The following is a 57,671-nucleotide window of genomic DNA, read 5'->3' as shown; positions in this document are numbered from 1 at the left end:
GACCAGATTTTTGTAGCCCTGAGTGTTTTTTGCCAGCACCACCTGGTGATATTTGGGGCGACGCTCTTGCTTAGTAATGTCGCCATTGATCACATACATTTCGTTGCCAATGATCGGCTTGATGTTTTTGCCCTTACACACCTTCAGCAGCTCGATCGCGCCATACATTACACCGTGATCCGTCAGGGCGATCGCGGGCATCTCCAGTTCCAAGGCGCGATCAATTAAAGCCGGCAACTGACTGGCACCGTCAAGCAGGCTGTAATCACTGTGAATATGAAGACCAACAAAGGACATAATGGCTCAGGCGATCGCAAGGTCGAGTTTAGAATACTCGAAGTAAGTCCCTATGACTAGCGTTCTTGATAAGATGCAACCCTAGATATGGGTTCTAAATTGATTAAGCAGATCAAAAATCGTACTATCTATGATCTAGCACGGATGTATTACTAAAATCCGATTTTTTTGGAGTTCCTGAGCGCAATAAAATTAGTGGCGATACACTAAATTCAGGATAAGCCGCATTCGTTTTGGGAGAGTATCCATGCTGGCAGACCTTCGGCTGATCTCTGTGCAGGAATACCACCGAATGGCAGATACTGGCATTCTGGACTCCGATGAGCGAGTGGAGTTAATTGATGGATACATTCTCAAGATGGCTGCCAAAGGAACTGCCCATTCTTCAGCAACGACCCGCACCGCAAGACTGCTGGAGCAACTCTTGGCAGGGCAAGTATGGATACGGTTGCAAGAACCGATTCGGCTCAACAATTATTCAGAACCGGAACCGGATATTGCCGTTGTGCAGATTGATCCATTGGATTATGCAGACCACCATCCCACCGGAGCAGAAGTTTACTTAGTCATTGAAGTAGCCGATTCTAGCTTGCAGAAAGACTGCGGTTTAAAGGCAACGGCATACGCGCGATCGCAAATTGCAGACTATTGGGTACTCGACGTAACGGAACGCAAACTGCACATCTTTCGAGAACCTAGCCAAGACGGATATCAGAGTGAAACAGTGCTGCTAGAAGATGCCGTTGTCTCGCCCTTGCAGTTCCCAAACGCGATCGCGATCGTTCGAGATTTACTCCCCAAAGTTCGCGCTGACTGATAAAGGAGGTGTTGGCTGCGATAGCTCCGAGAATAATTCGGGAATTTTATTGTCCGCGCCCTGGCTTGCAGTCTGCAAAACCCAATGCTTCTGTATCCAAAAAACTAGCGATCGCCATCTCAAGCACGGCTTCGACTGGATATTCAATTTCAGTGGCACGAGCAGTGAGAGCCGCTTGAATTCGCTCAGGTAAGCGTTTCAGAATGACTTCGGCATCAGCAGGAGAAAGTTGCTCTTGAAGTTTGGCTTGCATCGCTTCACCTATCGGCTGGAATCTGAACGTTATAAGGGGGTTCAGTGGCTCTTAAAATGATCGCTTCTAGCTCCAATAGTAGCGTAGGGTTTCCCCAGTAAGAAATGAACTGGATTGCAATCCGCACATCGTCATCGTTGTATTTGTCGAGCCATGCCCACAAAAAAGCTTTGTGTCCACCGCTAAAGCGACCTCGCAGACTCTTGGTTTTTCCGATGTAGAGCAAGCCATCGGTTTTGTGCTTGATTGCATAGATGCCGGGACGTGCGGGAATATTATCAAATTCGCGGCTTAAAGGTTGGCATTGTTCAAAGGGAGTAAAGGCGATCGCATCCAGAATTCTCCGAGCCTGGATTTGCAATTCAGAATCGTTTGTTGTCATGAAGGCAAGAAGGCGTAACACCCAAATTATGCTCCCACAAATCCTACCGCAGCCTACTTGCTCAGTACTGATGTGCGCGATCGTTCGAGATTTACTCCCCAAAGTTCGCGCTGACTGATTGGGGATGTGTTGGCTGCTATCACATCGATTGGCTGTAACCAACGCCTGTCATCTCGAGATTAGTCCATTAGAGCAAGCGATATAAGAGCTTTCCTAACCGCCAATTTGAGACATGGTGCGGGCATAGCGTCCCGTGGTGCCAGAATCGCGTTCTTTGTAGTTGATTTCGGGTTTGAGGAAAACCAGTTCGCGTACTTGACGGCGGAGATCTGCTAGGGGAACACCCGATCGCAAGCCTCCCTTTAAGTCAATTTGCCCCGTTTCATTCAGCAGGCAGGGTCGCAGCCAGCCATCGGCAGACAGACGCATTCGGTTGCAGCGATCGCAAAAGCATTCTGACATCTGGCTGATAAAGCCCAAGGTGCCTTTTGCGCCAGGGATTTGGAAGATATCGGCGGGTCCATTGCCGCGCACCTGACCTTCGGTTAAGCCCCAGCGATCGCGAATTTGACGGCGCAGTTCTTCGGAGGCGACCCAACCGCGATCGCTAAACAAATCGCCATTGCCAATCGGCATGAACTCAATAAAGCGAATATGCCACTCGCGATCAATACTCAATGCTGCTAAATCTAAAATTTCTGAGTCATTCACACCGGGAATCACGACCATGTTTAGCTTTAATGGGTTAAACCCCACCTGATGCGCGGCTTGAATTCCATCCCAAACCTGTTGCCAGCGAGTGCGTCCTCGATTACCAATGATTTGGTCAAACACTTCTGGTTTCAGCGAATCTAGACTAATGTTGATGCGTCGTAAGCCTGCCTCGTAGAGGGATTGTGCTAACTTTTCTAAGTAAAACGCGTTTGTGGTCATGGAAAGATCTTGAGTTTCGGGCAGGTTAGCGATCGCCCTCACAATTTCCACCACATCAGGGCGAATCAGCGGTTCTCCCCCTGTCAATCGAAAGCGAGTGAACCCAATGGGAATAAAGATTTCCTGTAGCAAGACTAATAGCTCATCCTGCGTAATCAAGTCTTGCTGCAACACATAGCTTAGGTCAGCACCTTCAGGCATACAGTACTGACAGCGAAAGTTGCAGCGATCAACCAGGCTAATACGAAGATAGTCAATTGCATTCATGCTTCTATTCTGCCGGATTGTCAGAGTTGCTGCGATGATATACGTTTCTAGTCACTGATTTCTACAGTAATCGGCATATCTGGCAGAGAACTTGCCGTTGCTACAGGAGGTGGACTTGTATCAGATAGGCGGGAAGAGTGAGTCGGCAGCACTAGTCGCAAAGTTTGCTGCAAAGATTGCCCTCCCTGTTCCTTAACAAAAACAAGCGGAATTAGGGCAGCAAGTCGGGCGATCGCGGATAGGGCAAACAAACCAGGAATACCACCATAGTCAGCAAATTCTGCCAGAAAGCCCCCCACTGAAGTGCCCAAGGCACCACTAATCCCTGCTACGGCTGCTGCAAATGCAAAAAAAAGTGGTTGATGTCGCAACGGCGCAACCCCTAATTGCAAATTGTTGGTGCACAGATCGATCGCTGCCCAACTGCCACCTGCTAGCAAGTGCAACAGCGGGAACCAAAGCCATAGCGAGATATCATTTGCGCCCGTGATTAGCCACAACAACGGAAACAACGCCACTAAAACTCCATCGATCAGCAAAATTGGGCGATTTCCAATCCGATCTGCCAATTTTCCCCACGCGATTAACATGATTAAGTGAGCACCTGCCTGCAAACTCGTGTAAATAGTGACCCAACGCAAATCAATTGCCAAAGTATCCAACAGATACACGTTAAAAAACGGTGCGCTCAGATTCACTGCAAACATCCACAGGGCAAAATACAGCAGAAACAATAGAAAGTTAGTGTTTTGAAAGAATTGCGAAATTAATGGGATGGATGTCGGCGATTCCGGTACGGCTCGGTTTACGAATTCTTGGGGTGCTAAATCTATTACATTGCTATCAAAAACCGTTGTATGTTCTATTCGCTGATTGGTTTGGCGATCGCGTGGGCTAACATCTGCCATCCAAAATTGAAACCCCAGGCTGATTATGCCAGCAATGACTCCTAACAGCACAACAACGCCATAACCTTGCTGGGCCCCACCGCCCCACGCCGATACAATCCAGCCTAAGACAGGAATCGATAATAAATTCATTAAGCTCATGGCACTAGCACGCGTGCCAAAATAGCTGCCGCGCAGTTTTGATGGCACCAGCGTTGCGAGCCAGCTCAACCAAGAAGCACTGCCCAAAGCCGCCAAAAAATAGGTTAAGCCAACAATTGTTAAGGTCAAGTTGACCCAGGTTGGCTCGTTCCACTGTCCAGCCCAAAAAATGGCGGCTGCTAAAATCAACCACAGTAACCGCGACGGCACATAAATCCAAAAGCAATACCAATGGTAGCTACCAACGCGATCGCTCCACAGCGCACCCAACGGCTGCATCAGATTTGCCAGCATCGGAATCGATGATAACAACCCAATTTGGCTAGGACTCGCATTCAACCCCACCAAGAAATTGCTGAGTAGCACTCCTCCAGTGGCATTAGTAAAAATTGTGGCAAAAATGCCATCTACCGTAGAGGCTTGTAGACTAGTACGAATCTGGGCCTTAGAGATAGGAATTGTCAGACTTAATACATGAGAATCTGACTCATTCTTGCTAAGTATGGTTGTTAACTCTAAATCGACTGTAACTGGACCTTCAACGCATGAGGAAGTCTCTGGCTCCGACATTTCCAATTACCGCCTTAGGGATTACACTCACATCACGCTTTCATACTAAATAGCATCCAGTCTCTTTGCTTGCACCCTCAGAAATAGCTTTAGCTAAGAGGCTTGTTTAATATCTAAAAAACGTTCTAGCTTTGATTCAAAAACATCATCCCAAGCGCCAAATCGAAGGTTGCGCTGTCGATCCCATTCAGTTTCTACAGAGGCACGGGTTTGGGGATTCATCGACTGAAAAGAAAGCGACTTTCCTAAAACGGTTGCTTTTTCAAGCCCTGCTACCAGTGCTTTTACTCCGTTAAAGTCAGTGACATCGCCCCACAGCAAATCTACGATTACACCTTCTACAGCTAAATCCAATGCTTCTTCTAAGGATTGTTGAAAGCTGTGACTACAGGAGGCACTCAGGTCAGTATTGGGCTGAAGCACAATAGTCCGTGGATTGCAGGAATCGGTTTGGTCAATTTCAAAGGGGGTTTCTGGACGATGAAGTGTGCTTTCCATAGGAACCTGATTAAAAAGTCGAGCGGGTGACGATAGACATGGGAAAGGAGAAGTTCTCACTCCTCTACAGTGGGATAATTAGATGGAAAAAGCCTACTTCTGGGTCACACCTTTTTGTGTCTTTCATCAGTTCAAAGTGTGTCACTAGTCATGATAAGGCGTGTTCCTTGTCCTGCGATCGCGTGCTGCTCATCACCCTCTCCTAAGATCTTGATCACACATTAACTTTCTTCATGCCTACTCCACGCGCTGGATATACGCTTCCGGTTTTTGCTTGTGCTGCCGCGATCGCGGCTTTGCAAAAGCTGCAAGATCCTGATCCTGTCTTATCGGTCTTTCTTAACTTGATTGAACCGTCCGAACGGGTAGAAATTGCGGTTGAGCAAGCTGCCTGTTTACAGCCTGGAGCCGCCATGGCGATTACTCGCAGCGATCCGGGCGATAACTTGGATCTTACCCGCCATACTCCTATTTGGGCGCTCGTTGAATGGGGCACCGCCGAGCAAACTGACGCGATCGTGTTGCAGGGTGGCGAAGGCGTTGGACGACTCGCCGATGGACAAGCCGCCTTCTACGCCTATGCAAAACGGTTATTGCTAGAAAACCTGTTGCCCTTACTCCCACCCGGAAAAACTCTCAGGGTCACCGTGATTTTGCCTGAAGGGAGGCAATTAGCAAAACGCACTTCCAATGAAGCGTTTGGAGTAGTTGAAGGCTTATCGCTGTTGGGAACAAGCGGTATTTCCCAGCCGCTGAGCGCTCCAGGGCAGTTGGAAATATATCGAGAAGATCTAAAACAAAAGCACACTCAGTTTGATGGATTGGTGTTTTGTATTGGCGAAAACGGGCTAGATCTGGCACAACAGCTTGGAGTGGAGCCGAACCGACTGGTTAAAACTGCTAATTGGTTGGGTCCACTGCTAGTGGAGGCTGCACTTCAGGGAGTGCAGTCTATTCTTTTATTTGGCTACCACGGTAAGCTATTGAAACTTGCAGGCGGAATTTTTCATACCCATCATCATGTTGCCGATGGGCGCATGGAAATTTTGACGGCGCACTGTGCCAAAGTTGGGGTGCCTGCTGCCGATTTGCAAATTATTTTTGCCGTGCCAACCGCCGAGGATGGTTTGAAGTATTTAAGAGATCTGGATGCAGTCAGCGGTCAGACCTGGGTAGAACAGGTGTATGGCGAAATTGCTGAAGCGATTGATCAGCGCTCTCAGACGTATGTTCATGCCCACAGCGATCGCGTCCTCACCATCGGTAGCGTTTTGTTTGATCGCCATCGAAATATTGTTATCGCTAGCAAAACAGGCGCAGGTTTACTTAAACGATTGATTGAGTCGGGTTAGAATGAAAGGATTAACTTTTAATATTTGTAACGCTATCTTTTGGATCAGCTTTTTATTTATTCTTGCTCACATTCACTCAAATCAGAATTATGGTGACTCTACAAACTCAACAAGAACAAGCTGAATCGGTAGAGAAGCTTGATCACCAAATCATTATCATTTTGGATTTTGGCTCTCAATATTCTGAGTTGATTGCACGGCGTATTCGCGAAACCCAAGTCTACTCTGAAGTATTGTCCTATCGCACAACCGCTGAGCAAATTCAAAAGATTGCGCCTAAAGGAATCATTTTATCGGGTGGACCCAGTTCTGTTTATGGAGAGAATGCCCCACACTGTGACCCCAAAATTTGGGGGTTAGGCATCCCTATTTTGGGGGTTTGTTACGGAATGCAGCTCATGGTGCAGCAGTTAGGCGGTGGGGTGGAACAGTCGGAACGTGGGGAGTATGGCAAAGCGTCTCTGGTGATTGATGATGCAACCGACCTGCTGACTAATGTGAACGATCGCACCACTATGTGGATGAGCCACGGTGATTCGGTGACCCATTTGCCAGATGGATTTGAGGTGTTGGCGCATACTGACAATACGCCTTCTGCTGCGATCGCCCATCATAAAAAGAAACTCTATGGTGTTCAATTCCATCCAGAAGTGGTGCATTCGATCGGGGGACAGGCGTTAATCCGCAATTTTGTTTATCACATTTGCAACTGTGAACCCACTTGGACGACTGCCGCATTTGTAGAACAAGCGACGCGAGAAATTTGTGCAAAGGTGGGTGACAAGCGCGTTTTGCTGGCGCTATCGGGTGGGGTTGATTCGTCTACGCTGGCATTTTTACTGCATCAGGCAATTGGCGATAAACTCACTTGTATGTTCATTGACCAGGGCTTTATGCGAAAGCTAGAGCCAGAACGCTTGATCAAGTTGTTTCATGAGCAGTTTCATATTCCAGTGCAGTATGTGAATGCACGAGAACGCTTTTTGGCGGCGATCGATGGGGTTAGCGATCCTGAGGAAAAACGCAAACGCATTGGTCATGAATTTATCAGCGTTTTTGAAGAAGAATCTAAGCGGTTAGGACCATTTGACTATTTGGCGCAGGGCACTCTTTATCCAGATGTGATTGAATCGGCTGACACCAATGTTGATCCTAAAACCGGCGATCGGGTTGCCGTGAAAATTAAAAGTCACCATAATGTTGGCGGATTGCCTAAAGATCTGCGCTTTAAGCTAGTAGAACCGCTACGAAAATTGTTCAAAGACGAAGTTCGCAGAGTGGGAACTTCCATTGGCTTGCCTGACGAAATTATCAAACGTCACCCTTTTCCTGGTCCTGGTTTAGCCATCCGCATATTAGGCGAAGTGACCGAAGAACGCCTGGATATTTTGCGAGATGCGGATCTGATCGTTCGGCAAGAAATTAACCGTAATGGAGTCTACGACGATTTTTGGCAGGCCTTTGCTGTCCTATTGCCCATCCGTAGTGTTGGAGTCATGGGCGATCAGCGTACCTATGCTTACCCGATTGTGTTGCGGTTTGTCAGCAGCGAGGACGGTATGACGGCTGATTGGTCACGGGCACCTTACGATTTGTTGGAAACCATCTCCAACCGAATTGTGAATGAGGTGAAAGGAGTTAATCGAGTGGTATATGACATCACATCCAAGCCGCCCGGAACCATTGAGTGGGAGTGAGTTCTATCCTCAAGCTGTTGTGGAAAACTCAAGATAATCTGTGGAAAACCTGCATAATATGCAGATCTCCTGTGGAAAACGCTTGTATTAGTGGAGAAAGAGAAAGCCAGAAGTAGAGGGAAAACCATCCAATATTTCTGGCCTTCAGCTATTAGCTTGGTGAGGAAAGCTTCTCCTTAAAGAACTTCCTCCGTTTCCTTCAGCTTTGATTTAGCTTTTGCGGCGCTCTTTTTCAAGGCATTCAGTCGTGCTTCGTATTTTGACCGTAGCTTCTTTTTCGGGGATTGCTCTATCAGCACTTTGAGGGCACTTCCCAAACTTTTGTAAGCATTGGGTAACGTGTAGCCAAACCGAGTTGCAAGGGCGATCGCTCGCTCATCTGCATCCGTTAGCTCTTGCAAAGTTTTTTCATTATTATTCTTCTGCCAAAGCCGCCAGCCGGACACACCGCACAGTGACAACGCCAGCACAAGGAGCAAGCCATCTTGCACCCATAACTCTCCAACAGCGCCACCTAACCCAATTGCCAGAGCAGCCATTTCCCAACCATCTCGTGGGATGGTGTCATTTTGAATACGTCCAACCTCATGCCAAAACATCAGATTGCGCTGATCGGTTGCAAGCTGCTCCCACTTAACCATATCAATCTGAACTTCAACCTCATCTTTGCCAATCTCTTCAGAGACTATCAGCGCGGGGTTGACAGCAGTCGTCGCTTCAACGGAAACCCAACTCTGCAACTCTGGAGGCAGTAAACCTCGCAGTCGTCGCAATTCACTCATTTCGGCTCTTGCCGTAGAGGATGCATAAGATGCCATGGACAACTTAAAATACTTCCAAAATCAATACAAACTTGTCTTTAGGATCATAGCGATCTTGGTGCCAATTTGGGTACCTAAAAAGAAATGGTTAACAAATTCTTAGGAAAACGCTAAGGCTCTTGCGATTCGTGAAACGCTAGTGAAGCTTTCCACAAGACTCCCTGTGGGATCACATTAGGCATAATTATAGGCTGAGAGCACTTCAGAATGTGATTGAGAACAGAGGAAGTCAACAAAGGCATTCATGATACGAAAAAAGAGTCTTTTACTTCGCACTACGTACTATTTCTGTCAATCAAATTCTGTCAATCAAACTCTAGATACCTATGGCAAAAGTATACGATCGCATTTCTGATGAGTTGCAAGACTTTATCCGTCAGCAACTCCTGTTTTTTGTGGCAACGGCCCCGCTCAGTACGGCTGGGCATGTCAACCTTTCGCCTAAAGGATTGGATAGCTTTCGGATCATCTCACCGAATCGAGTTGCTTACCTCGATTTGACAGGCAGTGGCAACGAAACATCGGCACATCTGCTGGAAAACGAGCGGATTACGCTGATGTTTTGCGCTTTTCAGGAACCACCCCTAATTTTGCGGCTTTACGGTCAAGGACGCGTTGTGCTGCCTCATGCTTCAGATTGGCAAGAGTTCTATTCACTTTTCTCTCCCATACCCGGTGCGCGCCAAATTATTGTGGCAGAGATTGACCGGGTGCAAACCTCTTGTGGTTTGGGCGTACCGCTGTATGAACTGCAAGACCAGCGATCGCTGTTGGTAGACTGGGCAACCAGAAAGGGAGAAGCTGGATTGCAAGACTATCGTCAGCAAAAAAATTCCGTCAGTGTGGATGGATTGCCCACTCCCCTTGCCAGTCAGGGCATTGATTAATAGGGGAAATGGTCAACCGTGCGATCGCGCTCCACGAGTATATGTGGGTAGCAAAAATCTAATCACTTACAAAGTCAAATTGGAGTTAAACATGAATTTAGACAAAGATATAGTTACCGTAAGACCGGAAATGACTATAAACACGCTTCAGAAACTACCAAATTATGTTGGTATATCTGCATTGACGGCGGGTGCTAAAGGTATATCGATGAACATGGTAGTAATACCGCCAGGTGCTAAAGCAGAACCACATTTCCACCAAGGCTTTGAGACCGCAATATATTTACTGAAAGGCAAAGTGGAGACTTTGTATGGTGAAAACCTAACAAAGTCAATTGTGAATGAGGAAGGCGATTTTATCTTCATCCCGGCAGGTGTACCTCATCAACCCCGAAACCTTAGTGATAGTGAATCTGCCCTAGCAATCGTGTCTCGCAATGACCCAAATGAGCAAGAGAGCGTTCAGATTTATTCCCCAAATAAAAATGATCCTGGATAACAAGCCGTAGGAGCAGAACGAAAGATTAGACTGTGGGTGATGTAATCGGGACTTGCATCTGCTCAATCGTCCGCCCAGAGGGGTTGCCCACTTCCCTTGCCAGTCAGGACATTGAGTAGATTAATTGTGCTCTCTGTTTTTGGTCGAGGTTGATGGCAACCCATATACAGAGTTGCCGATTCCGAATCAGAATACCCAATTATTTTCTTAATGCCGAGAAAAATCTACATAACAAGGTGTTAAATCTAAAGTCTCGTTGCTTTTCCGTAGTGAGAGGTAATCGAATTGTAGAAGCATACGTGAGATGTCACTTTGCAATTTTATACAGATCAGCATGGACACTGTTGAGTACATTGAACTGTTTTGGGATTGTCCAAAGTGTGGTCAAAACCACATCAGTGCAGTTTTTAATTCACAGAGTAACCGTTGTCCGAATTGCTTGTATTGGCGGGTGGAAGACATCGAACTGTATGAAGCACCAGATAGCCAGCTCATTACCGACCCCCATTTATTTAACCGTAAGCCGTTTTGGGTTTGCAAGGTTTGCGCTGCTGTCAACGAAGATACTGGCTTATCAGCTCACCTACTACAGTGTGGCAACTGTGATAGCTATCAAGTCTCAGAAGTTGGTGGCATTACTGGGCATCAAGCAACGGATCAGCAAGCACCGAAATCAGTTGAAGTAGGCAAAACTATTGAATTTCGGGGAAATAGCCCAACGAGCGACTCTAGCAATTCTGTGCAGCCGCGATCGCGCAACAAAAACAAGCACTCAAGATGGTTAGTTGGTAGTCTCACAGGTCTGACGCTTGCTAGTGGCTTTTGGGGAAGTTCTATCTGGTCTCAGATGAACGATCCAGCTATACTGCAAGTTCAAGTCACTGACTTGCAATGGACAGCCGAAATAGATGTCCAAGAACAGAAAACATTTACTAGACAATCGTGGCGTACCTCAATGCCCACGGGTGCCTCTGTTGTAAAATCGGAAAGGAGACAACGGGGAACTCGCCAAGAACAGCGAGGTTTGAGGACACTAATGGTTGAGAAGCAATACCAAAGTGCCACTCGTACCGAAACTTACTACGAACCAGAACAATACCAAAGTGGCACTCGTACTGAGACCTACACCGAGTCAGAGCGTTATCAATCTGGTACTCATACCGAAACCTACTACGAATCAGAACATTATCGATCTGGCTCTGAGGAAAACTGCACAACGATTTCCAGAGGAAACGGCATTGGTCAACGCAGTTGTAAAAGCATCTCGGTTTATAGCACTCGGCAAGTACCACGTACGCGCTCTGTCCCGGTTTATAACACTCGGCAAGTACTACGTACGCGCTCTGTCCCGGTTTACAGCACCCGGCAAATACCACGTACGCACTCTGTTCCAGTCTATAAAACCCGTATAGTTCCTGTACAAGAACCGATTATGGTGAGTGTTCCAGTTCAAGATACTTGGGTGACTTATCGTGTGAGTGAGTGGGTTGACAGACAGACCCATAGGCGAACAGGGCGGAACGATTCTCCACGGAGTACAGCTGTAAAGCTAGCCCAGTTACCCCCACAGCGGATTTCAGCAACCCGCATGATCTGTCGCCTAAAAGGTGCCTTTGCTATTCAAAGTAGTTGGTTTGAGAACCCTGAATCAATGTCAGGATCATGGGAGTTGCCTTGCGAAGAGTACGATCAAATTAATATCGGAGAACGAGTAAAACTTCGCCGAAATGCCACTAATTCAGTAAACCTGGTGCTATCCTCAACACCCTAAAAGTTGGTGCATATCGTAAGAAGGTCTAATAATTAAAATGCAGCGAATGGTTGAGAGCTGCATTTGCTGAGTTTAAATTTGCCTGTCACCGCTGGTTTCAGCCTTACAGCAATTTTCAGGTAATCAGCCCTTTGTTGGTATGATATGACGTAGATAAACTACCCGGTTTGTAAAATGCCCGTCGCTTACTCTACTGACTTACGGACTCGTGTGATTGATGCTTGGACGGCGAAAGAAGGAACCCAAGCTCAACTGGCCGAACGATTCAAAGTGAGTGAAAGTTTTGTCAAACGAGTGTTGCGTCGATACCGCAGCAGTGGACAAAAAGAAGCTAAACCGAGGGGAGCAACGCTTGCTCCCACGATAGATGGAGAACTATTGAAGCTAGTGCAAAGGTGGGTTGAGCACAAACCTGACATCCATCTAGACGAATTGTGTGAACAATTAGAAGCGCATCAAGGAATTAAAGTGAGTCAGCCTACCATGTGTCGAGCACTGCAACGCTTGAGGCTACCCCGTAAAAAAAACACTGTACGCCAGTGAGCAAGATTCTCCTAGAGTGCGGGGGCAGCGAGATGAGTACCGTTGCTGGTTAGAGCAGGTGGATGTGCGCAACTTGGTGTTCATTGACGAAGCCGGCATTCATCTAGGCATGGTGCGCTTGTTTGCACGGGCTTTACGAGGCCAACGAGCAGTCGATGCAGTGCCTCGCAATCGGGGCACAAACGTTTCACTCATTGGAGCATTGAGTCTGGATGGGTTGATTGCCTCTATGACCCTGGAGGGCAGTGTGGATACGGCAGCATTTTTAAGCTACGTCAACGATGTGTTAGTCCCACAATTATGGATAGGGGCAATTGTGGTCATGGACAACCTCAAAGTACATCATGCCCACTCGGTCCGCGCTGCCATTGAAGCGGTGGGAGCACAGGTGGTCTTCTTACCCCCTTACTCCCCAGACTTATCTCCCATTGAGTTGTGTTGGTCAAAACTCAAGCAGTTCTTGCGTTCCAAAGCAGCTCGTACTTATCAAGCCCTCGACCAAGCCATGACTGAAGTGCTCAACTACATCACCGAAGATGACGCGCTCGGCTGGTTCAATCACTGCGGTCTATTCACTTGAAATTCGCTGTAAACTAAATTTTTATAGATTAAGCGTTTTACAACCAGCCCAGTGGCGTTGGAGCGATGGGTTCAATGTCGGGAGCATCGCCGCCGATTTGGTTGGTTCGCAACACCCAGATGGTGGCGCCTTGATCGAGAAATTGTTTTGCGATCGCTTCACTAGCAAGACGAGGCAACAGGGTTCGCCAGCTTCGTAAACCCACCGATACTCCCTGAAAAAAGTCTTCCTCCGGGCTAATCCCCAAAGTAAATTCATTGTTTTGCCAATCAGCACGAGCAGAACCCCAGGGCAGCAGTTCTCGCCGAATTCCTTCCGTCAGCTTGACCAGTTGTGCAAACTGTTCTGCCTCGCCGGGTTCATCTTGCAGTTCTTCCACAAATTTAGGATCAGATTCGATCGCATTGCGGACTCGTTTGAGTGCAGCATATAGGGCTTGATTAGAATCCTGAGAGCAATTGTGAGCCGGACCCACATAGGTTCCACCCGTACCATCGCCAATTCGGTATCGAGCAATCATCACTTCAAGCTCATACAGCAGCACGTTTAAGACAGAGTATTGCCTGCCGTAGACGTTAAACGCCCCAGTAAACGAGTCCAGTTTGATCAACACATCGCAAACAGGGCGAGTTCCTAACCAACCCACTTGGCGATCGCCCATAAACCGATGCCACGCGAATTTTCCGGCTGCAATGCCATCAATGTTGTGGGAATAAACCTGATAGTACTGAATATCAAACATGAGTTCATCCGCCAAAGGCTCCCGGATCACGGTTGCTATGCCATAGGCAAAATGCCCGAAGAAGATGGGTGTCTTTGCGGCAGGTTCTCGGTTTTTACCGCCAATTCCGCCGTAAACATGCAGAACAAGCGCGCGATCGCCTTCGCTCCACAGGTTCTGGTTTTGGAGTTCGGAGTGGGCAGTGGGAAAGGACGGTTCCGGGTTTTGGATTTCAGATTTCGGGAAGTGGTTGGGTCTGGAATCCTCTGCCCCTTGATTCCTGTCGCCTATCAACATCACCGATCGAATCTGTCCTTTCTCGCCTTTGACCTGCCAAGCCTGTTTCTTTAAATAGTGCCAGGAGTCCTGTTTACCGACTATGACTTGATCTGGGCAGAGACGGAAAAGAGCACGAGGCGCGATCGCCTGCACAACAAACACTCCATTGGCATCTTTTGCGCCGTAAACATACCACCCCGTTTCATTTAGCAGCGTTTTTTCAATGTCGTGAGTGGTGGATGGATAACTGCCGTAGGCTTTGGCTAAAGCGACTTGAGGAAAAGCAATGATTTCTTCACCGCCGTCAAATTGACCCGTTAAGCGATCGTAGTGAGCCACCCGAAACAGCCGAGAGGTGTGAAGAGTGAGAGGCGCGGCAAGAGTGGGGGCTGAAGGTGATTCGGTTGCAGTTAGTGTTTCTGTTGCTGCCTGTGCTTGAATCTCAGCAACCTGAAGAATTTTGACTAACGCATAGTAACGCCCAGTAATTTGCAACGGTTCTCGGTTGATCCGCAGCACATAAGGTGTTTGGTCTTGACTATGGGCTTCTATTTCCTGCACTTCTACCAAGTCAGTTAGCGCCACGATTACATCATCGTTGGGTCTTGCACCTGCCAATGACTCTAGGGGATCAACCTGCTGCCAATGGTTGAGGCGATCGGGGTGAATCACTCCCTGCCGCTGGCTATCTTCAGCTTCTTGGCTAAAATGCACCGCCTTAGTGACCGTTTTCACAAATCGCTGAGTTGTGGAATCAGTACTCCAGCAAAGGGGGACGACTTTGCCGATCAAATGCTGATACTCGGTTGGGGCGTGGTGTACTTCAAACCAAACTCCTCGTAGGGTGTAACGCTCTTGAAGGCTGGGGAGAATGAGCCGTCCAATCCAGGGCGCGATCGCCTGATAGCGATCGGAGTCAACTGTTTGATTCAGTGGATAAAACTCCGGTCGGTTAAAGGCTGCTTGCTGGTACACCTCGTAATTACCAGGCGTTGCCGCCCTAGCCGTAGACACCACCGACGACGAACCCTGAAGAATGCCAGAAATCACTTCAACTGTTTGCTGCAAATGAGTGCGCCCGTCTGGCAACCGTGCTTCTGCTCCATAGGGACCATTGGCAGCGTTGTGTCCCACGGGACCGAGTGAAATGAAACTAATTTTGCCGCGAGCTTTTGCCCGATTCCAGTAAGACAAAAAGAACAGCTTCCAGCGGCGGGGAAACAGGATTGGACCTTCTTTCTCGACTAGATCTTTGTCACCGACGATGTGGTAGAGATGCTCCACAGCCAGCAGGTTATGATTGCCGCTAATGACCCCTGCCAAAGATACCAGCTCGATTGGGGCTTGTAGTGCCCGTTTTACATAAGGAGCCGCACCCGCCGCCATTTGTCCACCACCGCTGTATCCCAGAAGGGTCACGGGTATGCCGCACCCCCGCCAATAGCCATGATGAATCAGGCTGTCGTAAATCATTTGGGCAGTGGCTTGGTTGTAGATCGGTCCATAGCGTTGATCTCCTGCCACACTGACGATCAACGTGTTGCGAATGTTGATTGTTGCTCCAATTAACGCTCCCAAGATGCCACCGGAAGCCGTCATTTGATAGTGATCGGCTTTGCGCCAGAGAAACGATAGCCATCGATCTTCGGTTAATGGCTTATTGAAGACGGTGTAGGGCATCAAGCCACGAATGATGGCGATGTCGGACGGTAGGGCGGCAGCTAGCTCATCTAAAAAAAGCTCCACTTCTGGCAGATATTCAGATTGCGATTGACAGATTCCATCTAGATAGATCACGTACTTGCGAATGTCAGTATTTGCAGGAACTGGCTCTTCTAAAGTGCCAGGGTTGATTGCAATATCTAAGTCATCGTCATACCAGCCTGCCCACCAACCCAACGCTTCCAACGGCACCAGCAATCCGGCAAACACAAGTGTTGTAAGCAGAATAAAAATAATTTGTAAGGAAAAGTTCCAGGTTGCGACTAAGCCAGTTAGGGTCAGGGTTATCGCTAGCCAAAGGCCTTGAACCACAGTGCTAAATCCTATAACCAAGGTAAGTACTAGAGCCGCCAAACCTAGCCCAATCAAGCGCAAGACTTTACGGTTGCTCACGATCGCCGCCCCTGTGCAATGATACGTTCTAGATCTTTCAAGTTAGTGACCAGAGGCACTCCCGCGACGGAATTGCGAATCCAGTGTCCTATGTTGGCAACGGGTCGCCCTACCGTACGTTGCAGCAGTTGCAGCACTGCCCAACCCAACACGCCGCACCAAAACCCTTGCCACAAACCTAAACCAAGCGTGGCTTGGATGCCGACTAAAAACGCGAGAAAGCTCCAAATTGAAAGGACGATAGAGATCGGCACCCCTAGATAAGGCAAAGCAATAAAAACGCTAAAAACTTTGGGCGCAAAGGAGATAGCCAGGGTGATCAGAAGTTGGGCGAAGGGAGCACGGTTGTTTAAAAAGATTTTGAGAACGATCCAGGTGCTACCCGCCCAAAACAAAAAGCCGAAGACGAACAAAATCGATGCGATCGCTAAACTCAGCACGAAACGTATCGGTTTCACTCGATTGACAAATAGCACAATTCCTTGGGCGATCGCTTCAGATAAACCAGATATCAGCAGCACTCCTAGGGATATGAGTCCGCTGGAAGGCGATTGCACAACGTACCGATAGGTTTCTGGATTTAAGGAAATTGCCCCAACCTCAATATCCCAGAAGTTCATGACCTTACCTTCTTACGTCAACGGTTACTCTGGATCGATGATTACCCGAAGTGGCTCGGAAAACCAGCCCATCTAATTTTTACCATGCTTGCATATCTTGGTAGGTCGGCAAAGTGCGGCGGGTCGGAAAATTCTGAGTTTTAAGTTCAAAATCTACGGGTGCTTCTGCTTCATCAAGCAAGAATGTCTTAATCTGGAAAGACAGTTCTCAAAGCATTCCCAAAAGCAGCGCGATCGCTGCTCAATCTAAAACAGTGAGCTACTACCGTCAACAGCCGAGTGCATTTTCTGCCGCCTATCTTAACGATCTGAAAGGCGAAATTTTGGCATGTCCCTACTTTGCAGTCAATAATCTCAACCGAGATTTTGTTGGCACTAAAGGATTTTCGCTCGTGTTTCAGCGATCTCATCTGGCAGAAGTGGAACGACAGTTTCCATTTTTTAGCTCCTACCTGGATTTAGCGCTTGAGCCAAATTGCAATGCGTTTTATCTAAACCCACTCCTGCTCAAGGAAGATTCCCGCGTTGATCCGCATATCGATCGCTCCTTGCGGTCCTATTGCAAAACGATTGATCCGCCCGCGAGCGTCAGTGTGCTATATGTGCAGGTGCCGAACCCTCTTCAAGGCGGCGAACTCATTCTGCGAAACCACAGGCAGCAAGTGGGACAGATCAAGCCCCAACCTGGTACCCTTCTGTGGTTTCAAGGCGATTTAACCCATTCGGTCAATGTGGTAAAAACGTCTGGAAGCCGTCTCAGCCTGGTGTGTGAGCAGTACAATTTGGTGGATGCAGAGCTAGAAGATATTCCAAAATTTGCGATCGAGTCCAGAGTGCTAAAACCAAAACAACGCAGCCATAAATATTAACTCGGCAACACAATGACTCGATATTGGCACTCGGTGGTTTGAGCGTAATTGAACCTACCCAGTGCTGCAAGTGCTGAACATGATCGCTGAGCGAAGTCGAAGCATGACCCAAAACTGATAGAGAATAACTGTCCTGTGCTAATAGAAATCTAAGATTAGGTGCTTCTCTTAGCAGTCAATTGGTGATGAAAAATTTGAGCCTCTTTAATGTGGTAGGTTTCATCATAGAAGGGTATTACTTTTGCTTGAGATGCTGAAAGCCATTCTGTTTGACTTCAATGGTGTCATCATCAACGATGAGGCAATCCACAACAGGCTCATCGATCAGTTGTTGATTGAAGAAAATTTGCGCCCAAAACGCGGAGAATTACGCCAAATTTGCTTGGGACGAAGCGATCGCGCTTGCCTTCAAGATTTATTTGCTAGCCGTAGCAGAATCTTATCTGATGCCAACTTGGATAGATTAATCAGCCGCAAATCCGCTGCCTATCAACAAGAACTCGCCAACTTAGAAAAACTGCCCATCTATGCAGGCTTGCCCGATATTTTGTTCAACATCCACGCGGCACAACTCAAAATCGCCATAGTCACGGGAGCGCTGCGATCGGAAGTGACTGCTGTCTTGGAACGGGTGGAACTCAGTGATGAGTTTTCAGTGATTATCTCTGGGGATGAGCCATTTCCCAGCAAACCAGAACCCGATGGTTACCTTCTGGCTGTGAAGCGGCTGAATGAATTGTATCCAGAGCTGAATCTGATGCCTGCCGATTGCTTGGCAATTGAAGATACTTTTGCTGGAATTACGGCAGCTAAAAAAGCAGGTATTCCTGTTGTCGGCGTTGCCAACACATACCCGTTTCACATGCTGCAACGCTGCGCTAATTGGACAGTGGATTACTTATCCGATTTGGAGCTAGACCGCGTTCGCCAAATCTACGATCGCCCAACCGCCGCTTAAACGTTGGCGGCTCTTGATTCCTAAACCCCTTCCCTGCTGGTCAGTGATAAAATGACTAAGCCTTGAACATCCGCTTGGGGAGTTAGCTCAGTTGGTAGAGCGCTGCGATCGCACCGCAGAGGCCATCGGTTCGACTCCGTTACTCTCCATCCTTGTACTGTACGTTCGCACATTAAATGTCGCAGTTCGCAAATTAGTGTCGTTTTAGTATAGTTCTACTGTCTTTCGCAAGTGAACGTCGTTGAGTGAGACTCTATTAGCGTTTGGCTTAACGGTGCGATCGCTTCTACCCTTTCACCCGATAAATATTCAGTGGTTTGGGCTGTCCTTTGACCGGACGAGGCGGCAAGGCTTCCGTTAAAAAGCTGGAAGGGAGGGCTTTTTGGGTAGCATCCGTCAGCAAAATCGACTCTCCTACCTCCTTCGTCAGCGATTCTACTCGTGACGCAATGTTAATCGTGTTGCCGATCGCCGTATATTCCAACCGCCGGCTGGAACCAATGCTGCCCACTACTGCAATTCCGGTATGAATGCCGACTCCCATTGTTAAGGGTGCTAATCCTTGTTGTTCTAGATAGTGATTAATGTCTTGCAAACTAACCAGCATCTCTTGGGCAGCGGTCACGGCTTGTGCCGCGTGGTCAGGTAGGTTTTCGCCCACCCCAAACAGCGCCATAAAGCCATCGCCTAAAAACTTATTGACCATCCCGCCATGACGTTGCTCCACAATTTCCACCATCTCGGTCAGAAATAGGTTGAGCAGCGTCACAATGTTTTGTGGCGATTCTGTCGAGCAACGACGGGTAAAGTTTCGCAAATCGGCAAATAGCACAGTCAGTTCTTGTTCAATACCGCCCAGGTTAGGATCTCGGCGCAAAATTTGGATAGCGGCTTGTTCTCCCACATGCTGCCCAAACGTTTCTTGAAGATGCTGTTTTTCCTGAAGTTCGGCAATCAGGTAGTTGACCTCATCAATCAATGGACCAAATTCATCCGCACGTAAAGACTTAACCCGAGCATTGAGGTTGCCGTTTGCCACTTCAGTTGCCACGCGCTGGAGTTCCTTAATCGGTTCAACCACCAGTTGGCTCACCATCCAAGCACTCGTCAGACTGAAAAGAATGCCCAAAGTGCCAACGGCGATCGCAAACCAGGCATCTTTTTGTTCACAGGTATGGGGCGCAACCACCAACAACAATAACGATGCGATTGGGCAAATGCTGCCGCAAAATGCTAAAAACACCCAGCGCCACCGCAGATTGAGGGGAAAAGTGCCAGGTGTTTGGGCAGGGTGAGCATCTTGAAACAAAATTGGATAGAGCAACGGCTGAGTCAATAGTTCAATGGAGAAAAAGCCGTGAGTGGTGGCAATCAGGGCTGCCACGATAAACGAGATGGGCAAATCAAACCAGAGGCGGGGGTTGAGTGTGCCGGGAGCTGAGGAGAGCGTCAATAAAAAAACTGGAATGCAGAACAGCCAAAGAATACCTGAGATCGCCATACCCCACCAAGGCAAATTGATCACTCGTTGTCGGGCTTTGAGCAGGCGATCGGCTGAAATCGGTTCATTTTGCAGCAGCTTTTGGCAAGGGCGGTGCAGAACAAGGACTGCCCAAATCCACAATGCTGCGCCCACGGGGTAAACCACCGCATTAAACGCCACCACGGTTCCTAAAAACACCGACAACTGCTCGGCACTCAACAACGGTCGAATGTAGGTGAAGTTGTACCAAATGTTAAAGGCACTGCCAAGGAGTTGAGCCATGCTGGGCGCACAGATCACCAAAGCTAAACGCCGCCCTAATGGGTTGTACCAAGCTGCTTGAGGCGCGATCGCTGGCTCAATGCCCATATCATCTTCCACCGTATGCTTTCCTTAAACCAATCAGAGAATTCAGCCTGTTTCAGGAAATTTCCTGGCTTACTCATAACCTATCTCTAACAACTCATCACCCGCCATAAATGTTGTTTGGGTTGAACGGCTGATTGACCGACAAACCTCCTGAAACCCCTGTAAGTGGTTCGCTGGATCTGGTGAATAGAATTTGCGCCTCTAAAAACACAGTCTGCCTGCACAGGCTGACAGAACAAGGGTTAACCAGTTTGTTATTCTTCAAGGGAGCAGTGCTATGTCATTTTTAAGTGAGAGTTTCAATGCTGAAGTTTTACTACAACCCGTTTTCTGGCAATGTGCGTCGAGTGTGGGTCATGTTGCTGGAAAAACACATCCCTTTTGAATCGATTTTGGTTAATCTGGATGACGATCAGTTTGGGAATGACTTTACAGCAGTTAATCCACTCCAGCGCATTCCTGCCATCGTAGACAATGGATTTCGGGTCATAGAGTCGTTGGCGATTTTAGATTACCTAGAAGCAAAATATCCAACGCCCTCATTGATGCCGAGTGAACCTGAAAATATTGCGATAGTTCGGATGGTAGAGATGCTAGCGGTCAGTGAGCTTCAGCCTTCCCTGCTGGCTTTGACCCGACCCTTGGTAGGGCTGGAGGTTGACAATCAGAAGCTTGACGCTGCAAAAGAGCGCGTTATCTCAGTGATGCAGTTTTACGAGAATCTTCTCGGTAGGCACTCGTACTTTGTTGGAGAAGATATCACGTTGGCAGATATTGTTGCTGGAACGTTGGTGCCTTTATTAACCATGTTTGGTTTTTCTCTAGACGCCTATCCTCGCTTGAAAGCTTGGTCAGACCAACTTGCGATGCGTGAAAGTTGGCAACAAACAACGCCACTGCCTGAAGTTCTAGAAGCCGCTTTACCAAATATCAGAAAAATTTTAGAGCGCCGATTATAGGGGTTGTCTATCCATAAACCCTATGCAGAGGAAGCAGTCCATTGGTGCTTATGATATTTTAATTGCTGCAACTGCCTTGCAATGTCATTGACTGATGGTCACTGCGAATCAGCGAGAATTTGCTCAGGTTCCTGGGATACAGACTGAAAATTGGCGACAGTCGTATGGCTGAAACCCGCGATTGAAATGTTATTTAGGATTGATTTGTGCTGCACCCTTTGCGATCGCATTCTGAACGAATTCGCTTCCCTCTCTGGCTAAAATGGCTGCTGGTCTGTTTGCTGGTGCTTGGAGTGGTGTTTCGCTTCGTTAATTTGAACCACAAAGTCTACTGGCATGATGAAACCTACACGTCTTTGCGGGCAGCAGGTTATACACGGGATGAAATTGACAAGGAGTTATTTCAAAATCGGGTGATTGCTGCTAGCGAGTTGCAAAAGTTTCAGCGAATTAAGCCCGGAAGTACGTCGCTTGATACGCTGCGATCGCTGGCAGTGGAAGATCCTCAACATCCGCCACTGTATTTTTTGATGACGCGGTTGTGGATGCAAATCTTGGGAACACCTTTGGAGTGGATGTTTCATAGCCCATTAACGGTAACGCGATCGCTGCCTGCGTTGATTAGCTTGCTAACACTACCTGCCATGTATGCCCTCGCGTGGCAACTGTTTGGTTTACACGACCTTGCCTTGCTAGCAGCCACTTTGATGGCGCTGTCTCCCTTTGATGTTTTGTTTGCTCAGACGGCGCGGCAGTATAGCCTGCTCACTTTAATGGTCGTGGTTAGCAGCTATTTATTTTTACGAGCCTTGCATTTGACTAATGCCCCACCGGCGAATCGGTCGCATCACTATCGAAAGCCGCCGCCGCTATGGCACTGTTGGGCGCTCTATGGCTTCTCTGTCACGATTGGGCTGTATACCCATCCATTTTTTGCCTTAACGCTAGCCGGACACGCTGCTTATGTGGGACTGGACTCTTGGCTGACTCAGGGTACAGCACCACTCAAAAACACGTTGATCGGATTTGTAAGCGCGATCGCCGGGGCAATCATTCTCTACTTTCCCTGGCTCGTAGTGATGATTAGCAATGCCCAACGTGCGTTTGCCACCACCGATTGGACGCAATTTTCACCCGGCATTGATTACCTGCTGAAACTCTGGACGCTCAGTTTCACTGCCCTCTTCTTCGATCTAGATTTTGGCTTTAACAATCCCTGGACTTATCTGGCAAGGGTGCCGATACTCATCTTAATTTTCGCATCGCTGTATAGCCTCTGCCGCCGTACTCGCTCTACGACGTGGCTGTTTGTGTTGACCTCTATTCTGGTGCCGTTTTTGCTATTAGCAATCCCGGATGTGGTGTTGGGCAACAAACGCTCTGCGGTTAGCCGTTATCTTATTTCTTGCTTTCCAGGGGTACAGCTTGCAGTGGCTTACTTTTTGGCAACGAAGTTATCCATGACAACGTTATACAGTGGGCGATCGTCAAAGCAGATTGCGCCCTCAACTGCCTATACGTTGCGCCCCAAACTTTACACGCCGCTCATCCCTTTTCTGTGGCGTGGCACCTTGGCGGGTTTGCTGGCGGGTTGTCTGATTTCGCTTACGGTTAGCGCCCTTTCAGATAGCTGGTGGAACAAGGACTTGAGCTATGCCAATGACAAAACGGCTGATCTGATTAATCAAACGCCTGCGCCACTCATCATTAGCGATATTGGCGACGACTTTACAAATACGGGCGATCTGATATCTCTCAGCTATCGATTGAATAAACCCGTCAGCTTGCTGTTAGTAAATGATCCAAAAATTGTAGACACACCTGAGTTTCAAACATCACTTCAAGGAAACACCGCGATCGCGTTTCGCCCTTCTAGAAAACTACAAGTACAGCTAGAACAAACCTACGGCAAGCTATCTCAGGCGATCGCCGTAGAAAAACTCTGGAAAATACCTTCAACAAAATCTATTTCTGAGAAAAAAGCCGGCAAAATCAAAAGAAACGTTAAGTAAAACCGTCATGAAAGTTTATGAAACTGTTGAACTGCAAAAGCTAATTTGCTCTGCCAGGTTGAAAGGCAGACCGCAGGCGCTTTATGAAGGCTTCACAGCATATAGGCATTGACGAGCCAAGTGGCTTTGAGCCGTTAAGATATTTACTGATTTAACTTCACTCTGTAAACAAATTCCCACCACTGTAAATTTACCTAACGAACCCTTATTTTTATTTGGTAATTCTCTATACTAAATTTCATTAGACCCCGGGTGTGGGGATCAAATTTAGTATTTCAAAAATTCAATACCCTTTATTTTTTAGGAGGAAGACATGGCTCTCTCTCACAGCCCAAGCTTGGGTAACTTTTACGCACTTTTAATGATCAAAAGTTTTCTAATCTGGACATTTACATTAGCCGTTTGCCTACTAATCGCAGGATTTCCTCTCGTTATTTTGATGGTTGTTGTTGGCTCATTGCTAGCAGTAATCTTACAGTCCGTGATTCCAATGAGTTCTGTATTGCTCGTAGCGGGTGGCATTATTGGTCTCAATATATTGGGAATCATGTTAGGTGCTGCCATGCTGACGCTACGCGGCGTTCACCCCGACCAAGTCAGTTGGTTGCGCTGGCTGCAAGGTGAAGAAAATCCTAGAAATATCTCAGTTTTTGCAGCCTGCCCTTTGACCTGTGCCACGCGCAATTAAATTATTTTTCGTTTAACTGTCTGCCTACTTTGCTAACTGATTGACAGTCCCCCTCAAAAACCCGGCACGACCGGGTTTTTTGTTGGTCGTCAACTCGATCGCGATTCGCTCACTGCCACACACCAGCAAGCGTATGATAGGAGTGCTCTAAACCTGCTAGGTTTTTCTAAAACCCGCGATCGCAATGCTGCAAGCTCCTATTCCCATCAGCCTAATTGTTGGCACCCGCCCCGAAGCGATTAAAATGGCTCCGGTCATCCAAAAATTTCGTGCCTCACCAGACTTTGATACCCAGGTAATTTTAACTGGGCAGCATCGAGAAATGGTAGATCAGGTGATGCAACTGTTTGACCTGACTGCCGATCGCGATTTGGCAATCATGCAGCCTAAACAAACCCTGACTGATATTACCTGCTGGAGTTTGCAAGGATTACAGGACTTGTTTCAACAGTTGCAACCACGGTTAGTGCTTGTGCAGGGAGATACAACCACGGCTTTCGCTGCTGCCTTGGCTGCGTTCTACCAAAAAATTCCAGTTGGGCATGTAGAAGCTGGATTGCGAACTGATAATCTCTATAATCCCTATCCAGAGGAAGCCAATCGCCGCCTCATTTCACAGCTTGCATCCCTGCATTTTGCGCCGACTTCCTTATCAATGGAGCATTTGCACCAATCGCGTGTGCCTGGAGCCATTCACCAAACCGGAAATACGGTGATTGACGCGCTGTTATCCATGGCAAGCCGTCAACCCCAGTGCCAAATACCCGGATTAGATTGGAATCAATATCGGCTGATATTGGCGACTGTTCATCGGCGGGAGAACTGGGGTGCGCCCTTGCTCGACATTGCAGCAGGGTTTTTGCAAGTGCTAGAAAAGTTTCCTGATACGGCACTGCTGTTGCCGCTACACCGTAATCCTACGGTTCGCGAACCGCTGCAAGAAAAACTGGGTAATCATCCCAGAGTATTTTTGACTGAACCGCTAGATTATGCCGAATTGGTGGGAGCGATTCAGCGTTCTACCTTGCTGCTGACCGATTCTGGCGGATTGCAGGAAGAAGCCCCTAGCCTTGGCAAGCCGGTACTGGTGCTGCGAGAAACCACAGAGCGACCCGAAGCGGTAATGGCAGGAACGGCAAAGCTTGTGGGCACGAATCCAGCCAAAATTTTTCAGACGGCAGCGGAATTACTCAGCAATCCTGATGCCTATGAGGCGATGGCAAAAGCGGTCAATCCATTTGGAGATGGACATGCGAGCGATCGCATCCTTGAAATTGTCAAAGACTATTTTGCAGACTCCTGAGTGCTGAAAACTAATTCAGCTCAGCCGCGATCGCCCAAATCATCAACAGACTGAATTATTTGAGGAAATCTAAAACTCCAGATTGATTCGCTTTCCATGCCAACATCAATGTAACGGGCAGCAAAAGCCACCAGAACCAGACCAGCAAAATTGTCAATCGACACCAAGCGTGAAATAAGCGTTGGAGCAGATTAGGATAAACCTTCTGCTGACTGGGGCGCTTGTATAACGAAAGCACCCCATGAACAATGTGCTTATGGGCAAAGAGACTCAACGGCACGACATCCCACCAGAGCCGCTCATCACCCAACGTTTTGTAGTGAGTGTGGTGCATGTTGTAGCGATGATAGCCACGGCTTGATTTACCTAGATGAAGGAACGGAAAAGCGGCACAGTGGTTAAACGACTTCAGCCATTTGGAATGCTTACCGAGCCACTCTTTAGAGCGGATGTATTTGCTGTAAACCTTAGGTTTCATGAAAGTAATTAAGACCGCCCTATTACTACGATTTCCAAAAAGCGGTCTATCTACTTAGCCGCTACTTATTCATCATTGCCCATGTTGCCGCCTGAGAGCGCTGCTAATCTTCCTAACAGGCAATTGCAGGTAAACTCAAAGTCTTAAATTCGTCTTGATGAGCAATTTCTTAGCCAAGTAACTACTACTTCCATCGGAAAGCTTTCTATTTAGGGTCAACCCCATCATCCTCTGACAGATCAGGTCTGGGCGGTTGAGCTTGATCGAGCAATTCTTTTTTAGAGCGCTTCACCATAGCCCATAAGTCTTTGATTTGTTGGTAAGCCTCTTCAGCGGTGATCTTACCACCTGTCTCTAATCCACATATGAGAGAAACCCGTTGGGCAAATTCCTGCAAATTGGCATTGAAGGCTAGTTGCTCTGGCGTAAATTCGCCCCGATAACGCCCAATTGGATAGAGGAAGCTATCCCTTAAGTTATCTTTTTCGTTGCTGTTGACCACGGCCAAATACCTACTTTGCGAAAAGGAGAAGAGTCGTTTGAGGGCAAAAGCTGCACTTACCCATCATAGTTTTCCCGATTTAGAAAACATAGCCTCCACTGTTTACCTTGGCTTAATTTACCGCTCTACTACCGAAAGGCATAGATTTATAGCGCCGTTATGGAGGAGTGCATGAGGATGGGTAGCGCGATCGCGGATTACAGTTGAGCATTCACTGCGGTGCGAATCTCTCCCAAGCGAACCGTTTTACCGCCTTCACTGCCAGGGCATGCAGTCGATACGCGATCGCGGTGCCCACAGATTAGCGGCAGATTGCGCGTGCCAAAATCTGCTGTTGGGGTTGGCACTGGAGTCACCGTGTTCTTAAAGCCATAGCGTTTGCTAAGTACTGTGCATAATGCCACTGCCGCCTGATACTGCTGCTGACTAATGGTATTAGTGCTATAAACGCCATCAAATGCGATTCCTAGCCCATCATTCACGACATCGTGAGAACCGCGTTTCCGCTCTGATCGCCCTTCGTAAACCCGTCCACTCGGCATGATGATGAAGTGATAGCCAATATCTGCCCAGCTATTACCATTCACATGCCCATTGTAAATAAGTCTCATTCGGGCTGCCTCTTGCGTTTGAGTGCCATTAATTGCAGCCTGTCCGCTAAGCGCTGTGTGATGTATCGTGATTCGTTTGGGTGTGAGGTTGGGCAAATCTGCTGGTGTTGGGTTATTCGTCCAGGTGCCACGTGACAGCACCTTAAATGTACTAGTAGCTGGAGCTTGCACTGCAATGATGATCTGCGCGCGATCTTGCTCAGAGCCAATAATTTCAATTAAGCGATTTCCTGCCTGACGAAACAAGGTTCTTGCCTGCCATTTGCCATCGACAACTTGTGGGCGCGCCAACTCTGACTTTTGATCTACCCGCAACACCAGTTGATCGTCATCACTATAATTCTCTGCAATTCCCGACAGGGTAACGATGGTTTCTGCCTGCACTCGCTGCGGCGGGTTAGTAAAACCGAGGCGTGGCGGACGGGGCTTTGCGTCAACCACGTCAATTTCAGTTTCCGCTCGAATCTTTCCATCTGTGCTTAAAATTTCAATTACCCGCTTGCCAGCCTGATTGAACCCAATCGTCGATCGCCATTTGCCTGCCAATACCGTCGGACGTGCCAATTCAAACTTTCGGTCTGACCGCAAGATTAATTGGGTGCCCTCTGCAAAATTATCAGCCGTGCCCTCAACCGTGGCAGACTGCAACGCTGGCAGACGAGCCGGTATCTGAGTAAATCGAAGCTGTTGAGCTTGGGGTAGCGTTGCGACAACTTGCACCACAACCGTTGTGCTGTCATCTTCCAGTTCAACTCTGAGGCGACGATTGCCAGCCGCTTGAAACAAAAAATCTACCTGCCAAGTCCCATCAGGCTTGATCACAGGACCAGTCGTACGAAATTGGTCATCCACCACTAATGAAAGCGTCTTGCCTGCATCAGCGACAGAAGCGACACCCAAAATCGAGAATCGCTGTTGAGCCAAAACGGGACCTGTTGGAGCTTGGGTAACTTGGAGCATAGTGAGAACCTTGGAAGACTGGAGTGCATAATCCTGTAAAACCAGTTTGCTCAAAGCAACTGGAATGGTCAAGGAATGGCGTGTGCCACTAGCAAAAATAACCGATTAAGTAGCGCTTGGTGACCTTATGTTGCTGAACGAAGTGTTCGGGAGGGTTTGAGTTTTGAGATTCAAATCTACTGGATGCTTTTCTCTTAGAAATTTAGCGGGGTGAGATGTGTCCGATACAATGAAGCAAATGCGGGTAGGAGAAACAGAATTGAATGGCAGGTCAACTGTTATTGGTAGATGATGAACCAGGGTTGCGCGAAGCGGTGCAAGCTTACTTGGAAGATAGTGGGTTTACGGTTGATGTTGCGAGTAATGCGCGGGAAGGACTGGAGTTAGCACGACAAAAGTTACCCGATTTGGTCATTACCGATATCATGATGCCCCAAGTAGACGGCTACCAGTTTCTAAAGCAGTTGCGAGAAGAGCCTCAATTTAAGGGGCTGCCTGTAGTATTTTTGACAGCAAGGGGAATGACCAGCGATCGCATTCAGGGATATACCGCCGGCTGTGATGCCTATCTGCCGAAGCCTTTTGATCCAGATGAATTAGTTGCGATCGTGACTAATTTATTGAAACAATCCGCCGCACGGGTCGCGACCGGTGATGGGGAAGGTCATAACATCGCTGATTTAGCGCGACAAATTGCCGATATCAAAAGCATGTTGACTCAACGAGGTGCGATCGCCCAATCGTCTAATCCGATAAAACTTGATTTCACTCCACGCGAACAAAGTGTGCTGGACTTAGTAGTCGATGGCTTAATGAATAAGGAAATTGCTCGCCGTCTAGAAACCAGTGTCCGTAACGTCGAAAAATACGTTAGCCGCCTCTTTGTTAAAACAAGCACCAACAGCCGTACGGAACTCGTGCGCTTTGCTTTAGAAAATGGATTGAACACTTCAATGACCAGGGGCGGAGAGACTGACGAATAAAGAGTGACGAATGGCGAATGCAAATACTCAAAACGCTTCCTCGCACTTCCCGCTCTTCATCCCTGCCTCTGTCCGCGCTAAGACAATTATTCCTTGAACGCGAATTCCATGCTGTCTCAAAGTTTGTGCTGCTGAACTAGCAGTTGCCCCAGTTGTGTAAATGTCATCCAGTAGCCACACCGGGCGAGAAGGTGGCTTTTGTAAAAAGGGTTTGCCGACACTAAACGCCTCTGCCAGGTTATGCTCCCGTTCTGCACTGGATAGTTTGAACTGGGCTTCTGTAGCGCGATCGCGTTTCAATCCATTGACCGCGATCGGTAACTGGGTTATGTGGCAAAAGTGTTGCGCCAGCAATTCTGCCTGATTGAAGCCACGCTGTCGTTTCTTGCTGGGATGCATAGGAATGGGCACAACCACGCCATTCGTAGATGGATTCACCGATCGCCATGATTCCGCCATCCACGTCCCCAAAATCTCTGCAAGATGAGGGTTCCCTTCATATTTCAGCGCCGCGATCGCCCGCTTCAACGCGCCACTATATCCACCCCAGGCAAAGACGGATAGCGACCCCAGTTGCCATGCATCAGCCGAGCTACAACGATATCGCTGAATCTGTCGCTGACAAGACACACACAAAGCTTGAGCTTGCGATCGCTGACAAAGAGGACAGGGCGACTCTAGAAATAGCCCTAATAGCTGATTTAACTTCCAGGCTGGATTCATGTCATTCCGCTGAATGAACAACGTCTCCTCAAGAGTGCCCCTAGGAAAAGGAGAGAGAACAAAAAAGAGTTTAGAGGGCGGAGCGCTAAATTTACTCACCCCTAATCTCTGAATCCCGACTTCCATCTTCATTTTTTCTACGGAATAAGTAACCAAATGGGTTCTGTCTTTTACTATCAAGGGAGGTGTAACTTTTTTATCTTGTGAACACACTGTGTCGGCTTGACCAGGTTCAACCTGACCAGATGGCGCTGGTGGGGCAAAAGGCGTTTTATTTAGGTCAACTGCTGCAAAAAGGGCATCCCGTTGTGCCTGGAGTCGTGATTCCTGCAACGATTTTTCAGGAATTTTTGGCACAGGTAAACTGGTCTGACCCGCTGTTTGAAGATATACCGAACTCATGGCTGCGGTTGAATATCGAAGATTGGCAGCAGTTGCAGGCGATCGCTCAACATTTGCGCCGTGCAATTTTGGCAACTTCACTGCCGCCTGAGTTAAAGCAGTCAATAGTAGAAATTACAGGTCATTGGCACCCAGCAACGTTGATTGTGCGTCCTTCGTTAGGGTTTGTATCTGGCAAGCGGTCTGATTCGGCTAAAGCGAATTTAGAGCCGTTTTTGAGAACCTCTGCGCTGATGATCAGTCAAATATGTAAATTAGAAGACGCGGCGTTAGAGCGGGCAATACAACACTTGTGGGCAGATTTTTTTGGGGCTAAAAGTCTGTTCTATTGGCAACGATTGGGGATTCCACTGCACCAAATTCAGTTATCCACTTTGATTCAACCAATCTCAGCGGCGATCGCGGCAGGAACGGTTCGTTTAGTGGATAACCATGTAGAAATTCAGGCAACACCAGGTTTGGGGATGGCGATCGCCCGAGGAGAAGTTGTTCCTGACACCTATCACGTTCAAGCGTTAGAGAGAATTGTTACTGGAAAAAAGTTGGGGATTAGAACTGTTGCTTATAGAACGATCGCGCCAACCTCCAATGCACAACCCCTGCAAATTCAGATTTTGGATGTTGCTCAACAGGAGAGCTTTGCTTTAGAGGAAGAACAAATCATTCATCTAGCTACATTGGGACAGCAGGTGCTAACAGAGGTGGGGGCACCAGTTGAACTTGAGTGGGTGTTGCATCATCACAATGGAACGCCAATCTTGGAGTTTACTCAGGTGATTCCGCTTAAATCTACGCCCGTGCCGTCAAATGTCCAATCTTCATCGGTGGCAAAGGCATTGTCTGATCGTGAATCTACTCAGGCACTAATGTCAGAAGCATTGCTAGTGGCAGCGGGCACTGCGGCTTCACTGGGGCACGCGATCGCGCCAGCCTGGATTTTGCAGGTAGAGGATGACCTTCCTTCAGAGTTGCCAACAGGCTCCATTATTGTGACTAAAACCCTGCCGCTGGAGTGGTTGCCGCTATTGAAAAATGCTGCCGCGATTGTGATGGAGCAGGGTAGCCTAACTAGCCATAGCGCGATTGTGGCAAGAGCTTTGAGCATTCCAGCAGTCGTTGGTGCGCTGCATGCAACGAATAAGATTCAGGCTGGAGACTTCCTTTGGGTAGATGGCGATCGCGGTCAGGTCTACCGGGTTCCCCAGTCGTTCAAAGCCCATCCCGCCTCTTTTGCTGATAGAGCAGCCAGCCAAAGTCTGGCTCACTCAATAGATTCTGAAACGGTTCGCCCTGCGATTTACACTCAATTGATGGTGAACCTGAGCCATCTAGAGCCTTTAGAGACATTGATGACATTGCCGATTGATGGAATTGGACTGATTCGAGCAGAACTTTTGGCACCCTTAATTTTAGGAACAAAACATCCGGCTACCTGGCTTCAGAAACACACTAGCACTGAGTTGATTGCAGGCTTCACGAAAAGTCTGCTTCCCCTGGCGCAAGCAATCAGTCCGCGCCCTATTTTTTATCGTTCTCTCGATTTGCGCCCTCAAGAATTTCGTCCTTTGACATCCGTAAGTTCTAGTTCTCAGCCCGAATGGGGGCTTCGCGGAACTCGTAGCTATCAGGTCAATCCTGCTTTATTTGATTTAGAACTGGCAGCCCTAGCGCAGATGCAACAGGCGGGGGCAACTAATCTATGTCTATTACTGCCGTTTGTGCGGACAGTTGAGGAGTTTGAATTTTGCCGCAAACGAGTGGAGCAGGCTGGTCTAACTCAGCATCCTGCTTTTCAGCTTTGGATTATGGCGGAAGTGCCTTCTGTATTATTTCTGTTACCCGATTATGTCAAAGCTGGAGTGCAGGGAATTTCTCTGGGCACTAATGATTTAACTCAGCTTCTCTTCAATCTCGATCGCAATCAGCCTCAAGCTGGAGTGAAAATTGATGAACGGCATCCGGCTGCAAAACGAGCGATCGCCCAACTCATTCGTCAAGCTCAAGAAAATAATATTCCCTGTTCGATTTGTGGCGAAGCGCCTGTCAGCTACCCAGAACTCATTCCTGACCTGATTCGCTGGGGCATCACATCGATTTCAGTTGCCCCAGAATCTGTAGAAACGACCTATCAGGCGATCGCGCAAGCCGAACGAACCCTGAGGTTGGAAGCTATCCGCCTCCCGTTTTCCTAACTGTTGAATGGTGATAGGGCGATGAGTGCAAAGTCAGATTATTCACACCGAACTCAAAACTCTGCACTCGTTCGAGTGAGCGCTCACGCCGAAGTCCACACCCCACATTTTTCTACAATCCCAAAGGTAACCCGGTAGGCTTGCCTTTGATGCTCGTGACGATTCTTCCCCAACCCGCTTCACTGCCCTGATCCCAAAAAATCATTTGCATCGTGGAGTAAGTGTAGGCATCATATTTGCCGCCGAAGCCCACATCATAGGAGTCGCTATATCCATGGCGGGTGCCATAGGGGTCATGCATCAGCCAAACCTTATTGATTGGATCATGCCCGACAATGACAAGGACATGACCAGACCCTTTGTAAGCGACCCCAGCCACTACTGGAATACCTGCTTTCAAAGATCGCAACACATCTTTTCCAGAAAGTTTGTAGGTGAAATAGGATTCAATGCCGAGGTCTTTGAGGGCTTTAGTTTGAGCATCGTGGTCGATGGTATCGCCATACTTATTGACTATTCGCATATAAACGGATTCTGGCTCAGGAAACCCTTGTTGCTTGGCTTGTTTGGAGAGATCCCCTTTTAGCAAAAAATCTGCCAGCATGGTGTTGCTGGTGGTGTTGCACTGCCGCCAGCCGGGACCAAAGACTGCGGGGTCATTGTTTAGCTGAGAATAGTAAGAAACATCCAGTTTAATGACCTGCTTAGCGTCTTCCCCTTCAACAGCAATGTGAGGATCATAAACATATACTTCTTGGAGCTTTGTCTTACCGTCTTTTGCTGTGAGTGGAGAGGCCAACATCAGGCGGATATGTTGGTTGCGGTCTGAACTAAACTCGCTAACGCTAAAGGTTTTGCCTTTTTCCATAAAAATCTTATCGGCATCAGGCAAATCATTTGCAGATAAAACGCGCTTTTTGAGAAAAGTATCCGCATTAATGGTCGCTTTTGGCATGATGGTAGATTCCCTTCAATTCAATTTAGTAGTATTTAGATTGGCAATGTTTGTGCAGCCGCGAAGCTGAAACAACCTTTTGTTAGATTGCCCTGCATTGAATCATTGCTACCAAATATTAAATTTTTTCTAAATAAAATCAGAGCATTCTTGAATCTAAGGTCTGCTGGCTTAAAACACTTTCAGCGATCGCATCGCTTGAATCAGTTCTGGCACCACATTGGCAGTCCAATGTCCTTCACCACGCCGCCCGGTAAGCAGCATCAGATGTAAGCTGTAGGCCTGAGGATAGCCAGTGGCTTCTAGCCAAAGCAGATCGCTCTCTACTTCGCAGGCGATCGCTTCTTCATCCATTAACTCAGATTGCATTTGGGCGATCGCGCTAACCAGTTGATTGAGCAATCGAGCAAACTCTTCAAGTTCAGCATTGGTTAGTTCTAGTGCCCAATCATCTGCACCAACCAACCCTTGAAAGGCGTCTGCGTCTGCATCCCAACCAACTCGCCAGCCAATACCAGTTTTAAGCAGTCGAGCCACAAGATAAGAGGTGAAGAGGAACAGGGCAAGGCAAGCTGTTGAGTGTCAAACAATATATTGATAGGTCGTCAGACTGCTAGTTAGATGAAGGTGCGGGGAGGGGCGATCGCCTAGATTGGGTCGAGAACCCATTCACTAATGCTTGCACTAAGGCATCCCGTTGAGCGCGATTTAGCTTGCGAATGGCGGCTACATCTCCTTCAACGGGATTTTTTTTAAGCTTATTAGCCCCAGGATATTCGCCCACTTCCAGCGCTCCTGTCAGACCGAGATAATCGGCAAGGGTCAGCTTCCAATCCAGGCGGTAAAACGCAGGTCGCCCTTTGACATAAAGATGATAGCGAATCAGCCGACTCACCAGCGTGTCTTCAGTGGCGGCTTTACCAGTTTCTTTGCTGATATATTGGTTTTCTCGCGGAAAGTCTGGAAGCTGCTCGTAAACAGTTCGCCACACTCCCTCCGAGCGCACAATTGACTGAGCGATCGCAGAAGAGGAGTGCCATCCTACAGCTCCATCTCCACTCATGATCATGACTCCTGCTGCGATCACTAAACTGTGAGCGATCGCAGCTAAACAATGAAGCTTTGGCATAGTCAGTCAACCCTTAATCGAAGCGCCGCCCCTACTCACCAATGATTTCAGGCTGAGTCAGCTCATCAGACATTTCGATAATCGCCCGCAGCACCGGCTTCATTGAAGGATCATCGTTATTGTCAAAATCTTCAAAGCGTCGTCTCTTAGCACGATTGGCAACCTGAACTGTAATGCGATAGCGATTCGATGCTGCTCCAATGAGTTCATCGGCACGGCGCATCACATGCGTGCTGTCATACACAAGACGCTTTTGCATAAAACGTAGTTTCCAGTCGAAAAGGCTTCCTTAGTCTATCAATAGAATCACGGATTCGTGAAACGTTAGCGAAGCTTTCTACAGGAATTGGGGTTAAATCCACTTGGCTTTCTCCTGTCTATTGTCCGAACTTCATTCATTGAGACGCGATCGCTAACTCAACAGCCTTAAGAAATTCTGAGAAAGCAAACATAAGTAAATCTTTAGCTTTGTCATAGTGACTTTATATACATTTTCTAATTGTTTTTTGCGTCGTATGCCGCTAAAGTATTTTCAAGATAGATTTTTGGTTATCTCTAATCAAGAATAGATAGATTTCTTTCAATGGAATAAGTTGATAACTTCAATGTTTTGAGAGTTGGTTATTTCCCGTTTTGTCTTTATTGAGGACTAGAGGATCTGCGCCATCTCATGAGGGTATTTGAGCCTGATTTTTTGAAGTTAGACAACTGACCTATCCATCGCACATTTTTAACAACCTACGTTGGGATATTAGGAGATAGAATGCCTATTTTTTCAAATGTTTCTCGTCGTCGATTCATGACGATCGCTGCTGCATCGTCTGGAACTGTGCTACTAAAGGGCTGTTTAGGCAACCCGCCAGACACCACTTCCAGTCAAAGTTCCCCGGTTGCCGCTCCAGTTGTAGATATAAAACCGGAAATGATGCCGGAAGTAAAAACAGTCAAGCTGGGTTATCTGCCGATTGTGGAAGCAGCACCCTTGATTATTGCCAAGGAGAAAGGGCTGTTTGCCAAACACGGGATGCCCGATGTGCAGATCGACAAACAGGCAAACTGGGGAGCAGCGCGGGACAATGTGAAAATTGGGTCGGCTGGCGGCGGAATTGACGGCGGACAGTGGCAAATGCCGATGCCTTACCTGATTTCGGAAGGCATTATTACTGATGAGGCAAAAGTGCCGATGTATGTGCTGGCGCAGTTGAATACTCACGGAAATGGGATTGCGATCGCCAGCAAGCATCTCGGTAAAGGCTTATCTACTAAAATGTCCGAACAAGTTGCCTTCTTTGATAACTTGAAGTCAGACGGAGCAAAATTCAAAGCAGCATACACCTTTCCTAAAGCAAATCAAGACTTTTGGTTGCGCTATTGGCTCGCCGGAAATGGTATTGACCCCGACAAAGAAGTTGAATTGTTGACAGTGCCCACGGCTCAAACAGTTGCCGATATGAAGGCAAACGCGATGGATGCCTTCAGCACTGGCGATCCTTGGCCCAACCGGATCGTATCCGATAAGATTGGCTTCATCTCAACACTCACGGCGGAAATTTGGAAGAATCATCCTGAAGAATATCTGGCAATTCGCAAAGACTGGGTAGACAAATATCCCAAGGCGACCAAAGCGATCCTGAAGGCGGTGATGGAAGCTCAACAGTGGTGCGACAACTTTGACAATCGCAAGGAGTTAGCGGGGATTCTGGCTAAGCGTGAATACTTTGGGTTGCCGGAAAGTGTCTTGATCGATCCATTGATGGGCAAATATAACATGGGTGAGCGATCGATTGATGATAAGTCAATGGCGGTGCTGTATTGGAAGGATGAGAAGGGCAGTGTGTCCTATCCTTACCAGAGCCATGATTTGTGGTTCTTGACTGAAAGTGTTCGGTGGGGCTTTTTGCCAAAAGATACGCTGTCCAAAGCGAAAGATTGGATCAAACAGGTGAACCGGGAAGATATTTGGCGGGAAGCCGCGAAGGAACTGGGCGTTGCAGCGGCGGATATTCCAACCAGTACGTCTCGTGGGGTTGAAACATTCTTTGATGGCGCTAAGTTTGACCCAGAAAATCCCCAAGCCTATTTAAACAGCTTGAAAATTAAGCGAGTTTAGACAGAATTGACGCACCAATCGGTGAGCAAGGGGCTTCAGTCCCTCGCTCAATCCGAAGATAGCCGTATTACATTCATCACTAATTTTATAGCAACGGACGGAAGACTTAGGACAAGGGTCAATTCACAAAGCTCACGGGTGTTGATGTTCATCACCAATCTGTCCTAACACACCCGGCGACAGCTATAACCCTCATATGTCACTCTAGTTAAAGTAAAATCCAGGCAAAACGCTGAAAGTCTTTCACCGACTGCTGTCTGGTATATACGCTTCATTGTCAAATGTTTTGAAATATCGGAAATAAGCTGCGTATGCTAAGACTCAAGCCGTATAGAATCTTCAGCATTTTTGATTAAATTTGCTTTTCCGAAAGTGATTCAAGAGGGATATCAGACAGCGGTCGGTGAAAGTCTTTCAGCGTTTTGCCTGGATTTTACTTTAACTAGAGTGACATATGAGGAATAAGGAGACACCCATGACGATCGCCCGTAAACAACCTACTGCAACCGTATTTGACTCTCCATTTTTGACACGTTTGAAGTTGAAAGAACGACTCAAAGATTTAATCCCACCCACGGTCGCGATCATCATCTTTCTCACCATCTGGCAGCTGTTCTCGTTGCTTCCAGGAGCAGCACTACCCGGTCCGATTCGAGTGGTGCAAGACACATGGATATTGATCCTCTATCCCTTCTATGACAGAGGCGGTACGGATAAGGGATTGTTCTGGCAGGTGGCTGCCAGTTTACAACGGGTGGCGATCGGCTATGTCTTTGCGGCGATCATCGGCATCAGTGTCGGGGTTCTGGTCGGACTCAACAACACTCTATCCAAAGCTCTCGATCCAATCTTTCAACTGCTGCGAACAGTGCCGCCTCTAGCCTGGGTGCCGATCGCCCTTGCCGCTTTACAGCAAAACCAGCCTGCTGCCCTATTTGTAATCTTTATAACAGCAGTATGGCCCATCCTAATTAATACTGCCGTTGGAGTGCGCCAAATTCCGCAAGACTATAACAACGTGGCGCGGGTGTTGCAGCTATCGCAGAAAAAGTATTTCTTTAAGGTACTCATTCCCGCAGCATTACCCTACATTTTTACCGGACTACGAATCTCGATTGGGCTAGCATGGTTAGCCATTATTGCCGCTGAAATCGTCATGTCGGGTGTGATTGGCATCGGCTCCTTTATCTGGAATGCTTACCAAAATGGTCAGGTGAGCGAAATTATCTTGTCCCTGTTTTACATCGGCATGGTGGGATTGATCCTCGACAAGTCCTTAGCTTGGCTGCAAACAGTGATTTTGCCAGAAGGACAAAAGTAACTTTAAGTCGATGAGTCGAGAAATCTCTGATTGGATGAGTCCCACATCTTTAATTGCTGCGAATACTCATCCACCCCGCTACCCATTCCCGTTACACCCATTCCTTACTCCCCATTTCCTATGACATCCTTTGTTGCTGTTGAAAATATTGAGAAGGTCTTTCCTCTAGCCAATGGCGATCGCTATATCGCGTTGAAAGGGATTGATCTAAATATCCGCGAGGGCGAATTTATTTCACTGATTGGTCACTCTGGCTGTGGTAAATCGACTCTGCTAAACATGATTGCGGGCTTGGATCTGCCTACCGAAGGCGTTGTGATGCTAGATGGCGAAACGGTTCGCCGACCGGGACCCGACAAGATGGTAGTGTTTCAAAACTATTCGCTGTTGCCCTGGTTGACAGTACGAGAAAACATTGCCCTGGCAGTCGATGAGGTTTTGTCCTACTTATCGGCTTCAGAACGCCGCGACATTATCGAACATCACATTCATTTAGTGGGCTTGCAACATGCTGCCGATAAGCCACCGGGTCAATTATCGGGGGGGATGAAACAGCGAGTGGCGATCGCTCGAGCCCTGGCAATCCGTCCCAAGTTACTGTTACTCGATGAACCGTTTGGCGCATTGGATGCCCTGACTCGCGGCAATTTGCAAGAACGCCTGATGCAAATTTGCGATGAAAACAAGGTGACAGCGGTGATGGTGACTCATGATGTGGATGAGGCCTTGTTACTCAGCGATCGCGTGGTCATGTTGACGAATGGTCCTGAATCGAAAATCGGGCAAATCCTGGAGGTCGATATCCCTCGTCCCCGCAAACGATTAGAAGTGATCAATCACCCTAGCTACTACTCAATGCGGAGTGAGATTATCTATTTCCTGAATCAACAAAAGCGGATTAAAAAACTGCGATCGCGCAAAACAGGAGCGATCGCCCGGCACGGGTTAGAGAAAGTTAATCTAGAAATTGGCTTTGTGCCCCTCACAGCTTGCGCTCCTCTCGCCGTTGCCAAAGAGAAAGGCTTTTTTGCCCATCATGGCTTAGATGAAGTCAACTTAGTGCGCGAATCCAGTTGGCGCGGAATTCAAGATGGCATTGCTGGGAATTATCTAGATGCTGCCCAAATGCCTTCTGGAATGCCGATCTGGTTAACCTTGGGAGGAATGGATGGGCGTTCTTTGCCCACCGTTAGCGCATTGACCCTGACTCGCAACGGTAATGCCGTCACCCTCGACAAACGTTTCTATGACCAGGGAATTCATAGCTTGCCCGACCTAAAGCGAATGTTGCTAGACACCCAAGCAAAACAGCATGTGTTTGGAGTAGTTCACCCAGCTTCAATGCATAATCTGCTATTGCGCTATTGGTTGGCAGCCGGGGGGATTGATCCAGACCACGATGTTCAACTCGATACGATTCCTCCTGCCCAGATGATCGCCAACTTGCAAGCGGGCAATATTGATGGCTTTTGTGTCGGCGAACCCTGGAATGTGCGAGCAGCCGTTGAGAACATTGGCTATACGATCGCCACTGATTTGGAAGTGTGGGATGGGCACCCCGGTAAAGTGTTGGGTGTGCGAGAGGAATGGGCTTTGGCATATCCCAACACTCACATTGCTCTGGTGAAAGCACTTCTAGAAGCTTGTCGATATTGCACCGATGAGGCGAATCATGAAGAGATACGTGAGATTCTCTCTCGTCGCGAATACCTAGGAACGGATCTGCAATATATCTACTTGGGCGACCCCAATTCCCAAATATGCAGTCTGCATCCCTCACCCAAAGAGTACGCTCATCATCAATTCTATGGTCAGGGTGTCAATCGTCCCAGCCGAACAGAGCATCTGTGGATGATGACGCAAATGGCACGCTGGGGAGATATTCCCTTTCCCCGTAATTGGGTTGAGATTCTAGAGCGAGTTTGCCGTGTCAGTGCCTTTAGTACCGCTGCACGGGAGCTAGGCTTGACTGAGATTACCTATAGCCGAGGTCCAATTCAACTGTTTGATGGCACGACATTCAATGCAGATGACCCAATCGCCTATCTCAATAATCTAAAGATCAAGCATGACATCTACATGGCAGAAGTGCCCTTACCTGCGTGATTGATATTACTTGCGTGATTGATATCAAACGGGAAATAGAAAACTTCCTGCACTCTCCTTGATCTAGGGGAACGACGACAGTGGCGGCTTTAAGCAACACGATCCCTATCATTCATCATTTTTAACCATGCAGACTCTAACCACACAATTCAATACTCAGTCCCAAACCACCCATCAGAACCCCTTTCTCGTCATTGACAATGTTTCCAAAATCTATCCAACTCCCAAGGGCGACTACGTGGTCCTTGAGGGAGTCAATTTACAAGTTCAAAAAGGTGAATTTGTCTGCGTCATTGGTCATTCAGGTTGTGGCAAATCCACCTTATTGAATATGGTCGCTGGGTTCTCGCAGCCAACAGATGGACTTGTGACCTTACAGGGAAAACGGATTACTAAACCGGGTCCCGATCGCATGATGGTCTTCCAGGGCTATGCGTTGTTACCCTGGCTAACTGCCTACGAAAATGTTTATCTAGCCGTGGATTCGGTCCATCCCGAAAAATCTGAAGCGGAGAAAAAACAGATTGTCCAAGAACATTTGGCAATGGTTGGACTGACCGAAGCTGCCGATAAACAACCCGGTCAACTATCGGGTGGAATGCGCCAACGGGTATCGATCGCCCGTGCATTATCCATTCGTCCAGAAGTGTTGATTCTGGATGAGCCGTTTGGTGCGCTAGATGCGATTACCAAAGAGGAGTTGCAGATCGAGTTGCTAAAGATTTGGAATGATCACCGATGTACTGTGTTGATGATTACCCACGACATTGATGAAGCACTCTTTCTAGCTGATCGCCTAGTGATGATGACCAATGGTCCTGCGGCAAAAATTGGAGAGATCGTTGATATTCCGTTTCCCCGACCGCGCGATCGCGATCGAATTATGGAAGATCCTGAATTCTATAAGCTGCGCAACTACATTCTGGATTACCTCTATAACCGCTTTGCTCACGATGATGAGTAATTTGCTTCTCTAAAATCTGTTTCATACCAAATATGTTGATAATCCTGATCTAAGAAATCCAGCAACTTTTGATTGAGTAAGCCACAATTCGCTCAATGGAAAAGCTCGTTGAGTTTTGCGATCGCGGCAAGTTATCGAATTTGCCCTATAGGCTGTGTTCTGCATGGCGAACGTTGAGTGCCACACAAAAAAGAGGTAGGAATATTATTCCTACCTCTTCAATTAACCAGCTAGACTGAAAAACTACTCAACCGCTTGGGGCAAGAGTTCGCGCTGTTCACCCATAAGGACTCTTACTTGTCCTTCCTCATCTACATCCATGATGGCGGTATGACCGTCTTTAATGCGGCCCGAAAGGATTTCTTCTGCAAGGGAATCTTCCAGGAGGCGCATGATGGCACGACGCAATGGACGCGCACCGTATGCGGGATTATAGCCTTCCTTGACCAATCGATCCTTGAACTTTTCAGTGACTTCTAAGGTAATGCCTTGCTCTTGCAATCGGTTGAAGATGTCTTTGAGCATGATGTCGGCAATTTCCTTGATCTCTTCTTCCTTCAACTGACGGAAGACGATGATTTCATCCAAACGGTTCAAGAACTCTGGGCGGAAATACTGCTTCAGTTCTTCATTGACCAAAGAGCGAATGCGGTTGTATTGAGATTCAGCCACATCACCTGTAGAGAATTCAAAGCCCAAGCCGCCGCCACCTTTTTCAATGACCTTGGAGCCAATGTTAGAAGTCATGATCAAGAGCGTGTTCTTGAAATCTACTGTGCGTCCTTTGGCATCGGTCAGACGACCATCTTCCAAGATTTGCAGCAGCATGTTGAAGACATCAGGGTGAGCCTTCTCAATTTCGTCAAACAGCACTACCGTATAAGGACGACGACGTACCGCTTCTGTTAGCTGACCGCCTTCGTTATAGCCGACATACCCTGGAGGCGATCCGATCAGTTTAGAGACAGTATGGCGCTCCATATATTCCGACATATCCAGGCGGATCATCGCTTCTTCGGCTCCGAAGAAGTAGGTCGCTAATGCCTTCGTTAACTCAGTTTTACCAACCCCAGTTGGTCCAGAGAAGATAAAGCTAGCGATCGGTCGGTTAGGATTCTTCAAACCGACACGGGCACGCCGGATGGCGCGAGACACCGCTTTGACAGCTTCTTCTTGACCAATCAAGCGCTGGTGCAGTGTGTCTTCCATGTGCAGAAGCTTTTCGGATTCTGATTCCGTTAGCTTGTTGACTGGAACACCCGTCCAAGAAGCCACAATTTGAGCGATATCTTCTTCGCCAACGACGGGCATTTCACCGCCTTCGCCCGCCGATTCAGCTTTCTTGGTTTGAGCGATCGCTCGGATTTCGGCTTTGATCTCCATTTCGCGATCACGCAGTTGACCAGCCTTATCAAAGTTCTGAGAACGGACTGCATCATCCTTATCTTTTAAGACTTGGCGCAGTTCCTTATCTAGCTCTTTCGCAGCAGGAGGCAACTGAGAGTTCATCAGTCGGACGCGAGAGCCTGCTTCATCAACTAAGTCAATGGCTTTATCGGGCAGGAATCGATCCGAAATATAGCGGTCTGATAGTTTAGCTGCTGCTTCGAGAGCTAAGTCAGAAATTTTGAGCTTGTGGTGCTGCTCGTAGCGTTCTCGTAAACCTCGGAGAATCTCAATGGTTTCGTCCACCGAGGGTTCGCCCACCATAACGGGCTGGAAGCGCCGCTCTAGCGCCGCATCTCGCTCAATGTGTTTGCGGTATTCATCCAGAGTGGTGGCACCGATACATTGCAGTTCACCCCGCGCCAAAGCTGGCTTAAGGATGTTTGCTGCATCGATCGCGCCTTCCGCTGCCCCTGCACCAATGAGGGTGTGAACTTCATCAATCACCAGGATGACGTTTCCGGCGGAGCGGATCTCATCCATGATTTTCTTCAGTCGTTCTTCAAATTCGCCGCGGTACTTTGTTCCAGCGACCAACAAGCCGATGTCTAGGGTAACAACGCGCTTATCTTCAAGAATATCGGGGATATCATCATTAGCGATACGCTGGGCTAGTCCTTCGGCGATCGCAGTTTTACCTACTCCAGGTTCACCGATCAACACTGGGTTATTTTTAGTCCGGCGACCCAAGATTTGGATCACCCGCTCAATTTCTTTTTGGCGACCTACTACTGGATCAAGCTTTCCTTCTGCGGCAAGCTGAGTTAGGTTAGAACCAAACTCATCCAGGGTTGGAGTTTTGGTGCGCCCTTGAGAACCACCGGAGGTGACCTCCGCAGTTTCCCCTAACATCCGAATGACTTGAGTGCGTACCTTCGACAGGTCAACACCCAAATTCTCTAGTACTCTGGCAGCAACCCCTTCTCCTTCCCGAATCAAACCTAGGAGAAGATGCTCTGTCCCAATGTAGTTATGCCCAAGTTGGCGAGCTTCTTCTAGTGATAGCTCTAGAACCCGTTTCGCTCTGGGAGTGAAAGGAATTTCTACAGCAACAAAACCCGAGCCTCGGCCAATAATCTTTTCAACTTCTATCCGAGCGTCTTTAAGATTGACACCCATAGATTTCAGTACTTTGGCGGCAACGCCGGTCCCTTCTCCAATCAGACCTAGGAGGATCTGCTCTGTACCCACAAAATTATGCCCCAGGCGGCGCGCTTCCTCCTGGGCAAGCATGATCACTTTGATGGCTTTTTCTGTGAAGCGTTCAAACATGGTTTAATTCCTGTGTCGCCTGCTGCATTGCCGGGTAGAGTTGATTCTAACACAGGGAAATAGCTCGTCTGTTTATCTCAAACAGACGAAAACATACGTGATTCCCGTACCTACGACAAAAAACTGCGCTTCAGAACGAAAACAAAACTTGAAATATTGCCACAGTTGAAAATTCTTAACTGAAGAGATAGTAAAAGTCAAGAAAGAACTAATCTTAGTGCGTGCGGAAGCCAGGGTGCTGGGTTCAGGGTACGGCTTTCTTAAATACTATTTCCTGCCTCTTGATTTTTAGCTTCTAACTCTTGTAACTGCCAACCCGATCGCCCCAAGCGATCGCTGGCTGCTAGCTGCCAATTTGCCAAGGTTTGTGGAAAGTGAGGGTGATGCAGTCCGCCTCGCCACAGCACCAGTGCATCTTCCCCTGTTTCTGCGTAATAGCGCTTGCGCCGTCCTGCGGTTTGAAAGCCAAAGTTTTCATATAGCGCGATCGCCGCTTGGTTGGACACTCGTACTTCTAGCGTTGCCCGTTCTAATCCGCGATTGTGGGCAGCCTTTAATAAACAGTAAAGCAATGCCTGCCCTAACCCTTGTCGTTGATAGTCGAGATCAACCGCTAATAAGGTAATGTGGGCTTCTTCTAAAATTGCCCAAGAGCAGCCGATGGCAAGAAGGGCAGGAGAATGCGGAGTGTCGAGTGTGGAGTGTCGAGTATTGCCTTCACCCTTCGCCCTTTGCCCTTTGCTTTTTTCTTCCTCTGTTTTTTCGCTTCTTTGCAATACGAGTAGGTCGCTGTTTGGACTATGAATTTCTCGCTGGTAGCCGTCCAAGTTCCACAATCCACCCAAACAACGGCGATCGAGATCGACGGCAGCGGTCAGATCTTGAGGGGTAAGAGCTTTCACTTGCAGACTACGCACAAAAGTTAATCGATTGAGGATATCATTGGCAGTCGATTGTAAACTGATATAGTTAACAATTCTCGCTTACTTGCTATTTAGGACTCTCGATCGCGCAATGGTATCGACTCACCGCACTGAAACCCAATCTGGTCGTCGCTATTTGTCAGATTCTAGTACTTCGCTTTCGCCGAATCAGCAAGTGTTTCCGCTAACTGCTTGTGTAAACCAGGCAGATCATCTAGAAGTGGGAGGCTGTGATGTCAGCGATTTACTGCAACAATTTGGCTCTCCTCTCTATATATTAGATGAGCAAACTTTGAGGACTGCTTGTCAGCAGTATCGAGATTCGTTTGTAAAATATTATCCCGGTGAGTCGCAGGTGATCTATGCATCGAAAGCATGGAATTGTTTAGCAGTCTGCGCGATCGTGGCATCCGAAGGTTTGGGAATCGATGTTGTCTCCGGCGGGGAACTCTACACAGCCCTCCAGGCAGGCGTTGATTCGACCAAGCTATACTTTCACGGCAATAACAAATCGCGGGATGAGCTGGAATTTGCTGCGGAATCGGGTTGCACGATTGTTGTAGACAACTGGCTAGAGCTAAAAACCCTAGCAGAAATCTCTAGTGAAAGGCATTCAAGTTCTTCCGCACTCCGCACTCCGCACTCCGTACTTCCAATCCAAGTGATGATTCGGCTCACGCCAGGTATTGAGTGCCATACCCACGACTATATTCGTACAGGCAGTATTGACAGCAAATTTGGCTTTGATCCAAACCAATTGGATCAGGTCTTTCAATTTTTGAGTCAGCATTCAGAGTTATCTTGCATTGGGCTACATGCCCACATCGGCTCACAGATTTTTGAACTAGAACCACACCATGATTTAGCGGCGGTGATGGTGCAGTGGTTGCTCAAAGCAACTCACCACGGTTTACCGATTGAAATTTTGAATATTGGCGGTGGTTTGGGCATTTGCTATACCGAATCCGATGATCCCCCCAGCATTGAAGCCTGGGTGAAAACGGTGTCGGAGGCGATCGCCCAAGCCTGCGATGCCCATCAGGTGCCTTATCCTAAGCTGATTTCAGAACCGGGGCGATCGTTGATTGGCTCTGCCTGCGTTACTGCCTACACCATAGGTGGACAAAAAGTGATTCCTAACGTCCGTACCTATTGGTCAGTAGATGGCGGTATGTCTGACAATCCTCGCCCGATTACCTATCAATCTGTTTATCGGGCAGTGATTGCCAATCAGATGTCTGCACCATTAACAGAAACTATTACCATCGCCGGAAAGCACTGCGAATCGGGGGACGTGTTGATTAAAGATGCCAAATTAGCAACAGCATCACCGGGAGATGCCCTCGTCATTCCCGCGACGGGAGCTTACAATTACAGCATGTCATCCAACTACAATCGCATTCCTCGTCCAGCAGCAGTACTGGTCAATAGTGGCGAAGCAAATTTGATCTTGCAGCGCGAAACCTATGACGACCTGATCCGTCAGGATTGTTTGCCAGAACGGTTAAGACAGAGAGCGATCGAGTCTTAAGTTTGAGTCTCACTATGTAGCACGGCATGACCTTAAACGGCGTAGGGTTCAACCAGATCAATGGGAGATTTGTGGAAGCAATGGCTGGCGGGTCCTGGTTGGACACAACCCTTATGCTTTTTAGCCTTCCAAAACCTGCTCACTAGATTTTTGCCTGAAAATATTGCCGAAGCGGTTTGGTCGCTAGTGGATGTTGGGTTGGTCATCACCCTGACTTACATGATGCTAGTTATCATTGGAGAGCGGCGGACTCTTTGGATGGTACGGGGATTTATTATCCTGATGCTGGCGACTGCCGTTAGTACACGTTTAGAGCTAAGGCTACTTAATTTTGTGTTGAGTAATCTGGTGGTTGGTTCCGCTGTGGCCATGGCATTTATTCTTCAATCGGAGTTTCGTCGATTCTTAGAGCAGTTGGGTCGAGGTCAGCTTTTACAGCTAATTCAGCCTTATCAGCGTAGTGCTTACAAGTCTACCGATACCGTGGATGAAATAGTTGATGCGGTAAAAGAACTATCTCAGAATCGCACAGGCGCATTGATGATCATTGAAACGGCCAGTCCTATCGATGAACGTGACTTTTCGGTGCCAGGAGTTCGCCTCAATGCAGAAGTTTCAAAGGAGCTTTTACAAACAATTTTTCAGACAAGCACACTGTTGCATGATGGATCAGTGCTAATTCGCGATACGCGTGTTGTGGCAGCAGGTGTAATTTTGCCTTTGTCTGAGCGAACTGCTTCTCGTCAGTTAGGCACTCGGCATCGGGCAGCCATGGGAATTACAGAACGTGTCGAAAACTGCATTTGTGTGGTTGTATCTGAAGAAACAGGCTCTATTTCTCTGGCAGAGCGGGGAATTCTAAATCGTCCTTTGACGAGCAGTAAACTAAAGGAGCTTTTGGATGCGCGCTTATCTCAGTCCGTTGACCGCGAAGCAGTTGCACCTAATTTGCAAACCATTGGTCGCCAATTGGCTGCTAATTCATGGTCGTTGATGAAACAAGTAATACCGTGGCGTAAACATAAAAAATAGATAAAGACGAGACAATCAACGCACCTAAATTTTCTAGCCTGCGGTTCACTGGACTTAGGGCACAATTGAATCTGGAGAAACCATGACTGCACACTCAGTTGCCTTGCAAAAGCTGCCTACTGACCTTCTACAAGACCGTTTGCCAAGACATGTTGCTGTGATTATGGATGGCAATGGTCGTTGGGCAAAGCAGCGCGGAATGCCTAGGATTCGGGGACACCAACGGGGGGCTGATGTCTTAAAGGAATTGCTTCGCTGTTGTAAAGATTGGGGTATTCAGGCACTCACGGTCTACTCTTTTTCGACTGAAAATTGGGGACGACCGTTGGAGGAAGTTGAATTCTTAATGATGTTGTATGAACGGGTGCTGCGACGAGAACTGGACGAATTAATTCGTGCAGATGTCAGAATCCGGTTTGCAGGAGATTTGAGTGTATTGCCTGAGATTCTCCGTAATCGGATTGACCAGGCTGTGCTGGCGACCCAAAATAATCAGGGAATTCAGTTTACCGTTGCGAAAAACTATGGTGGACGGCAGGAGATTGTTCAGGCCTGTCGGGCGATCGCTCAAAAAGTTCAGCAAGGATTAATTGACCCAGCTCAAATTGACGAAGCCCAATTTGAGCGCCATCTCTATACTGCGGGCATCTGTGACCCGGATTTGTTGATTCGCACTAGCGGTGAAATGCGGCTTAGCAACTTCTTGCTTTGGCAGATGGCCTACAGCGAAATTTACGTCACGGATACCCTGTGGCCTGACTTTGATCGCACTCAATTTCATCAAGCACTACGTGACTATCAACAGCGCGAACGCCGATTTGGGAAGTTATGAGTTTGGACCGGGAGCTTTGAGTTTACAGCGCGTCTTCACTCGCCACCGGTCAGGGTCCTGCGAAGATGGCGGCTTCAATGTCGTGGCGACTAAGAGAGTATTTAAATGATCGCTGCACGGCGCGATCGCCTTCTCCAAAATCAAAGTAGCGCACACTAAGCTGATCAACATCCAGCCACAATTCCGCCTTCCAGCCTGCCCGTTCAATATGCCAACAGTGCAAATCCTCACGGTCTTGCTGGCAATCCTGAGTTTCTAACCATTGTTCAATATCAGGAAGAGGATGATTGTAAAGGGGCGTATCTGCGGAAGGAAGTGGCATGGAAGAACTGTTTCTCACTGAACTTGATTAATAAAGGTTAAGGCTGTTTTGGCAGAGCGTAGTCAATTCCACCTTTAGCCGGGATAAACGGTTGAGTGATCACTGGCTGAGCCGAGGGCGTAGGTTGAGCAGTAATCGGTTGAATAAGGGTATCTCCACGGGTTAGCCCGATCACGATCGCCAGACAGAGACAACCCACAAACGTTAATCCCAAGATGAACAGTGCAAACAGTTCACCGGGTGACAGGGGACGATCGGTTGCATCGATGTAGGCAGAGGAAGACACAGACTGATTTTGAGCCGACGACTGGTGCAGGCTGGGTGCAGGTTGCACAACCGAAACGGAAGAATACCCAACTTTGAGATTGTAAGCGTTGCGTCGTTCTTCACTCGTTAGCGTGGCATAGGCTTCATTCAACTGCTGAAATTTAGCAATAGCGATCGCAGGTGGCAACGTAGTTGTATCGGGGTGATACAGCTTACTCAACTCACGATAAGCTTGCCGAATTTCCTTAACGGATGCCGATGGATGTATTTTCAGCAGGGCATAGTGAGTAGTGGCAACCACTTTTTGGTATGAACTGCCACTGCCACCTGTTGAATTGGATCGATCCTGCGCCACGAACGCCCTACTAGCTAAAGGTTTAGGTGTGAAAAAACAACTTCTGACTATTGTAACTGGCAAACAAGAACTGAAGGTGCGATTAGAGATTAGCAATTGAGCCGCTCAAAAATTTCCTGACGGCAACCTATGCGTTGGCAAAGCCAGTCAAAAGGACTTACAAAACTTGCCGCTGCCCTACACTTCACTGGTCGTCTTTTCGGCGTTTGCTATTCCCCAAATGCCAATGAGTAACATCCAGCCCATGATGTTAACGCGGGCATCAAACAGAGTGACATCAAATAGGCTGAAGATAGCAATGCTGCAAAAGGCGACGAGGAAGCTGAAGTAAATCAGGCGATCGCTCGTCTCATGTTGCCCCGATTCCTTTAATTGGTCTGGAAATACCCGCCAATATTGAATTCCTTGGGCGACGACCCAACCGACCAAGCCCAAAAATAGGATGGTTGTTGGAATACCCACTTCCGCCAGCAGCATCAGCGGTAAGTTATGAGGATGACCCAAGATAAAGCCTGTTTGAGCTTGGTAGAGCGGGGTGAAGTTTCGCAATCCCCAGCCTAATCCTGGGCGCTGTTGCATGAGTGACCAGGCAAACTCCCACTGAGTTGTGCGGAGGGTGGGAACGGGACGATTGGGATAAAGCTCATCGGTCACCCGTGCCCAAAAGAAGGTAGGAATAATGGTTCGTAACGGCTGTTGTAGGGATGTGGGGCCAAAAGCCGCTGCTAAAATTGCACCCACGACCAACCCCACCCCTGCAATCAGCCAACGCCAACCGACGTAAATCGAAAAAGCGAGGCAAGCACCTGCCGCGATCGCCCAAGCGTTGCGCGAATTGGTCAAAATCAGCGCTCCCACATTCAGCAGTAGCAGGCCCACCCAAGCCGCAGTTTCCTGATTCCAAACGCTGATACCCAACCGCCGACTGCGCCGAATCGCCTCAATCCAAAAGCCCAAGCCCAAACCGAACGTCATCACCAAGTAGCTCGCCAGCACGTTTGCATAGGTCAGCACCGCAGACATTCGACCGGGCGGAGTGCCTTTCAAGTCATACTGCCAGTCGATCACAATCCATAGCACTTGAATATGTAGAAATTGCTGATAGCCCAACCAGCACATCAGCATTTGAAAATAGCCAATTAAGCAGACCAGCACAGATGGAACCACTAGCACCCACCCCAAGCGGCGGAGTTGAGCAGGTGTTTGGATCAGCGGACTCAAACCTGCAAAGCAAAAAAGGTAGGGCACAAAATTAAACAAGCCCAAAAAGGCATCTCCACGGTGTTGGGCAACTGCTGCGCTTAACACCATTAATACCGCAAGCAGAGAAAACCCTTGGTTGATTCGGGATGTCATGATTTGGCTGAATCGCTGTCGCCAGATTGCGATCGCGGCTACTATCATGCCCACACACCCAAACAACGCACTGAACGGCAGCACTAACAAACCGCCTTGCACCAGCATCCAAGCAAATCGCATGGATGGATCGGGATGCACCTGAAAGGAAGGAAGTTTTTTGAGCCGGTGCCTAAGCAAGTTCAAAGCACTCTGTACGGGTTAAGCGAATTTGGGCAAGGGCGTAAATAGTAGGAATCACTCGTCCGTAATTAGTGGAGACTGATCGCCAACCTAAATCTGCAAAAAAGTACATCCATAATGCGGGACCTAAACAGGCAAACACTCCCCGCATGGTGGCATATCGCGTGGCGCTCAATGCCATTCCTTGCCGCGCCGTTTGCAGTGCTACATTTTGCAGTTGGGCGGCGATCGCCCCACTTAATGCGGCAGCTTGTGCCACTTGATAGCGGGCGACATAAACCGCAAACTGTTTAGCAATCAACTGCATCAACATGGGGCGCAATACGGACGTAACCGCAATCGCCGTGCTACCTTTAACCACCAAACTCATCGGATCTTGCTGTGCAGTTAATGGCAATTGCGGTAACAGTTGCGACTTGGTTAGGGAGTGTTTAAGCTGGATAGTAAACTCCCCTTTTTCTGTCACAGGTAACTGTTTCCATGCCCGTCCCAGTAGCCCTAAAAAAACTTCTGCCTCTAAGTCCACTGTAGACATCGACATTTTGTAGGGCAAACGCATATGGCGACAGACCTGAATTAAGATTTGTCGATAGCTAAGTTGGCTAGTCTTTTGACTAATCACCGTCAGCCCATCCGCTGCTAGATAGCGGAACCGATCCTCCAGCGCGTCTAGCCAGCCATCGCGATCGCGGCTTTGAATATCTAGTGGGTCTGTTTTCCTGAGATAATCCAATGGATTGAACCTGGGGCGAAAGAGAATCTCTGTCAAATCCTGCAATTCTTCATCTGTTGCCAACTCTAACGCCGTCCTAAGCTCATCCACTTCGATACCTCACCTTTGGCGGGAACACCTTGCTTGCAATATTCTACTAAATGCCGCCTTAGTCTGTTTTGATAGTTTCCGCCAAACTTCAGCAAGAATGAACTTTTCCCGATAAAATAAATTTCATGGCACGCGAACTTATCACCCTTTTATCTAGTCGAGAAATTGACAAAATGCGCCGCGCAGGGCATTTGGCAGGTCAACTCTTGCATCATCTCAGCGCTTTTGTCAAACCGGGCGTTAGCACCCTGGAATTAAACGACGAAGCAGAACGCTGGACCCAAGCACATGGAGCCAAAAGCGCTCCCCTTGGCTATAAAGGCTTTCCCAAATCAATTTGCACCAGCGTGAATGAAGTGGTTTGCCACGGAATTCCCAATGAAAAGGAAATTCTTAAGGAAGGCGACATCATAAATATTGATGTGACGCTGATTGTGGATGGCTATCATGGCGACACCTCCAAAATGTTTTTTGTGGGCGAACCTGCTCCCGTCGCGAAAAAGCTAGTGGAGGTAACCAATGAATGCCGTCGGCTGGGCATTGCAGCGGTGAAACCCAATGCCAGGGTTGGCGATATTGGTGCGGTGATTCAGGAATATGCTGAAGCCCAGGGCTTTTCAGTGGTGCAGGATTTTGTTGGGCATGGAATTAGCAATGTGTTTCACACGGCTCCTCAAATTCCTCACTATGGCGATCGCGGCAAAGGATTGCGATTGCGTCCCGGCATGGTGTTCACCATTGAACCCATGATCAACGAAGGTACTTGGGAAGTTGATCTAGATCCTGATGATGGCTGGACTGCCTACACTCTTGATCGCAAGCTTTCTGCTCAAGCTGAACACACGATCGCAGTGGTAGAAGACGGCGTAGAAATCCTCACGCCCTATCCTGGCGAAGACATGTGAACGATCTGCCCAGGACTAACACAGCGCGGCTTGCGCAGCAAATTCAGTTTGTGATTGAGCTAGACAAACTCAAAACTGTGCTGCGGCAAACCTGGCTAACCGATGCATCCCGTCGAGAAAACAGCGCAGAACATTCCTGGCACATTGCCCTCATGGCGATTGTGTTAGCAGAATATTCCCCGATGCCTGTAGATGTGCTACGGGTGATCAAAATGCTGCTGGTGCATGATCTGGTGGAGATTGATGCAGGCGATACCTTCTGTTATGACACGCAGCACAACGCTAGCAAGAGTGATCGCGAAACTCAAGCCGCTGATCGCCTATTTGGCTTATTGCCAGCGGATCAGGCAGCAGACTTGCGATCGCTGTGGGAAGAATTTGAAGCTCAGCAAACTCCCGATGCTTTGTTTGCTTGCTCTCTCGATCGTCTGCAACCCTTGCTGAATAATCAGCAAACTCAAGGTGGCACCTGGAAAGCCAACGGCATTACCCGCGATCGCGTCCTCCAGCGCATGGCTCCGATTTCGGCAGGTGCGCCTGAATTGTGGGAATTTGTCCAGCAGCTATTGAATGATTGCGTAACGGCTGGCTACTTGCAGCCAGAACCGATGAATATGAACTAAGAACGTAACCAACGACTCGCTTATGCGGTATGGTATGCGTGGAATTTCTGGTGTGCCGTGATGCGTTGGCGATTCGTAAAACGATCCCTCCGGGAATCGCTCTTCTCTCTTTTGTTTGCTGCTGTGCTTGGGCTTGGGCTAACCGTAAGCCTCCACGCGTGTCAGGCTCAAACTCCTCAAGCTCCGTCTAATGCAACAACGGTTTCGCAGTCTGTGGCACCTGCCGCAATCTCGATTCCGCCGGAGACAATGGCGATCGCGGCAAGTGCTGGTGCCAAAGGCTTGTTCAATCCTCCCCGTGGCGATGTCCGATTTGTCGTGATCAGTGACTTAAATGACTACTATGGCGCGACAACCTATCCCCAAGAAGTGGATAAAGGCGTAAAGCTAATTCCATTTTGGAATCCAGACATGGTGCTGTGCAGCGGTGACATGGTTGCCGGACAAGACCCCACTCTCACAGATACTCGCCTACGGGAAATGTGGGCAGCCTTTGACAAACAGGTTGCCGCACCGATTCGCCAAATGAAGCTGCCTTATGGCTTCACCGTGGGCAATCACGATTCATCCAGCGCATTGGGAGTTTCTGGCAAGTTTTTGTTTGAGCGAGAGCGGAATGCCACCGCTGAGTATTGGAACGATCCGGCGCACAATCCCGGCGTAGCTTTCATCGATAAATTTGAATTCCCTTTTTACTACACCTACGAATTCAAGGACATTTTCTTTTTAGTCTGGGATGGCTCTTCCAGCAACATTCCTAAGGAAAAGCTAGCTTGGGTTGAAAAAGCGTTGGCTAGTGAAAAAGCCCAGTCTGCCAAGATGCGAATTTTGCTGGGGCATTTGCCGCTTTATTCGGTTGCCGTGGGTCGCAATCAGGCAGGAGACGTGATGGATAATGCCGAGCAACTTCGAGCCATGCTGGAAAAGTACAAAGTGCACACTTACATCAGCGGACATCACCACACCTACTACCCAGCCCATCGCGGCAAGATGCAGTTTTTGCACATGGGCATTTTGGGATCAGGACCTCGCCCTTTCATAGATGGCACGCAGCCTCCTCGTAAAGCCATCACCATTGTGGATGTGAAGTTTGACTCACCCGACTTGACCACCTACACCACCTACGACATTCAAACTTTGCAGGTGATTGAAAACAAGGAACTGCCGCGCTATGTGGCGGGCATGAATGGATTGCTACTGCGGCGCGATGTGGAATGGAGTCAACTGACCGCAGAGGAACGTGCCACCTGTGAGAATCGTTTAGGTGCGTCTTTATGTAAGGCTTAAAGATCTGAGCAGGTTTTTGTCGCGATCGCGCTTTGCAGGGTGCTTTCGTCAGTGTTACGCTGCAATTTCATTCATTATTAGGAAATTGAAAGGCTGATATGCAACGACGCAATCTTCTAATTTTGGGTGGAGCAGCAGCGGCAGTTGGGCTAGGGAAAGCTGCTTTGAGTTCGATTAATACTGTGCCCTCACCTAAACTGAATGACTCCAGCGGAGCGATCGCGTCAGTGCCAGCCAATCGCAACCAGCCATTGCTTCGTTTTGTTGCAACCGCAGATACGGGCAGCAGCAACGCAGATCAAGCCGCAGTTGCCACCGCAATGACCCGCTACTACCAGCAAAACCCTTATAGGCTAGTGGTTTTGGCAGGCGACAACATTTATACCAATGGAGAAATGGGCAAGATTGGCAGCGCCTTCGAGCAGCCTTATCGAGACTTGCTCAAAAATGGTGTGGTTTTTCGCGCCTGTCTTGGCAATCACGACATCCGTAGCGACAATGGCGATCGCCAAGTGCAATATCCTGGTTTTCATATGCCTGGACGCTACTATACATTTCGAGATAAAGCCGTGCAGTTTTTTGTGCTGGATACAAACGTAAACGCAGATTGGCGTGCTCAGCAGCCGTGGCTTGAAAAAGAACTGAGCCGCAGTACTGCTCCTTGGAAAATTGTGTATGGACATCACCCCATTTATTCCTCTGGAGTCTATGGCAGCAGTCAAGGATTCATTGAAAGTTTGAGTCCGGTGTTCAAAAAATATGGCGTTCAGCTTTATATTAATGGGCATGAACATAGCTATGAACGCACTCGACCCATTGATGGCACGACTTATTTAATTACCGGAAACGGCGGTGCCCATTTGCGTCCGGTAGGGCGATCGCCTTGGACAGAGTATTCTGTCTCTCGATATGGGTTCACAGCGTTTGAGGTATTTAAAGATCGCATTAACATTCAGGCGATCGCCACCAACCATCAAGTCTTTGACCAGGGAACAATTCCGTTGAAAGCTGCATAAAAGGCAACTCCAAGTGGAACTGCTCACCAACTGCTATGCTCTTTACAAAATGCCCCAATTCCGATGCTGCCAGTTATTTATTCCGACGAATTTTTGCTGCATGAAACGGGCTACTTCCACCCCGAAAAGCCAGACCGTCTGACTGCGATCAAAAAAGTGCTCTTGGCAGCTCCTTGGGCAAATCAGTTGGATTGGCAAATTCCGACCCCGATCGCACTTCGTCCAATCATGGCAGATATTGAACGAGTGCACACATCGCACTACATCAGCACTGTGCAGCAATTAGCCGATCAAGGCGGGGGATATTTAGATGCCGATACTCCTGTGTCGTCCCAGAGTTATGAGGTTGCTCTGTTAGCGGTTAGCGCATGGCGAGATGGCATCGATCAAGTCATCAAAACCAAAAATCCAGCGTTTGTGTTAGCCCGTCCGCCAGGTCATCACGCTCTCAGCGATCGCGGTATGGGTTTCTGCCTGTTTTCCAACGCAGCGATCGCGGCATTTTATGCGTTGCAGCAACCCGGCACTGATCGCGTTGCAATTCTGGATTGGGATGTGCATCACGGGAATGGTACCCAGGCGATCGTCGAAACTCATTCCAACATTGCCTATTGCTCTTTGCATGAATCGCCTCAATATCCCGGCACTGGAGCCGCTGATGACCGTGGAGTCTCTAACAACGTCCTAAACATTCCACTGCAATCGGGCAGCGCTATCGCTCAATATCAATCAGCATTTGAGCAACAAATCATCCCGTTTTTCACCCACTTTCAACCTGACTTACTCATCATTAGCGCGGGTTATGACGCGAATCAAGCTGATCCACTTGCCGGAATTTGCCTGAGGCCTGAAGACTACAGTATTTTTACTCAACACTGTTTACAAATCACTCGCAACATTCTCTTTGGTTTAGAAGGCGGATATGACCTAGATGCATTAGCTCAATCCGTTGCGGCAACTCTTCAACCCTGTTTAGGCAACTGATTTTATTTCCGGCTTGAAACAGACGCTTCGCTCAATTCTTTCTGATTTTTTTACAATTACCTGCGTTACCCCGTCATTGCTTTATGGACATGCCTAAGTACGGCAACTAGGATTGAGTAGGTGTGTCAAGTTCACCTACAAGTCGTAAAGGTATCAACTTATGAAAGCAGTCATCCTAGCTGGTGGATTGGGTACCCGTTTGAGTGAGGAAACATCCATCAAACCAAAGCCAATGGTTGAAGTAGGTGGGCAGCCAATTTTATGGCACATCATGAAAATTTATGCTGCTCATGGCATCAATGACTTCATTATTTGCTGTGGCTACAAAGGATACGTAATTAAAGAGTTTTTTGCCAATTACTTTCTTCGCATGTCTGATGTCACTTTTGACATGAGATTTAACCAAATGAATATTCATGCAGGTAAAGCGGAACCTTGGCGAGTCACTCTGGTAGATACGGGCGAAGCTACCTTAACGGGTGGACGGTTGAAGCGTGTTCGCGAACACGTTGGCAATGAAACATTCTGTTTTACCTATGGTGATGGCGTTAGCAACATCAACATTACAGAGTTAATCAAGTTTCATCAAGAACAAAAAACTCTCGCAACGCTAACTGCTGTTCAACCTCCCGGTCGCTTTGGCGCGATCGCCCTGGCTGAAGGGCAAAATCAGATTGCCGCTTTCCATGAGAAACCCGGTGGAGACGGAGCCTACATCAACGGAGGGTACTTTGTTCTAGAGCCGGAAGTGATCGACTATATCGCCGACGATTTTACGACTTGGGAGCAAGAGCCGCTACAGAAATTGGCTCACCTCGGTCAACTCTCGGCTTTCAAACATGATGGGTTTTGGCAACCGATGGATACTTTAAAGGACAGAACCGACCTAGAACGCTACTGGCAAAATGGCACAGCCCCTTGGAAAGTTTGGTGATATTCACAGATTTACTTACTTGCATAAAAATCCATTTGTTTACATACAGATTCGTTTACCCGCATAAGGACTGTTAATGGAATTTTGGTATAACAAAAAGGTCTTGATTACCGGGCACACTGGCTTCAAAGGTAGTTGGCTTTCCCTGTGGTTGAAACGCTTGGGTGCCACTGTCATTGGGTACTCATTACCTGCCCCTACTCAACATAGCCTGTTCGAGGTTGCCAAAATTGAGCCACAACTCACCAGCGTGATTGGCGACATTCGGGATCTGGCAAAGCTACAGGCGGTGATGACAGAGCATCAGCCAGACATTGTGTTCCATATGGCAGCCCAGCCATTGGTACGCTACTCCTACCAGAATCCGGTAGAAACTTACGCCACCAACGTGATGGGTACTGTGAACCTTTTGGAAGCAGTCCGTCATACCGAAAGTGTACGCGTAGTGGTCGTGATCACGACTGATAAGTGTTACGAGAACCGAGAATGGGTTTGGGGCTATCGAGAAGATGAACCGATGGGCGGACATGATCCCTATTCCAGCAGCAAAGG

54 protein-coding genes and 1 tRNA gene (2 of these 55 running past the window's edge) are annotated in these 57,671 nt (G+C 48.1%); 31 read left to right on the top strand and 24 right to left on the bottom strand.

The features are described from left to right. On the bottom strand, positions 1-297 hold the start of the coding sequence (locus JOY44_RS01725) for a DNA polymerase III subunit alpha (RefSeq protein WP_171572044.1). 2,313 nt of this gene lie to the left of the window's left edge; only the first 297 of its 2,610 coding nucleotides appear in the window; the start codon lies at positions 295-297; the stop codon falls past the left edge of the window. A 247-nt stretch (positions 298-544) separates the two neighbouring features. Here JOY44_RS01725 and JOY44_RS01720 point away from each other — a divergent pair, with 247 nt between their 5' ends. Then, a complete protein-coding gene (locus tag JOY44_RS01720; protein WP_171572043.1) occupies positions 545-1,114 on the top strand; it encodes a Uma2 family endonuclease in 570 nt (189 codons plus the stop codon). A gap of 46 nt (positions 1,115-1,160) precedes the next feature. Here the strand turns inward: JOY44_RS01720 and JOY44_RS01715 are convergent, their stop codons facing one another. The 5 genes from JOY44_RS01715 to JOY44_RS01695 form a co-directional block, all read right to left on the bottom strand. Further along, entirely contained in the window at positions 1,161-1,367 is a 207-nt protein-coding gene (locus JOY44_RS01715; RefSeq protein ID WP_171572042.1) for a hypothetical protein, read from the bottom strand. Between the two features lie 4 nt (positions 1,368-1,371). Continuing rightward, entirely contained in the window at positions 1,372-1,749 is a 378-nt protein-coding gene (locus tag JOY44_RS01710; RefSeq protein ID WP_171572041.1) for a GIY-YIG nuclease family protein, read from the bottom strand. A gap of 213 nt (positions 1,750-1,962) precedes the next feature. Then, complete coding sequence (gene moaA, locus JOY44_RS01705) at positions 1,963-2,949, bottom strand: GTP 3',8-cyclase MoaA (RefSeq protein WP_171572040.1); 987 nt, start codon at positions 2,947-2,949, stop codon at positions 1,963-1,965. A 47-nt stretch (positions 2,950-2,996) separates the two neighbouring features. Beyond that, positions 2,997-4,568, bottom strand: coding sequence for an MFS transporter (locus tag JOY44_RS01700; protein WP_171572039.1), 1,572 nt, complete (start codon positions 4,566-4,568; stop codon positions 2,997-2,999). Between the two features lie 93 nt (positions 4,569-4,661). Next, complete coding sequence (locus tag JOY44_RS01695; protein ID WP_171572038.1) at positions 4,662-5,066, bottom strand: hypothetical protein; 405 nt, start codon at positions 5,064-5,066, stop codon at positions 4,662-4,664. Positions 5,067-5,299: 233 nt separating this feature from the next. Between JOY44_RS01695 and cbiD the strand changes: the two genes are divergently transcribed. Beyond that, on the top strand, positions 5,300-6,418 hold the full coding sequence (gene cbiD, locus JOY44_RS01690; RefSeq protein ID WP_171572037.1) for a cobalt-precorrin-5B (C(1))-methyltransferase CbiD: 1,119 nt from the start codon (positions 5,300-5,302) through the stop codon (positions 6,416-6,418). 89 nt (positions 6,419-6,507) lie between these two features. Continuing rightward, complete coding sequence (gene guaA, locus JOY44_RS01685) at positions 6,508-8,115, top strand: glutamine-hydrolyzing GMP synthase (RefSeq protein WP_171572036.1); 1,608 nt, start codon at positions 6,508-6,510, stop codon at positions 8,113-8,115. 176 nt (positions 8,116-8,291) lie between these two features. Here guaA and JOY44_RS01680 read toward each other — a convergent pair whose 3' ends face one another. After that, positions 8,292-8,933: a DUF3318 domain-containing protein gene (locus tag JOY44_RS01680; RefSeq protein WP_171572035.1), complete on the bottom strand. Its 642-nt coding sequence runs from the start codon at positions 8,931-8,933 to the stop codon at positions 8,292-8,294. Positions 8,934-9,262: 329 nt separating this feature from the next. Here JOY44_RS01680 and JOY44_RS01675 point away from each other — a divergent pair, with 329 nt between their 5' ends. From JOY44_RS01675 to JOY44_RS01655, 5 genes are all read left to right on the top strand, one after another. Beyond that, on the top strand, positions 9,263-9,823 hold the full coding sequence (locus JOY44_RS01675; protein ID WP_171572034.1) for a pyridoxamine 5'-phosphate oxidase family protein: 561 nt from the start codon (positions 9,263-9,265) through the stop codon (positions 9,821-9,823). A gap of 91 nt (positions 9,824-9,914) precedes the next feature. Beyond that, entirely contained in the window at positions 9,915-10,322 is a 408-nt protein-coding gene (locus JOY44_RS01670; RefSeq protein ID WP_171572033.1) for a cupin domain-containing protein, read from the top strand. A gap of 334 nt (positions 10,323-10,656) precedes the next feature. Continuing rightward, on the top strand, positions 10,657-12,093 hold the full coding sequence (locus JOY44_RS01665; RefSeq protein WP_171572032.1) for a hypothetical protein: 1,437 nt from the start codon (positions 10,657-10,659) through the stop codon (positions 12,091-12,093). 174 nt (positions 12,094-12,267) lie between these two features. After that, positions 12,268-12,636 (top strand): helix-turn-helix domain-containing protein, encoded by a 369-nt coding sequence (locus JOY44_RS01660; RefSeq protein WP_171572031.1) that lies wholly within the window; start codon positions 12,268-12,270, stop codon positions 12,634-12,636. A 16-nt stretch (positions 12,637-12,652) separates the two neighbouring features. Further along, the gene (locus JOY44_RS01655) at positions 12,653-13,216 is read left to right on the top strand and encodes an IS630 family transposase (protein WP_171572030.1); all 564 of its coding nucleotides are present in this window, start codon (positions 12,653-12,655) and stop codon (positions 13,214-13,216) included. 37 nt (positions 13,217-13,253) lie between these two features. Here JOY44_RS01655 and JOY44_RS01650 read toward each other — a convergent pair whose 3' ends face one another. Continuing rightward, positions 13,254-16,250 carry a CAAX protease gene (locus JOY44_RS01650; protein WP_203031911.1) on the bottom strand — a complete coding sequence of 999 codons (2,997 nt, stop codon included), beginning with the start codon at positions 16,248-16,250 and terminating at the stop codon, positions 13,254-13,256. Between the two features lie 77 nt (positions 16,251-16,327). Next, the gene (locus JOY44_RS01645; protein WP_171572028.1) at positions 16,328-16,951 is read right to left on the bottom strand and encodes a hypothetical protein; all 624 of its coding nucleotides are present in this window, start codon (positions 16,949-16,951) and stop codon (positions 16,328-16,330) included. A gap of 254 nt (positions 16,952-17,205) precedes the next feature. Between JOY44_RS01645 and JOY44_RS01640 the strand changes: the two genes are divergently transcribed. The 3 genes from JOY44_RS01640 (at position 17,206) to JOY44_RS01630 (ending at position 18,927) form a co-directional block, all read left to right on the top strand. Continuing rightward, positions 17,206-17,820, top strand: coding sequence for a 2OG-Fe(II) oxygenase (locus JOY44_RS01640; protein ID WP_171572027.1), 615 nt, complete (start codon positions 17,206-17,208; stop codon positions 17,818-17,820). A 250-nt stretch (positions 17,821-18,070) separates the two neighbouring features. Next, positions 18,071-18,778, top strand: a complete 708-nt coding sequence (locus tag JOY44_RS01635) for an HAD family hydrolase (protein ID WP_171572026.1) — start codon at positions 18,071-18,073, stop codon at positions 18,776-18,778. Positions 18,779-18,854: 76 nt separating this feature from the next. Beyond that, positions 18,855-18,927: transfer RNA gene (locus JOY44_RS01630), tRNA-Ala, on the top strand. Between the two features lie 137 nt (positions 18,928-19,064). On the opposite strand, the gene JOY44_RS01625 is transcribed toward JOY44_RS01630, so the two are convergent. Continuing rightward, positions 19,065-20,642, bottom strand: coding sequence for an adenylate/guanylate cyclase domain-containing protein (locus JOY44_RS01625; protein WP_171572025.1), 1,578 nt, complete (start codon positions 20,640-20,642; stop codon positions 19,065-19,067). A gap of 290 nt (positions 20,643-20,932) precedes the next feature. Between JOY44_RS01625 and JOY44_RS01620 the strand changes: the two genes are divergently transcribed. The 4 genes from JOY44_RS01620 (at position 20,933) to wecB (ending at position 25,592) form a co-directional block, all read left to right on the top strand. Beyond that, entirely contained in the window at positions 20,933-21,589 is a 657-nt protein-coding gene (locus JOY44_RS01620) for a glutathione S-transferase family protein (RefSeq protein WP_171572024.1), read from the top strand. Between the two features lie 206 nt (positions 21,590-21,795). Then, complete coding sequence (locus JOY44_RS01615; RefSeq protein WP_197984878.1) at positions 21,796-23,601, top strand: hypothetical protein; 1,806 nt, start codon at positions 21,796-21,798, stop codon at positions 23,599-23,601. A 313-nt stretch (positions 23,602-23,914) separates the two neighbouring features. Beyond that, positions 23,915-24,289: a hypothetical protein gene (locus tag JOY44_RS01610; protein ID WP_171572023.1), complete on the top strand. Its 375-nt coding sequence runs from the start codon at positions 23,915-23,917 to the stop codon at positions 24,287-24,289. 184 nt (positions 24,290-24,473) lie between these two features. Further along, a complete protein-coding gene (wecB, locus tag JOY44_RS01605) occupies positions 24,474-25,592 on the top strand; it encodes a non-hydrolyzing UDP-N-acetylglucosamine 2-epimerase (RefSeq protein WP_171572022.1) in 1,119 nt (372 codons plus the stop codon). 55 nt (positions 25,593-25,647) lie between these two features. Here the strand turns inward: wecB and JOY44_RS01600 are convergent, their stop codons facing one another. From JOY44_RS01600 to JOY44_RS01590, 3 genes are all read right to left on the bottom strand, one after another. Continuing rightward, positions 25,648-26,070 carry a hypothetical protein gene (locus tag JOY44_RS01600; RefSeq protein ID WP_171572021.1) on the bottom strand — a complete coding sequence of 141 codons (423 nt, stop codon included), beginning with the start codon at positions 26,068-26,070 and terminating at the stop codon, positions 25,648-25,650. Positions 26,071-26,275: 205 nt separating this feature from the next. After that, on the bottom strand, positions 26,276-26,572 hold the full coding sequence (locus JOY44_RS01595) for a hypothetical protein (RefSeq protein WP_171572020.1): 297 nt from the start codon (positions 26,570-26,572) through the stop codon (positions 26,276-26,278). A 197-nt stretch (positions 26,573-26,769) separates the two neighbouring features. Next, positions 26,770-28,143 (bottom strand): peptidoglycan recognition family protein, encoded by a 1,374-nt coding sequence (locus JOY44_RS01590; protein WP_203031910.1) that lies wholly within the window; start codon positions 28,141-28,143, stop codon positions 26,770-26,772. Positions 28,144-28,406: 263 nt separating this feature from the next. Here JOY44_RS01590 and JOY44_RS01585 point away from each other — a divergent pair, with 263 nt between their 5' ends. Then, a complete protein-coding gene (locus tag JOY44_RS01585; protein ID WP_171572018.1) occupies positions 28,407-29,126 on the top strand; it encodes a response regulator transcription factor in 720 nt (239 codons plus the stop codon). A 27-nt stretch (positions 29,127-29,153) separates the two neighbouring features. Here the strand turns inward: JOY44_RS01585 and JOY44_RS01580 are convergent, their stop codons facing one another. Continuing rightward, positions 29,154-29,975 carry a ComF family protein gene (locus JOY44_RS01580; protein ID WP_242541704.1) on the bottom strand — a complete coding sequence of 274 codons (822 nt, stop codon included), beginning with the start codon at positions 29,973-29,975 and terminating at the stop codon, positions 29,154-29,156. A 77-nt stretch (positions 29,976-30,052) separates the two neighbouring features. On the opposite strand from JOY44_RS01580, the gene JOY44_RS01575 reads away from it, so the two are divergent. Continuing rightward, entirely contained in the window at positions 30,053-32,443 is a 2,391-nt protein-coding gene (locus JOY44_RS01575) for a putative PEP-binding protein (RefSeq protein ID WP_171572017.1), read from the top strand. 112 nt (positions 32,444-32,555) lie between these two features. On the opposite strand, the gene JOY44_RS01570 is transcribed toward JOY44_RS01575, so the two are convergent. The 4 genes from JOY44_RS01570 to JOY44_RS01555 form a co-directional block, all read right to left on the bottom strand. Further along, positions 32,556-33,398, bottom strand: coding sequence for a C39 family peptidase (locus JOY44_RS01570; RefSeq protein WP_171572016.1), 843 nt, complete (start codon positions 33,396-33,398; stop codon positions 32,556-32,558). A 171-nt stretch (positions 33,399-33,569) separates the two neighbouring features. After that, on the bottom strand, positions 33,570-33,935 hold the full coding sequence (locus JOY44_RS01565) for a DUF1818 family protein (protein WP_171572015.1): 366 nt from the start codon (positions 33,933-33,935) through the stop codon (positions 33,570-33,572). A gap of 76 nt (positions 33,936-34,011) precedes the next feature. Then, positions 34,012-34,527 carry a hypothetical protein gene (locus JOY44_RS01560; RefSeq protein WP_171572014.1) on the bottom strand — a complete coding sequence of 172 codons (516 nt, stop codon included), beginning with the start codon at positions 34,525-34,527 and terminating at the stop codon, positions 34,012-34,014. 31 nt (positions 34,528-34,558) lie between these two features. Next, positions 34,559-34,786, bottom strand: coding sequence for a DNA-directed RNA polymerase subunit omega (locus JOY44_RS01555; RefSeq protein WP_171572013.1), 228 nt, complete (start codon positions 34,784-34,786; stop codon positions 34,559-34,561). A gap of 504 nt (positions 34,787-35,290) precedes the next feature. Between JOY44_RS01555 and JOY44_RS01550 the strand changes: the two genes are divergently transcribed. The 4 genes from JOY44_RS01550 to JOY44_RS01535 all read left to right on the top strand — a co-directional run bounded on the left by JOY44_RS01550 (position 35,291) and on the right by JOY44_RS01535 (position 41,028). Continuing rightward, the gene (locus tag JOY44_RS01550) at positions 35,291-36,637 is read left to right on the top strand and encodes a CmpA/NrtA family ABC transporter substrate-binding protein (RefSeq protein ID WP_171572012.1); all 1,347 of its coding nucleotides are present in this window, start codon (positions 35,291-35,293) and stop codon (positions 36,635-36,637) included. A 454-nt stretch (positions 36,638-37,091) separates the two neighbouring features. Beyond that, positions 37,092-37,958 carry a nitrate ABC transporter permease gene (gene ntrB, locus JOY44_RS01545; protein ID WP_197984876.1) on the top strand — a complete coding sequence of 289 codons (867 nt, stop codon included), beginning with the start codon at positions 37,092-37,094 and terminating at the stop codon, positions 37,956-37,958. A 120-nt stretch (positions 37,959-38,078) separates the two neighbouring features. Next, on the top strand, positions 38,079-40,064 hold the full coding sequence (locus JOY44_RS01540) for a nitrate ABC transporter ATP-binding protein (RefSeq protein ID WP_171572011.1): 1,986 nt from the start codon (positions 38,079-38,081) through the stop codon (positions 40,062-40,064). 127 nt (positions 40,065-40,191) lie between these two features. Beyond that, positions 40,192-41,028, top strand: coding sequence for a nitrate ABC transporter ATP-binding protein (locus tag JOY44_RS01535; RefSeq protein ID WP_171572010.1), 837 nt, complete (start codon positions 40,192-40,194; stop codon positions 41,026-41,028). Between the two features lie 243 nt (positions 41,029-41,271). Here JOY44_RS01535 and JOY44_RS01530 read toward each other — a convergent pair whose 3' ends face one another. After that, the gene (locus tag JOY44_RS01530; RefSeq protein ID WP_171572009.1) at positions 41,272-43,746 is read right to left on the bottom strand and encodes an ATP-dependent Clp protease ATP-binding subunit; all 2,475 of its coding nucleotides are present in this window, start codon (positions 43,744-43,746) and stop codon (positions 41,272-41,274) included. Between the two features lie 260 nt (positions 43,747-44,006). After that, the gene (gene rimI / locus JOY44_RS01525; protein ID WP_171572008.1) at positions 44,007-44,663 is read right to left on the bottom strand and encodes a ribosomal protein S18-alanine N-acetyltransferase; all 657 of its coding nucleotides are present in this window, start codon (positions 44,661-44,663) and stop codon (positions 44,007-44,009) included. A gap of 97 nt (positions 44,664-44,760) precedes the next feature. Between rimI and lysA the strand changes: the two genes are divergently transcribed. From lysA to JOY44_RS01510, 3 genes are all read left to right on the top strand, one after another. Then, positions 44,761-46,200, top strand: coding sequence for a diaminopimelate decarboxylase (lysA, locus tag JOY44_RS01520; protein ID WP_171573636.1), 1,440 nt, complete (start codon positions 44,761-44,763; stop codon positions 46,198-46,200). Between the two features lie 60 nt (positions 46,201-46,260). Next, a complete protein-coding gene (gene cdaA / locus JOY44_RS01515) occupies positions 46,261-47,232 on the top strand; it encodes a diadenylate cyclase CdaA (RefSeq protein ID WP_171572007.1) in 972 nt (323 codons plus the stop codon). Between the two features lie 82 nt (positions 47,233-47,314). Then, complete coding sequence (locus JOY44_RS01510) at positions 47,315-48,064, top strand: isoprenyl transferase (RefSeq protein ID WP_171572006.1); 750 nt, start codon at positions 47,315-47,317, stop codon at positions 48,062-48,064. Between the two features lie 49 nt (positions 48,065-48,113). On the opposite strand, the gene JOY44_RS01505 is transcribed toward JOY44_RS01510, so the two are convergent. The 4 genes from JOY44_RS01505 to JOY44_RS01490 form a co-directional block, all read right to left on the bottom strand. Next, entirely contained in the window at positions 48,114-48,386 is a 273-nt protein-coding gene (locus JOY44_RS01505) for a DUF3143 domain-containing protein (RefSeq protein ID WP_171572005.1), read from the bottom strand. 37 nt (positions 48,387-48,423) lie between these two features. Next, positions 48,424-49,008: a J domain-containing protein gene (locus JOY44_RS01500; protein ID WP_197984874.1), complete on the bottom strand. Its 585-nt coding sequence runs from the start codon at positions 49,006-49,008 to the stop codon at positions 48,424-48,426. 177 nt (positions 49,009-49,185) lie between these two features. Continuing rightward, the gene (locus JOY44_RS01495; RefSeq protein ID WP_242541703.1) at positions 49,186-50,544 is read right to left on the bottom strand and encodes an O-antigen ligase family protein; all 1,359 of its coding nucleotides are present in this window, start codon (positions 50,542-50,544) and stop codon (positions 49,186-49,188) included. After that, a complete protein-coding gene (locus JOY44_RS01490; protein ID WP_171572003.1) occupies positions 50,537-51,370 on the bottom strand; it encodes a YaaW family protein in 834 nt (277 codons plus the stop codon). Before JOY44_RS01490 ends, JOY44_RS01495 begins: the two co-directional genes overlap by 8 nt. A 125-nt stretch (positions 51,371-51,495) precedes the next feature. Here JOY44_RS01490 and map point away from each other — a divergent pair, with 125 nt between their 5' ends. The 7 genes from map to rfbG all read left to right on the top strand — a co-directional run. Further along, entirely contained in the window at positions 51,496-52,275 is a 780-nt protein-coding gene (gene map / locus JOY44_RS01485; protein ID WP_171572002.1) for a type I methionyl aminopeptidase, read from the top strand. Further along, positions 52,272-52,898 (top strand): HD domain-containing protein, encoded by a 627-nt coding sequence (locus JOY44_RS01480; protein WP_242541702.1) that lies wholly within the window; start codon positions 52,272-52,274, stop codon positions 52,896-52,898. The genes map and JOY44_RS01480 overlap by 4 nt, the downstream gene beginning before the upstream one ends. Before the next feature lie 60 nt (positions 52,899-52,958). Continuing rightward, positions 52,959-54,185 (top strand): metallophosphoesterase family protein, encoded by a 1,227-nt coding sequence (locus tag JOY44_RS01475; RefSeq protein WP_171572001.1) that lies wholly within the window; start codon positions 52,959-52,961, stop codon positions 54,183-54,185. Between the two features lie 98 nt (positions 54,186-54,283). Further along, positions 54,284-55,201, top strand: coding sequence for a metallophosphoesterase family protein (locus JOY44_RS01470; RefSeq protein WP_171572000.1), 918 nt, complete (start codon positions 54,284-54,286; stop codon positions 55,199-55,201). A 63-nt stretch (positions 55,202-55,264) separates the two neighbouring features. Then, entirely contained in the window at positions 55,265-56,185 is a 921-nt protein-coding gene (locus tag JOY44_RS01465; RefSeq protein WP_171571999.1) for a histone deacetylase family protein, read from the top strand. 160 nt (positions 56,186-56,345) lie between these two features. After that, positions 56,346-57,119 (top strand): glucose-1-phosphate cytidylyltransferase, encoded by a 774-nt coding sequence (gene rfbF, locus JOY44_RS01460; RefSeq protein ID WP_171571998.1) that lies wholly within the window; start codon positions 56,346-56,348, stop codon positions 57,117-57,119. 76 nt (positions 57,120-57,195) lie between these two features. Further along, positions 57,196-57,671: the beginning of a CDP-glucose 4,6-dehydratase gene (gene rfbG / locus JOY44_RS01455; protein WP_171571997.1), read on the top strand. Its footprint extends 646 nt past the window's final position; the window shows 476 of its 1,122 coding nt (coding positions 1-476); it begins with the start codon at positions 57,196-57,198; the stop codon falls past the right edge of the window.

This window comes from Leptolyngbya sp. Cla-17 (assembly GCF_016807185.1).
Taxonomy (GTDB): domain Bacteria; phylum Cyanobacteriota; class Cyanobacteriia; order Leptolyngbyales; family Leptolyngbyaceae; genus ULC077BIN1.
Note: the sequence above shows the minus strand (reverse complement) of the source record. Positions and strands in the feature narration are given on the sequence as shown.

Coding starts and splice junctions, on each gene's coding strand:
- JOY44_RS01560 (WP_171572014.1), bottom strand. CDS start 34,527: ATGCCAAAGCTTCATTGTTTAGCTGCGATCGCTCACAGTTTAGTGATC.
- JOY44_RS01590 (WP_203031910.1), bottom strand. CDS start 28,143: ATGCTCCAAGTTACCCAAGCTCCAACAGGTCCCGTTTTGGCTCAACAG.
- ntrB (WP_197984876.1), top strand. CDS start 37,092: ATGAGGAATAAGGAGACACCCATGACGATCGCCCGTAAACAACCTACT.
- JOY44_RS01555 (WP_171572013.1), bottom strand. CDS start 34,786: ATGCAAAAGCGTCTTGTGTATGACAGCACGCATGTGATGCGCCGTGCC.
- guaA (WP_171572036.1), top strand. CDS start 6,508: ATGGTGACTCTACAAACTCAACAAGAACAAGCTGAATCGGTAGAGAAG.
- JOY44_RS01715 (WP_171572042.1), bottom strand. CDS start 1,367: ATGCAAGCCAAACTTCAAGAGCAACTTTCTCCTGCTGATGCCGAAGTC.
- JOY44_RS01475 (WP_171572001.1), top strand. CDS start 52,959: ATGCGTTGGCGATTCGTAAAACGATCCCTCCGGGAATCGCTCTTCTCT.
- JOY44_RS01620 (WP_171572024.1), top strand. CDS start 20,933: ATGCTGAAGTTTTACTACAACCCGTTTTCTGGCAATGTGCGTCGAGTG.
- JOY44_RS01610 (WP_171572023.1), top strand. CDS start 23,915: ATGGCTCTCTCTCACAGCCCAAGCTTGGGTAACTTTTACGCACTTTTA.
- JOY44_RS01665 (WP_171572032.1), top strand. CDS start 10,657: ATGGACACTGTTGAGTACATTGAACTGTTTTGGGATTGTCCAAAGTGT.
- JOY44_RS01535 (WP_171572010.1), top strand. CDS start 40,192: ATGCAGACTCTAACCACACAATTCAATACTCAGTCCCAAACCACCCAT.
- rfbF (WP_171571998.1), top strand. CDS start 56,346: ATGAAAGCAGTCATCCTAGCTGGTGGATTGGGTACCCGTTTGAGTGAG.
- JOY44_RS01585 (WP_171572018.1), top strand. CDS start 28,407: ATGGCAGGTCAACTGTTATTGGTAGATGATGAACCAGGGTTGCGCGAA.
- JOY44_RS01680 (WP_171572035.1), bottom strand. CDS start 8,933: ATGGCATCTTATGCATCCTCTACGGCAAGAGCCGAAATGAGTGAATTG.
- map (WP_171572002.1), top strand. CDS start 51,496: ATGGCACGCGAACTTATCACCCTTTTATCTAGTCGAGAAATTGACAAA.
- JOY44_RS01710 (WP_171572041.1), bottom strand. CDS start 1,749: ATGACAACAAACGATTCTGAATTGCAAATCCAGGCTCGGAGAATTCTG.
- JOY44_RS01570 (WP_171572016.1), bottom strand. CDS start 33,398: ATGCCAAAAGCGACCATTAATGCGGATACTTTTCTCAAAAAGCGCGTT.
- JOY44_RS01675 (WP_171572034.1), top strand. CDS start 9,263: ATGGCAAAAGTATACGATCGCATTTCTGATGAGTTGCAAGACTTTATC.
- JOY44_RS01470 (WP_171572000.1), top strand. CDS start 54,284: ATGCAACGACGCAATCTTCTAATTTTGGGTGGAGCAGCAGCGGCAGTT.
- JOY44_RS01580 (WP_242541704.1), bottom strand. CDS start 29,975: ATGGAAGTCGGGATTCAGAGATTAGGGGTGAGTAAATTTAGCGCTCCG.
- JOY44_RS01505 (WP_171572005.1), bottom strand. CDS start 48,386: ATGCCACTTCCTTCCGCAGATACGCCCCTTTACAATCATCCTCTTCCT.
- JOY44_RS01720 (WP_171572043.1), top strand. CDS start 545: ATGCTGGCAGACCTTCGGCTGATCTCTGTGCAGGAATACCACCGAATG.
- JOY44_RS01540 (WP_171572011.1), top strand. CDS start 38,079: ATGACATCCTTTGTTGCTGTTGAAAATATTGAGAAGGTCTTTCCTCTA.
- JOY44_RS01635 (WP_171572026.1), top strand. CDS start 18,071: ATGCTGAAAGCCATTCTGTTTGACTTCAATGGTGTCATCATCAACGAT.
- JOY44_RS01550 (WP_171572012.1), top strand. CDS start 35,291: ATGCCTATTTTTTCAAATGTTTCTCGTCGTCGATTCATGACGATCGCT.
- JOY44_RS01465 (WP_171571999.1), top strand. CDS start 55,265: ATGCTGCCAGTTATTTATTCCGACGAATTTTTGCTGCATGAAACGGGC.
- moaA (WP_171572040.1), bottom strand. CDS start 2,949: ATGAATGCAATTGACTATCTTCGTATTAGCCTGGTTGATCGCTGCAAC.
- cbiD (WP_171572037.1), top strand. CDS start 5,300: ATGCCTACTCCACGCGCTGGATATACGCTTCCGGTTTTTGCTTGTGCT.
- JOY44_RS01530 (WP_171572009.1), bottom strand. CDS start 43,746: ATGTTTGAACGCTTCACAGAAAAAGCCATCAAAGTGATCATGCTTGCC.
- wecB (WP_171572022.1), top strand. CDS start 24,474: ATGCTGCAAGCTCCTATTCCCATCAGCCTAATTGTTGGCACCCGCCCC.
- JOY44_RS01700 (WP_171572039.1), bottom strand. CDS start 4,568: ATGTCGGAGCCAGAGACTTCCTCATGCGTTGAAGGTCCAGTTACAGTC.
- JOY44_RS01670 (WP_171572033.1), top strand. CDS start 9,915: ATGAATTTAGACAAAGATATAGTTACCGTAAGACCGGAAATGACTATA.
- lysA (WP_171573636.1), top strand. CDS start 44,761: ATGGTATCGACTCACCGCACTGAAACCCAATCTGGTCGTCGCTATTTG.
- JOY44_RS01510 (WP_171572006.1), top strand. CDS start 47,315: ATGACTGCACACTCAGTTGCCTTGCAAAAGCTGCCTACTGACCTTCTA.
- JOY44_RS01695 (WP_171572038.1), bottom strand. CDS start 5,066: ATGGAAAGCACACTTCATCGTCCAGAAACCCCCTTTGAAATTGACCAA.
- cdaA (WP_171572007.1), top strand. CDS start 46,261: ATGGGAGATTTGTGGAAGCAATGGCTGGCGGGTCCTGGTTGGACACAA.
- JOY44_RS01645 (WP_171572028.1), bottom strand. CDS start 16,951: ATGAACTTCTGGGATATTGAGGTTGGGGCAATTTCCTTAAATCCAGAA.
- JOY44_RS01660 (WP_171572031.1), top strand. CDS start 12,268: ATGCCCGTCGCTTACTCTACTGACTTACGGACTCGTGTGATTGATGCT.
- JOY44_RS01600 (WP_171572021.1), bottom strand. CDS start 26,070: ATGAAACCTAAGGTTTACAGCAAATACATCCGCTCTAAAGAGTGGCTC.